This is a genomic window from Pseudomonas syringae pv. tomato str. DC3000 (assembly GCF_000007805.1).
Classification (GTDB): domain Bacteria; phylum Pseudomonadota; class Gammaproteobacteria; order Pseudomonadales; family Pseudomonadaceae; genus Aquipseudomonas; species Aquipseudomonas avellanae.
This window is the reverse complement of the sequence record NC_004578.1, coordinates 5,539,185-5,596,575: the sequence shown is the minus strand read 5'-3', so window position 1 is coordinate 5,596,575 and position 57,391 is coordinate 5,539,185. Positions and strand designations below refer to the sequence as shown.

Sequence of the window (57,391 nt, the reverse complement as noted above, 5' to 3'; positions counted from 1 at the left end):
CTCCCGACGCGCTCCTGCGCGAAATCATCAAGCTGGAAGAGAAAGGCATTCCGGTGCGCGAGCGCCTACGCATCAGCCCGTCCTGCCCGCTGATCCTGTCGTATCACGTTGCGCTGGATCAGGCGCGTGAAAAGGCCCGTGGCGAGTTCAAGATCGGCACCACCGGTCGCGGCATCGGCCCCGCTTACGAAGACAAGGTTGCACGTCGCGGTCTTCGCATCGGCGACCTGTTCCATCGCGAACGCTTCGCTGCCAAGCTGGGCGAGCTGCTCGACTACCACAACTTTGTGCTGGTCAATTACTACAAAGAGCCTGCCATCGACTTCCAGAAGACACTCGACGAGTGCATGGAATACGCTGACATGCTCAAGCCGCTGATGCTTGACGTCACCGCTGCGCTGCATGAAATGCGTCGCGACGGCAAAGACATCATGTTCGAAGGTGCCCAGGGTTCGCTGCTGGACATCGACCACGGTACTTATCCGTACGTCACCAGCTCCAACACCACTGCAGGCGGCATCGCCACAGGTTCCGGTTTTGGTCCGATGTACCTGGATTACATTCTGGGCATCACCAAGGCTTACACCACACGTGTTGGCTCGGGCCCGTTCCCGACCGAACTGTTTGACGATGTCGGTGCTTTCCTGGCCAAGCGCGGTCACGAGTTCGGTGCTACCACCGGTCGCGCCCGTCGTTGCGGCTGGTTCGATGCTGTCATCCTGCGTCGCGCTATCGAAATCAACAGCATTTCGGGTCTGTGCCTGACCAAGCTGGACGTGCTCGACGGTCTGGAAACCATCAACATCTGCATCGGCTACGAGAACGAAGAAGGCGCGGTTATCGACGCGCCTACCGACGCTGACAGCTACCTCGGCCTGCGTCCGGTCTACGAAGAAATGCCGGGCTGGAGCGAGTCCACGCTGGGTGCCAAGACCCTTGAAGAGCTGCCAGCTGCTGCACGCGCCTACATCAAGCGCGTCGAAGAGCTGGTCGGTGCGCCTATCGATATCATTTCGACCGGTCCTGACCGCAACGAAACTATCGTACTGCGTCACCCGTTCGGCTGATCCATCGCCGAGCACCACAAAGAGGGCCGCATTTGCGGCCCTTTTTGCGTTCAGCGTCGGGTGGATTCAATCCGGCAAAAAAGTGAGACTTGTGTCACGGCACGGCGCTTGCTACAAAGATGACAGAAAAGTGCCATCATTTTAGTGGCGCTGTGGGTGGAAGGATTCTCCTGTGTCTGCAGTCTTGTCTCTCTTGCAAAGTCGTCTGCTGCGCCCGGTCTTTATTGCGCTTGGCATTGCCCTTTTGGTGCAGGTCATCGTGGCGGTTGCTCTTACCCGGAGCACGGTCACGGCGCTTGAGGCGGATCTTGCCAATCGCCTGGGGATAGATTCGCAACACCTGTCCTCGGAGCTTGAACTGGCGAGTAGCGAAGTGACGTCGAGCCTCGACGCCCTGTCTGCCAGTACCCGCCAGCGTCTGAGTGTCGGGCTGTCGACGCGCCTGAAAGAAGAGCAGGCGCAACTGCGTGCCACGCTTGAAAAAGACCTGAGAGAATCCGCCACCGACATGGCCGAATTGCTTGCCGCCGTCGCCCCGCGAGCCATGTGGGATAACGACACGCCAACCCTTTCCGAATTTGCCCGCCGCGCCCAGCGCAATCCCAACGTGTTGTTCGTGGTTTATGACGACGCGGCGGGCGAGCACCTCACCCGCTATATGAGCCGGGATAACCCGCTGGTCAAGGCGCTGCTGGCCAAGGGTGAAGGCGAGCGGGCGATGGACAAGGTTCTGAGCGCTGCGAAAAACGATCCTTCGGTGTATTACGTCGAGGCCTCTATCAGTCCCAACGGCGTGGAGATCGGCAAGGTGCGCATGGGTGTGTCCACCGCGACCGTCGAGGAGAACCTGGCGGCGCTGGACAAGCGTTTCGCCACACTCATTACCAGCGGCGAGCAACTGGTTTCCGACAGCCTTGCCAGTGCGTCCAAAGACAGCTCGACTGCCTTGCGCACGCGCCTGCAATCTGCTCAGGCAGCGGGGGTGGCAATGACCGGCAATACACGTGTTGCGGTTCAGGAAGCGGCCGAAACGCTGCGCTGGCGGATCGGCATGGGCCTGGCGCTGGTGGGTCTTGGTGTGCTGTTGTTGCTGGCTGTGGTGCTGGGGCGTCGAGTGGTCAGCAAGCTGCACCTGCTGATCGCTGCACTCAATGACCTGGCGGCGGGTGAGGGTGACCTGACCAAACGCGTCAAGCTGGACAGCAACGACGAGATCGGCGACATGTCGGCAGCGGTCAACCGCTTCATCGACAAGCTGCAACCTATTGTGCGCGAGGCCGGTGAAGTGGCGCAGCGCACGGGTGTGGAAATCGGTGTCATGAGTCAGCGCAACGCCGGAGCTGATGCCGCCGCCGAGTTGCAGCGCGACGAAGTGGCTGCAAGCTTGAAGGCGCTCGGGCAAATGGCCGACGAGGCGCAGTCGGAAAGCCACGCGATGCAGGCGGCTTTGCGTCAGGTTATCGACATCAAGCAGGCGACCGACGAAAACACCCGCACGTCCAGTCAGGTCGGCGGGTTGATCGAAGCGCTGGCCGGGCAGGTCGAGACCGGTGCACAGGTCATTGAGCGTCTGGCGCAGCAAAGCCAGCAGATCGAGGTTGTGCTGGAAGTCATCCACGGCATTGCCGAGCAAACCAACCTGCTTGCGCTCAACGCAGCCATCGAAGCCGCACGTGCCGGCGAGACGGGCAGGGGCTTTGCCGTGGTGGCCGATGAGGTGCGGGCGCTGGCCAGCAAGACGCAGAGTTCGACGGGTGATATTCAGGAGCACATCATCGCCTTGCAGCGCGGTGCCAAAGAAGCAGTGGCCGCCATCGGCATCGCTGGCCGACAGGCCAAGGAAGGGCTGGAGGTATTACGCGACAGCGCCAAGCGCCAGCAGACCGTACAGGCGTCCGTCGAGCAGGTGCATGCGGCCATTGGTCTGGCGACTCAGGCTGCCGTTCATCAGGCTGAAGGTGCCCAGGCGGTGCGCGGTCGGGTAGAGGTGATTCACGCTCAGGCCGAGAAGGCCGCCAAGGCTGTGGTCGAAACAACCGCCAGCGGGAAAGTGCTCAACGGGCTGGCTGCGCAGTTGGAGGCGAGCCTGGGGCAGTTTCGGGCTTGAATGTGCGGGATCCGGCGCTGCTGCTGTAGCGCTGGATGCACAAAGATGGTTTTTGCCGAGTACAGAAAACAAAAAACCGAGCCATTGGCTCGGTTTTTTTGAATTGGTGCCCAGAAGAAGACTCGAACTTCCACGACCTTGCGGTCACCAGCACCTGAAGCTGGCGTGTCTACCAATTTCACCATCTGGGCAGCATCAGCAGCGTCTCCGCCGTCGATGGGGCGCACTATACGGCGATCGTTTTACTCTGTAAACCCCTGTTTTGATTTAATAATCAAAACCCTGGAATGCAAAAACCCGCTTTCGCGGGTTTTTGTGAGGCTTGAGACTGTTGTAGTCTGTTGCCTGAATTGGTGCCCAGAAGAAGACTCGAACTTCCACGACCTTGCGGTCACCAGCACCTGAAGCTGGCGTGTCTACCAATTTCACCATCTGGGCAGTATCGGAAGGCATCAGCCTGCCGATGGCGCGCACTATACGGAGCGCTTTTTAGACTGTAAACCCCGGCAGTGAAAAAAAGTCGAAAAAAATCGCGAGCGGCGTGTTTCGGGTGTTACAGCGTGGTCAGGCAGGCTTTTTGTCGGCTGGTTTGAGCGTGAAATTTCCCGTTTCATGAGGTCTATGCCAAACTAACCCCTATATATACAAGGTGAAAACTATCTAATGGCCGATTGGCAGTCCCTCGATCCCGAGGCCGCTCGTGAAGCGGAAAAATACGAAAACCCTATTCCCAGTCGCGAGCTGATCTTGCAGCATCTTGCCGAGCGCGGTTCGCCGGCAAGTCGCGAGCAACTGGTCGAAGAATTCGGCCTGACCACTGAAGATCAATTCGAGGCCCTGCGCCGTCGCCTTCGTGCGATGGAACGCGACGCCCAATTGATCTACACCCGTCGCGGCACTTACGCACCGGTGGACAAACTGGACCTGATCCTCGGCCGTATCTCCGGCCATCGTGACGGTTTTGGTTTTCTGGTCCCCGATGACGGCTCCGACGACCTGTTCATGAGCCCTGCACAAATGCGTCTGGTGTTCGACGGTGATCGGGCCTTGGCGCGTGTTTCCGGTCTTGACCGCCGTGGTCGTCGCGAAGGCGTGATCGTCGAAGTGATCTCGCGGGCTCATGAGACCATCGTGGGTCGCTATTTCGAAGAAAGCGGCATTGGTTTTGTTGTGCCCGACAACCCGAAAATCCAGCAGGAAGTGCTGGTCACGCCGGGTCGCAACAGCAGCGCCAAGATTGGCCAGTTCGTCGAGGTGAAAATCACTCACTGGCCAACCCCGCGCTTCCAGCCACAAGGTGATGTGGTCGAAGTGGTCGGCAACTACATGGCGCCGGGCATGGAGATCGATGTCGCACTGCGCACTTACGATATCCCGCACGTATGGCCAGAAGCCGTCCTCAAGGAAGCCGCCAAGCTCAAGCCGGAAGTTGAAGAGAAGGACAAGGAAAACCGCGTAGACCTGCGCCACCTGCCTTTCGTCACTATCGACGGCGAAGACGCTCGCGACTTCGACGATGCGGTTTATTGCGAAGCCAAGCCGGGCAAGCTGCGCTTGTTCTCCGGGGGCTGGAAGCTTTACGTGGCGATTGCCGACGTATCGAGCTACGTGAAGATCGGTTCCGCGCTGGATGCAGAATCCCAGGTTCGTGGCAACTCGGTGTACTTCCCCGAGCGCGTAGTGCCGATGCTGCCTGAGCAGTTGTCCAACGGCCTGTGTTCGCTGAACCCGCATGTCGATCGTCTGGCCATGGTCTGCGAGATGACCATCTCCAAGACCGGCGAGATGACCGACTACGTCTTTTACGAAGGCATCATTCACTCCCATGCCCGTCTGACCTACAACAAGGTCAGCACGATTCTGGAGCAGCCGAAAACCGCCGAGGCTAAAAGCCTGCGCGGCGAATACGGCGACGTGGTTCCGCACCTCAAGCAGCTTTACGCGATGTACAAGGTGTTGCTGGGTGCGCGCCATGTGCGTGGCGCGATCGATTTCGAAACTCAGGAAACCCGGATCATCTTCGGTTCCGAGCGCAAGATTGCCGAAATCCGTCCGACCACCCGCAACGACGCTCACAAGCTGATCGAAGAGTGCATGCTGGCTGCCAACGTGGCCACTGCGCAGTTCTTGAAGAAGCACGAAATTCCTGCGCTGTACCGCGTTCACGATGGTCCGCCGCCGGAGCGTCTTGAAAAACCGCGCGCGTTTCTGGGTGAGCTGGGTCTGAGCCTGCACAAAGGCAAGGACGGTCCTACGCCGAAGGATTATCAGGCGCTGCTTGAAACCGTTCGCGATCGACCTGACTACCACCTGATCCAGACCGTGATGCTGCGTTCGTTGAGCCAGGCTGTCTACAGCTCGGACAACAACGGCCATTTCGGTCTGAATTACGAGGCGTACACGCACTTCACGTCGCCGATCCGTCGTTATCCGGACCTGCTGACGCACCGTGCGATCCGCAGCGTTATCCGCTCCAAGCAGGACACCCCGCACGTCCGCCGTGCTGGCGCTGCCACGATTCCGAAGGCGCGCATCTACCCGTACGACGACGCGCTGCTCGACCAGTTGGGCGAACAATGCTCGATGAGCGAGCGCCGTGCCGATGAAGCCACGCGTGATGTGGTCAACTGGCTCAAGTGCGAGTACATGAAGGATCGCGTGGGCGAGTCGTTCCCGGGCGTGATCACGGCGGTGACCGGCTTTGGTCTGTTCGTCGAGCTGACCGACATCTATGTCGAAGGTCTGGTCCACGTCACGGCTCTGCCGGGTGATTACTACCATTTCGATCCGCTGCATCACCGCCTTGCCGGCGAGCGTACCGGGCGCAACTTCCGCCTGGGCGATACTGTTGAAGTGCGGGTCATGCGTGTCGATCTGGATGAGCGCAAGATCGATTTCGAAATTTCCGAGACGGCAGCGGCAGCAACCCCGGTCGGTCGCAAGCGTCAGGGTCACAACACTGCGCCGCCTGCTGCTGCAGCGCCGGCTGAAAAGGAAAAGGCACCTGCCAAGTCCGGTCGCCGTACAACGTCTGCCAAGGAGAGCAGTTCCGAAGCGTATCGCCCAAGCGATGCGGCGGCGAAAAACGCAGAAGTGCGTAAAAGCCGCGAACTGAAAAAAGCGCTTCTGGCTGACGCGAAGGGTGGTAGCAAGGCGTCGTCGGGAAAGTCTGACAGGTCGGGTTCTGCTCCTTCGTCGAGCAAGCCGGCCAGTAAACACCGTAAAGGCCCGCCAAAAGCGGGCTCGGCGCCAGCTGCAAAAAGCAGTGGCGCTCGTAAACCCAAGGCCAAGTCATGAGTCAGCTGGAAAAAATCTACGGCGTGCACGCCGTAGAAGCTTTGCTTCGTCATCACCCCAAGCGCGTCAAGCACATCTGGCTGGCAGAGGGTCGTAATGACCCTCGTGTTCAAACGCTGGTCGCACTGGCGAGCGAAAATCGCGTGACTATCGGTCAGGCCGAGCGTCGCGAAATGGACGCCTGGGTTGAAGGCGTGCATCAGGGCGTGGTCGCCGACGTCAGCCCGAGCCAGGTCTGGGGCGAGGCAATGCTCGATGAGCTGCTTGATCGCAGCGAGGGCCCGCCGTTGCTGCTGGTGCTTGATGGCGTGACTGATCCGCATAACCTGGGCGCTTGCCTGCGTACCGCCGATGCGGCCGGTGCGCTGGCTGTTATCGTGCCCAAGGACAAGTCTGCAACCTTGACGCCTGCTGTGCGAAAAGTCGCCTGCGGCGCTGCGGAAGTGATTCCTCTGGTGGCCGTGACCAACCTGGCCCGCACGCTGGAAAAACTTCAGCAGCGCGGCTTGTGGGTTGTCGGTACAGCAGGCGAGGCCGAGGTCGAGTTGTATCAGCAGGACCTGACCGGCCCGACGATCATCATTATGGGGGCTGAAGGCAAAGGCATGCGTCGCCTGACCCGCGAGCACTGCGACTACCTTGTGCGCCTGCCGATGGCGGGCAGCGTCAGCAGCCTCAACGTGTCGGTCGCGACCGGTGTGTGCCTGTTTGAAGCGCTGCGTCAGCGCTCCGCGAAGCGGAAGCCCTAAGCGGTTTAGCTACAAGCTACAAGTGGAAAGCCTCAAGCTGCTTGCTTTTGCTTGCAGCTTTTCACTTGCAGCTTGCAGCTGCCTTCTCTACACTTGCGCCCCTTGCTGTCACGGCAGGCGCGAATGTGCCTGTCCCTGAGCAAGACCAACAGTGTCATTCACTCCTTGTCTGACCGCTATTTGAGCGGCAGGCTACAACCCGTAAGGAGCATTCATGCGTCATTACGAAATTATCTTTTTGGTCCACCCGGATCAAAGCGAGCAAGTCGGCGGCATGGTAGAGCGTTACACCAAGCTGATCGAAGAAGACGGCGGCAAAATCCACCGTCTGGAAGATTGGGGCCGTCGTCAACTGGCCTATGCAATCAACAATGTTCACAAGGCTCACTACGTGATGCTGAACGTTGAGTGCACTGGCAAGGCCCTGGCCGAGCTGGAAGACAACTTCCGTTACAACGATGCTGTGATCCGTAACCTGGTCATCCGTCGCGACGAAGCCGTAACTGGCCAGTCCGAGATGCTCAAGGCTGAAGAGAACCGCAGTGAGCGCCGTGAGCGTCGTGACCGTCCTGAGCACTCCGACAGCGCCGATGGCGATGACGGCGACAACAGCGACGTTAGCGATAACGCTGACGAGTAATCCACGGACCTTTTGAGGAGCCAATTACATGGCACGTTTCTTCCGTCGTCGTAAATTCTGCCGCTTCACCGCTGAAGACGTCAAAGAGATCGATTACAAAGATCTCAACACTCTGAAAGCCTATGTATCCGAGACCGGCAAAATCGTTCCAAGCCGCATCACTGGTACTAAAGCACGTTATCAGCGTCAGCTGGCCACCGCTATCAAACGTGCCCGCTTCCTGGCCCTGCTGGCCTACACCGACAGCCACGGCCGCTGAGACCAGGTAGTCGACAAAACGTAACAAAGGATAGAAAGCATGCGTGCCCTGGCTGAATTCATCATGCGCGGCCGTATGCAGGCCACTCTCGTAGTGGCTGGATGTGCGGCATTGCCGCTGTTGTTCTGGTTGAGTGCTGCCGCAGGGTGCCTTGTGCTCCTGCGACGCGGGTTCAGTGATGCCGTTGGTGTCCTGTCCTGGGCTCTGCTGCCGGCTTTGGTCTGGTGGTATTTCGGTGAGCCTCGTACAGCCATGGTGCTGGCGGGTTCGCTGAGTTTGGCAATGGTTTTGCGTGCCAGCGAGTCCTGGGTCCGCGTGCTGCTGGTCAGCGTGGCGTTGGGTGTGGTGTATGCAGTAATTCTGGGCACGGTTTTTCGCGAACCTCTGGAAGCAATGTCGCAGGAGTTGCAGAAACATCTGCCGACAATGCTGGCCGGGCTCTACGAGCAATTGAACGTAGAAGAGCGAGCGCGTCTGGGAGCACTGATTGCCCCCGTCCTGAATGGCCTGATAGCGGCTGTGCTGCAAATCGTCAGTGTGCTGTGCCTGATTATCGGGCGGTACTGGCAAGCGATGTTGTACAACCCGGGCGGTTTCGGGCGTGAATTTCGCGCCGTGAAGCTTCCACTGGTGCCTGCGTTGGCGCTGTTGGCGTGCATGTTGGTGGGTCCGAATTTCGGTCCGCAGATAGCGATGCTGACACCGCTGTGCAGTGTGCCGCTGGTGTTTGCCGGGCTGGCCCTGATTCACGGACTGGTCGCTGAAAAGCGTCTTGCCCGGTTTTGGCTGGTGGGGATGTACATCACGCTGCTGGTGTTCATGCAACTGATCTATCCGTTGCTCGTGGTAATTGCCATTGTCGACAGCCTGATTGATTTTCGCGGTCGCCGGAGTCCGAAAGATTCCGGCAATGGTCCTGCGAACGGTGAAGGTTAAAAGTTAAGAGGATTTCCACATGCAACTGATCCTTCTGGAAAAAGTCGCCAACCTGGGCAACCTGGGCGACAAAGTAAACGTTAAGGCCGGTTACGGTCGTAACTACCTGCTGCCTTACGGCAAAGCAACCGCTGCAACCGCTGCCAACGTGGCTGCGTTTGAAGAGCGTCGTGCCGAGCTGGAAAAACTGGCTGCAGACAAGAAAGCATCTGCCGAAACTCGCGCTGCCCAACTGGCTGAGCTGGAAGTGACTATCACTGCCACCGCTGGTGACGAAGGCAAGCTGTTCGGTTCGATCGGCACCCACGACATCGCTGATGCACTGACCGCCTCTGGCGTTGAAGTTGCAAAAAGCGAAGTTCGTCTGCCGAACGGCACTATCCGCAACGTTGGCGAATTCGACGTAGCCGTGCACCTGCACAGCGACGTAGAAGCGACCGTACGCGTTGTCGTAGTGGCTGCTTAAGCAGTACTGAATCGTCTGGCGGCATTGCCGTCAGAGGATTAACATCGGGCACGATCCTGTTCACAGGTCGTGCCCTTTGTCTTTGTGCCATCCCCATTCTGCAAACCCCGAATTAAAGTGGCCATGAACGATATATCCGCCCCCGAGCAATACGATCTGCAAACCGCTGCCCTGAAGGTGCCGCCACACTCCATCGAGGCTGAACAGGCTGTGCTCGGTGGTCTGATGCTGGACAACAACGCCTGGGAGCGGGTGCTCGATCAAGTCTCTGACGGGGATTTCTATCGGCATGACCACCGCCTGATTTTCCGCGCCATCGCCAAGCTGGCGGATCAGAACAGCCCGATCGACGTGGTCACGCTGGCCGAGCAACTGGACAAGGAAGGGCAGACCTCTCAAGTCGGTGGCCTGGGCTACCTCAGTGAGCTGGCGAAAAACACGCCTTCCGTGGCCAACATCAAGGCCTATGCGCAGATCGTCCGTGCGCGGGCAACGTTGCGACAGCTGATCGGCATCAGCACCGAAATTGCCGATAGCGCGTTCAACCCGGAAGGGCGCACCGCCGAAGAGATTCTTGACGAAGCCGAACGGCAGATCTTCCAGATCGCCGAAGCACGGCCCAAGACCGGCGGCCCGGTCAGCGTCAATGACCTGCTGACCAAAGCCATCGACCGTATCGACACCCTGTTCAACAGCGACAACGCCATCACCGGCCTGTCCACCGGCTACACCGACCTTGATGAAAAAACCAGCGGCCTGCAGCCGGCTGACCTGATCATCGTCGCCGGTCGTCCGTCGATGGGTAAAACTACCTTCGCGATGAACCTGGTTGAAAACGCTGTGTTACGCAGCGACAAGGTGGTGCTGGTCTACTCGCTGGAGATGCCAGGCGAATCGCTGATCATGCGTATGTTGTCGTCGCTGGGGCGTATCGACCAGACCAAGGTGCGCGCCGGTCGCCTGGACGACGATGACTGGCCGCGTCTGACCTCTGCGGTCAATTTGCTCAATGACCGCAAGCTGTTCATCGACGACACCGCTGGCATCAGCCCGTCGGAAATGCGCGCGCGCACACGCCGTATCGTCCGCGAACACGGCGAAATCGGCATGATCATGATCGACTACCTGCAGTTGATGCAGATTCCCGGTTCCAGTGGCGACAACCGTACCAACGAGATTTCCGAGATTTCCCGCTCGTTGAAAGCACTGGCCAAGGAATTCAACTGCCCGGTCATTGCTCTCTCGCAGCTCAACCGCTCGCTGGAGCAGCGCCCGAACAAACGCCCGATCAACTCCGACCTCCGGGAATCCGGAGCGATCGAGCAGGATGCCGACGTCATCATGTTCGTTTACCGGGACGAGGTGTATCACCCGGAAACCGAGCACAAGGGAATTGCCGAGATTATCATCGGCAAGCAGCGTAACGGCCCCATCGGCACCACGCGCCTGGCGTTCATCGGCAAATACACACGCTTCGAGAACCTGGCGCCGGGTAGTTACAACTTCGACGACGATTGATCCGGGGTCGAGTCATCAAATCCGAGCACTCAAATCCGACCATTGCCGTCGGACTTGATCAAAAAATGTGCTATATTCCGCGCCCGCGATTTTTCCAACGTGCAAACGTAGGTCCTGAACATGCAATCAGCCAAGCCGTTATTTGACTATCCCAAGTACTGGGCCGAATGTTTCGGGCCTGCACCTTTCCTGCCCATGAGCCGGGAAGAAATGGATCTGCTTGGCTGGGATTCCTGCGACATCATCATTGTCACTGGTGATGCGTATGTGGATCACCCGTCTTTCGGCATGGCGATCATCGGCCGTCTGCTTGAATCCCAGGGCTTTCGGGTCGGGATCATCGCGCAGCCCAACTGGCAGTCCAAAGACGACTTCATGAAGCTCGGCGAGCCGAACCTGTTTTTCGGTGTCGCTGCCGGCAACATGGACTCGATGATCAACCGCTACACCGCCGACAAGAAAATCCGTTCCGACGACGCCTACACGCCCGGCGGCATGGCCGGCAAGCGTCCGGACCGCGCGAGTCTGGTCTACAGCCAGCGCTGCAAGGAAGCCTACAAGCACGTGCCTATCGTGCTCGGCGGCATCGAAGCCTCGCTGCGCCGCATTGCGCACTATGACTACTGGCAGGACAAGGTTCGCAACTCGATCCTGATCGACGCCTGCGCCGACATCCTGCTCTACGGCAACGCCGAGCGGGCTATTGTCGAAGTCGCCCAGCGTCTGTCGTATGGCCACAAGATCGAAGACATCACCGATGTGCGTGGCACCGCGTTCATCCGTCGCGACACGCCGCAAGGCTGGTACGAAGTCGACTCGACACGTATCGACCGTCCGGGCAAGGTCGACAAGATCATCAACCCGTACGTCAACACCCAGGACACCCAGGCCTGCGCCATCGAGCAGGAAAAAGGCAACGTCGAGGACCCCAACGAAGCCAAGGTTGTGCAGATTCTTGCCAGCCCGCGCATGACCCGTGACAAAACGGTCATCCGTCTGCCATCGGTGGAAAAGGTTCGCAACGACGCCGTGCTGTATGCCCACGCCAACCGCGTGTTGCACCTGGAAACCAACCCGGGCAACGCCCGTGCGCTGGTGCAGAAGCACGGTGAAGTCGACGTCTGGTTCAACCCGCCGCCGATTCCGATGACCACCGACGAAATGGACTACGTGTTCGGCATGCCTTACGCGCGCGTTCCACACCCTGCGTACGGCAAGGAAAAGATTCCCGCCTACGACATGATCCGTTTCTCGGTGAACATCATGCGTGGCTGCTTCGGCGGCTGCACGTTCTGCTCGATCACCGAGCACGAAGGCCGGATCATCCAGAACCGTTCGGAAGAGTCGATCATTCGCGAAATCGAAGAGATCCGCGACAAGGTGCCAGGCTTTACCGGCGTCATTTCCGACTTGGGCGGGCCGACTGCGAACATGTATCGCATCGCCTGCAAAAGCCCGGAAATCGAGTCGGCCTGCCGCAAGCCGTCCTGCGTATTCCCTGGCATCTGCCCGAACCTGAACACCGACCACTCGTCGCTGATTCAGCTGTATCGCAGTGCCCGCGCCTTGCCTGGCGTGAAGAAAATCCTCATCGCTTCCGGCCTGCGCTATGACCTGGCGGTCGAGTCGCCGGAATACGTCAAGGAGCTGGTCACCCACCACGTCGGTGGTTACCTGAAGATCGCCCCGGAACACACCGAGGAAGGTCCGCTCAATCAGATGATGAAGCCGGGCATTGGCAGCTATGACAAGTTCAAGCGCATGTTTGAAAAGTACACCAAGGAAGCAGGCAAGGAGCAGTACCTGATTCCTTACTTCATCGCCGCCCATCCAGGCACGACCGATGAAGACATGATGAACCTCGCGCTGTGGCTCAAGGGCAACGGTTTCCGCGCGGATCAGGTGCAGGCGTTCTACCCCTCGCCAATGGCGACTGCCACGGCCATGTACCACTCGGGCAAGAACCCCCTGCGCAAGGTCACTTACAAGAGTGACGCCGTCACGATTGTGAAGAGCGAAGAGCAGCGTCGCCTGCACAAGGCCTTCCTGCGTTATCACGACCCCAAGGGCTGGCCGATGCTGCGTGCAGCACTGGAGCGCATGGGCCGTGCCGACCTGATCGGGCCGGGCAAGGACCAGTTGATCCCGCTGCATCAGCCAGCGACCGACACCTACCAGAGTGCCCGTCGCAAGAACTCGACACCGGCTGGCAGCCACAAGGTGGGCAAGGACCCGAAAACCACGCTGATCCAGACCCAGCACACCGGCCTGCCGCCGCGTGGCAGCGATGGCAGCAAGCCGTGGGACAAACGCGAAGAAGCCAAGGCTGCCGCAATGGCGCGCAACAAGCAGGCCGCCAAAGAGCGCATGGACGCAGCCAAGGGCGGCAAGGGTAAAGGCGGCAAGCCAGCCCGCAAGCCTGTCGTGCCTCGTTGATAACTGCCGGCCGCAGGATTGTACCTGCGGCTCGGTAGTTCGTTACGTTACGTGGCCTCTTGCTTTGCGGCCTGGGCCTGCTGCCTGCTCATGATGGCTACAAGCCTGCGGCTTAAACCAATACCTATACGTATCGCCAGAAATTTCCAGGTGACGTGTTTCACGACGAATTGCGAAACGCCAGTCATTGCTTTACTGGTCATGTCAGGGGCCTGTCTGATCATGATCAGCGGGGCGTCTTTCAGGGTGGTGCCGGCCGTGATGAGCAATTTCGAGACCTGGACTTTGCTACCGCTGGTTATGAGGCTTTTGCCCAGGCGGGTAACGACTTTTGCCGTGCCTGCGAGCAACTTGCCCGCGGGTCCCACATAGGGAATCATGTAAAGCGCCAGACCGATTGCTCCTCCCCTCATAAGCGCTTTCTCTCCGGACAGAATGTTTTCGATTTCCGGCCAGGGCGTCAGGTGTATCAGAAAGCTGGACACCTCTTCGAGCGCACCTGGGGCACCGTTATCTATTTCTACCTGCGTGAGGCTTTTGCAGTGTGCAAAGAGTGCATCTTCGTTGACGTAGAAAAGCGATGTTGTGATGGTCTCGGCAATGCCAGTAGAGCGTTTTGAAAACGAGGTCGGAGGCTGGTGTTGCCCGACCTCTGCACTTGAAGAATCAAATCGTTCACCAATGGTTTCTGCAATCATCACAGCGCTTGCCCCAGGCTCAGGTAGCTGACCGTTCAAATAGGCTCCCTGATCAAATGGCATTGTGATTCCGTTATAAACCGCTACCGGTATACGGGTGGGAGGCAGAATGTCCCAAAAATCTATACCGACCACACCGTTCTTGAGAAGGGCCTCCAGATCAGGGCGATAGCGTACAATCATCGATAACGGAAACACCTCGTAAAACGTGGTTTTGCCCTCGTAGACAGCTTTGATGACAAAGCCCGTGCGCCCTCGCAACGGCTCCCGATGTTTTTCGCTCTCTGTCGCCGCCAGCACGTCCTTGGTCGGCAATCTGAGTGAGTGTAGCGACACCTCACCATTTTCGATCGCCATGCGGTGCTTGAGCGGCAGGTGAGTCAGCAACTTTCTGATAATCGTCGCATACGCCTTACGGGCATCTGCCAGATAAGCCTGAAATTCACTCTCGAACCTTTGATTGATGTCTGGCAGCGCCTTGTACAACAACTGCATTTCACGGTTGATGGGAAGCAGGCCCTCGTTGCTGTTGCGCCCCGGCAGTCTCCAGTCATCAATGTTTTCACCTGCCATGTAGATCTCCAGCAACGACGACGCCTTGTGTTTTATGCCGTAGGGGTCGTATGGCAGATTTGACGGTGAGAGCGTGCCTTGGTGATCGCGATAGACAGGCGTGTGATTTTTGCGTAGCACCGCCAGCCTGATGCCGAGATCGATGGGCGGAAACCAGTAATCTTCCTGCTCAAGTATTTTTTCTATTTCAGGCGTCCTCCGCGCTTCTTTCATGGCACTGATAGCCATGGCTTTGCGTTCTGGCGCTTTCCGGATCAAGGCGTTCGCAGCTTCAAGGGATTGTTTCTCGGAGTGTTCAAACGCGCTGGCGGCCTGTTCTATCTCTTGTTCGGAGTAAGGCAGGTCGCTCTGGGTACGAATGTAACCGTTGGCCTGGGCCCAAGTCAGAAGAATGGGCATGCGCGTTGCGACATAGGCGACTTGCTGCTCTTCGGTGTCCATCTTTTTGTTGAAAATCACCGGCAGCTCGATCAGGTCTTCAAAGTTCATCCAGCGTGACGAGCCAAACTCGATGACTTCCGCAAGTGTGACCCCATGTTGAAAGTTGACCCACACCTCTGTACAGCCGTATGGCAGATCATCGGGAACACTGCTGACCAGCCATTCCGGGCAGTCATCGAGTGCAAGTATGAAGCAGGCAATTATTGCTTCGTTGACAGACTCAGCCTTGCCCGTGGTGATCAGGTGGTTGTGAATATCGTTCAGGATGTCAGCGTGGCGGCGTCCCTGGTTTTCGGCCTGGGTGAATGGATAGCCGGCAATTTCTCCTGGCTTCCGGTTTTCTGGATCATGAAGATCGCTACTGATGGCATACCATAAAATCCGGTCCACGAGTGTTGTCAGGGACGCGTCCGTTTCTTCTTCAGGCCGACCAAGCTGTGCCAGCAGCGTTTGCCCCAATGCCCTTGCCGGTTCCGATCTGAGAATCCGGGCAATAACCGTCACCGGGGAGTTCTGCACATCTGCCAGTGGGCAGGAGGCAATTATTTCAGCACCCAGCTTGCCTAGCAGCGTGCCACCGTCGGTGCCAAGGTACTCAATGCAGGCTCGCTTCAGATCCTGCAGATTTTGCATGGTCAGCATGGCCTTGATGTCGAACTGATCAATAAGCCCCAGTTCTTGACTGGTGCGAAGTTCTGCCAGCGTATTGAGCAGGGTTTTGATCGCTGTTTCGTCAGGCGATTGCGGCAGCGACAACCCGTAGTTATAGCGCAGCATCAATGCCAGACTGACGCTGCCATCGCTGTCTATCTGAAACGGGAGTTCCTGGTTTTCGGCCTGGACCGGGTGAGGTAGCGCAGCTTTCTCAGCGCAGTATTCGCCGAACCCGGACGCTGGGTCGGGCTTGAGCCGAATCTGTTCGAGGTTGATCGCGGCATTGCCGCTTTGCATCGCTGCGAGCAATGCCATTCGGGTCGCCTCGTAGTCAGCGCTTTCGGCAGGATCCATGAGGTCAATGTGAGCTTTGACGATTCGGGTCGGTTCTGCGGGCGGTTGTCCCGCAGGGTTTAGCTGAGTCATTACATGTACTCCGATAAGGGTTAATCATTGGAGAACGATGTAAGCACTCACCAATCTGTCTGTGGCATTAAGTAAATATTGTGTGGGCCCAACGTTATTGCCCCGTGCGCCCCGTTTCCGTGCGACCCTTGCACCGTCGGCTCCGGCTGGCACGATTTTGGTGCTTTGCCTGGCTGGGCGGGCAATGTCACTCTCGTTGGCGCATGACTTTGACCGTATGGCATAAGTCTTGCGCGGCTCAATTACCGTTCAGGCTCGCAGGAGGCACGCCGTGTCGATTCATATTGCCTTGCACCATGTCACGCATTACCGCTACGAACGCGCGGTCGAACTGGGTCCTCAGATCGTTCGTCTGCGCCCGGCCGCCCACAGCCGCACCCGCGTGCTGTCGTATTCACTGAAAGTCCTGCCTGAAAACCACTTCATCAACTGGCAGCAGGACCCTCAGGGCAATTACCTGGCGCGTCTGGTCTTTCCGGAAAAGACCAACGAATTCCGTGTCGAGGTTGATCTGGTCGCCGAGATGGCGGTGTTCAACCCGTTCGACTTCTTTCTGGAACCCTACGCCGAGAACATCCCCTTCACGTACGCCAGCGAAGAGCAGCGCGAGCTTGCGCCGTACCTGGAAAAGCTGCCGCTGACGCCAAGATTCAAGGCCTATCTGGACAGCATCAGCCGTGTGCCGATTCCGGCCATCGACTTTCTGGTTGGTCTCAACCAACGCCTGAGCCAGGATGTCGATTACCTGATCCGCATGGAGCCGGGTGTACAGACCCCGGAATTCACCCTGGAAAACGCCTCGGGCTCCTGCCGCGATTCAGCCTGGCTGCTGGTGCAACTGCTGCGTCATCTGGGCATGGCTGCACGGTTTGTGTCGGGCTACCTGATTCAGCTCAAGGCGGATGTCGAGGCGCTGGACGGGCCGTCCGGTACCGACGTCGATTTCACCGACCTGCACGCCTGGTGCGAGGTGTATCTGCCGGGCGCGGGCTGGGTCGGGCTGGACGCCACGTCCGGGCTGTTCGCAGGCGAGGGGCACATTCCGCTGGCGTGCAGCCCGGAGCCGTCCTCCGCCGCGCCGATCAGCGGGCTGGTCGAGCCGTGCGAGACCGAATTCAGCCACGAAATGTCGGTCGAGCGCATCTGGGAGGCGCCACGCGTCACCAAGCCCTACACCGAAGAACAATGGCAGGACATCCAGGCCCTCGGCCGGCAGATCGACGCTGATCTGCTGCGCGACGACGTGCGCCTGACCATGGGCGGCGAGCCGACGTTCGTCTCCATCGATGATCGCGACGGCGCCGAGTGGAACACCGCCGCACTGGGCCCTCGCAAGCGCGAGCTGTCTGCCGAGCTGTTTCAGCGTATGCGCGCGCATTACGCGCCGCTGGGCATCGTGCATTTTGGTCAGGGCAAGTGGTATCCGGGCGAGCAACTGCCGCGCTGGTCGCTGAACTGCTTCTGGCGCAAGGACGGCAAGCCGGTCTGGCACAACAACGCGCTGATCGCGGATGAAACGCAGGACTATGGCGCGACCGGCGAGCTGGCCGGGCGTTTTCTCGCCAGCGTAGCCGAGCGCCTCAAGCTGCCGGAGCGTTTCGTCTTTCCAGCCTACGAAGACAACTTTTACTACCTGTGGCGCGAAGGTGCGCTGCCGGTGAACGTGACCGCCGAAGATTCACGGCTCGGCGACGAACTGGAGCGGGCGCGCCTGCGCAAGGTCTTCGCGCAAGGTCTGGACAAGATGATTGGTCAGGTCCTGCCGCTGGCCCGTAGCGCAAAAGGTGAAAATTGGCAGAGCGGCCGCTGGTATCTGCGCGATGAGCACTGCCGTCTGGTGCCTGGCGATTCTGCGCTGGGCTACCGATTGCCACTGGCGTCGCAGCCTTGGGTCAAGGCGGCGGAGTACCCGTTCATTCATCCGACTGACCATAACCAGGACTTCCCCGAGCTGGCCGACAGCGACTCGCTGACCTCGCAGCTCAAGGCCGAGAATGCCGACGCCGAGCGCGAGCCCAAGCTGGATGAGTCCGCCGACTGGCTGACCCGCACCGCGCTGTGTGCCGAGGCGCGTGATGGGCGTCTGTACCTGTTCATGCCGCCGCTGCAAAAGCTTGAGGAATACCTTGAGCTGGTAGCCGTGATCGAAGCGACCGCCGAAGAGCTGCAATGCCCGATCCTGCTGGAAGGCTACGAGCCGCCGAGCGATCCACGCCTGTGCAACTTCCGCATCACGCCGGATCCTGGCGTCATTGAAGTCAACGTGCAGCCGTCCGCCAGCTGGGACGAACTGGTCGAGCGCACCGAGTTTCTTTACGAACAGGCCCGCCAAACGCGCCTGACTACCGAGAAATTCATGATCGACGGCCGTCACACCGGCACCGGTGGCGGCAACCACTTCGTGCTCGGCGGGGCGACGCCTGCGGACTCACCGTTTCTGCGCCGCCCGGACCTGCTGCGCAGCCTGCTCAGCTACTGGCACAACCATCCCTCGCTGTCTTACCTGTTTTCCGGCCTGTTCATCGGCCCGACCTCTCAGGCACCGCGCGTCGATGAGGCGCGCAACGACTCGCTCTACGAGATGGAAATCGCCTTCGCGCAAATGCCTTCGCCCGGCGAAGAAGTCGCGCCGTGGGTCATCGACCGTCTGCTGCGCAACCTGTTGATCGACGTCACCGGCAACACCCATCGAGCCGAATTCTGCATCGACAAACTGTATTCGCCGGATGGCGCGACCGGGCGTCTGGGCTTGCTGGAGCTGCGCGCCTTCGAGATGCCGCCCCACGCACGCATGAGCCTTGCCCAGCAATTGCTGCTGCGGGCGCTGGTCGCACGTTTCTGGCGTGAACCCTACGCACCGGCCAAACTGGCGCGTTGGGGCACACAGTTGCACGACCGCTTCATGCTCCCGCACTTCATCGAGCAGGATTTCGCCGACGTGGTCGCCGACCTCAACTCGGCGGGTTATCCGGTGCAGGCCGACTGGTTTGCCGCGCATCTGGAGTTCCGCTTCCCCAAAGTGGGCGACTACGCCGTCAATGGTATCGAACTGGAACTGCGTCAGGCGCTGGAGCCTTGGCACGTGCTGGGTGAAGAAGGCTCGGCCGGTGGCGCGGTGCGCTATGTCGATTCGTCGCTGGAACGCCTGCAGGTGCATCTCACCGGTCTGTCGCCGCAGCGTTATTTGCTGACCTGCAATGGCATCCCGGTGCCGCTGCAAGCCACCGGTCGGGTCGGCGAGTTTGTCGCCGGCGTACGTTATCGTGCCTGGCAACCGGCCAACTGCCTGCAACCGACCATCGGTGTGCATGCACCGCTGGTATTTGATCTGCTCGACACCTGGATGCACCGCTCGCTGGGCGGCTGCGAGTATCATGTCGCCCACCCGGGCGGTCGTAACTACGAAACCTTGCCGGTCAACGCCAACGAAGCGGAAAGCCGTCGCCTGTCACGTTTCTTCCGCATCGGTCACACGCCCGGCAAACTGACCGTCCCGTCGCTCAACATTAATGACGAGCTGCCGATGACGCTGGATATGCGTCTGCATTAAAAACAGTGGCTCTGTGCGTCAGATGCACACGGACGTGACATCTGACTGCACTACTCTGAAGTCCTTACGTTGCCTGCCGAGCCTTCCATGCCCGACCTGCTTGACCAATACCCGCTGTCCGAGGGTACTTACCACGAAATGCTCGATGCCGACGGCGCTGTTCGCCCGCACTGGCGTCGCCTGTACGAACACCTGCGGCGCAGCACATCGGCGCAACTGATTCAGCGCCAGGACTTGCTGACCCGCCAGATTCAGGAAAACGGCGTCACCTACAACGTTTATGCCGACCCCAAGGGCGCTGATCGCCCATGGGAACTGGACCTGTTGCCGCACATTATTGCGGCGGATGAGTGGCAGCATGTGGCGGCAGGGATTGCCCAGCGTGCACGACTGCTCAACGCCGTGCTCGCCGACCTTTACGGCCCGCAGACGCTGATCGCCAATGGCTTGCTGCCTGCCGAGCTGGTATTTGGTCACAACAATTTCCTGTGGCCGTGCCAGGGCGTCAAACCGCCTGAGGGCACCTTCCTGCATATGTACGCCGTGGACCTGGCGCGCACGCCGGACGGGCGTTGGTGGGTGACTGCCGACCGCACTCAGGCACCCTCGGGTGCCGGTTATGCGCTGGAAAATCGCCAGAGCGTCGCGCGCGCCTTGCCGGAAACCTACCGCGACCTGCAAGTGCGGCATCTGTCGGGCTTTTTCGACACCCTGCAGCAGACCCTGGCCCGTCAGGCGCCGACCAGCAGCGAAGCGCCTCTGGTGGTGTTGTTGACGCCGGGACGTTTCAACGAGAGTTATTTCGAGCATCTGTACCTCGCTCGGCAGTTGGGTTATCCGCTGGTCGAAGGCGGCGATCTGACCGTGCGTGATGCCACTGTCTATCTGAAAACCCTCAGCGGCCTGCGCCGGGTTCACGCGATCATGCGCCGTCTGGACGATGACTTCTGCGATCCTCTGGAACTGCGTACCGATTCTGCGCTGGGCGTGCCGGGGCTGCTGGAAGCCGTGCGCCAGGGCAACGTGTTGGTCGCCAACGCCTTGGGCAGCGGTGTTCTCGAATCGCCTGGCCTGCTGGGCTTTTTACCGAAAATCAGCCAGTACCTGTTCGGCGAAGAGCTGATCCTGCCGTCCGTTGCGACCTGGTGGTGCGGAGAACCGACCGTGCTGGCGCAAGCGCTGGAGAAACTGCCTGATCTGCTGATCAAACCGGCATTTCCCTCGCAGCATTTCGCCCCGGTGTTCGGCCGCGACCTGAACGAAGAACAGTGCAACGCACTGGCTCAGCGCATGCAGTCGCGGCCCTACGCCTATGTCGCCCAAGAGCTGGCGCAGTTGTCTCACGCGCCGGTATTGCAAGCCGATGGCACCGGCTTGCAACCCCGTGCCATTGGCATGCGCGTTTATGCGGTGGCCAGCCTTGATGGCTATCGCGTGTTGCCCGGCGGCTTGACCCGCGTTGCCGCTGAAGCCGATGCCGACGTGGTGTCGATGCAGCGCGGTGGGGCGAGCAAAGACACCTGGGTGCTGGGCGAGCGCTCGCATTTGGGCGAGCCCTGGAAAGGCCAGCGCGCGCTGGGTGTCTACGACCTGATCCGCCGAGACCCTTACCTGCCATCACGCGTGGTGGAGAACCTGTTCTGGTTCGGGCGCTATTGCGAGCGCTGCGACGACAGTGCCCGTCTGCTGCGCATCATGCTGACGCGCTATGTCGATGATGACGATCCGCTGGCGTTGCAGGCAGCCGTGGCACTGGCGGAAAGCCTGGGCATGGTGCCCGAAGCCGAGGAAGACGAGGAGTTGAAGGATCGCCTGCTCGTGGCCCTGTTGGGTGACGAGTGGCCGTTCAGCCTGCGCGCCAACTTGCAGCGTCTGCAATGGGCCGCCTCGCAAGTGCGTGGCAAGCTCTCAAGGGAAAACTGGCAGGCGCTGGTCGAATTGCAGCGTGAAGCGTTAAGCCTGGAAACCGAAGAGCCGGATTTTGGCCAATTACTGGATTTTCTCAACCGTCTGGTGATGTCGCTGGCGGCACTGTCCGGTTTTGCGCTGGACGACATGACCCGCGACGAAGGCTGGAGCTTTTTGATGATCGGGCGGCGTATCGAGCGTCTGAAGTTTCTCAGCACCAGCCTGGCGGCGTTTCTGCGTGGCTCGGTGGCGTCTGAACAGGCGGGGCTGGAATGGCTGCTGGAGCTGGGCAACAGCAGCATCACCTATCGCTCGCGTTACATGGCCGTGCCGCACCTGATTCCGGTGCTGGACTTGCTGTTGCTTGATGAGCAAAACCCGCATGCGGTGTTGTTCCAGCTCAAGCTGGTGCAACGCTCGCTGCGCCGCCTGAACGACGAGTTCGATGCGCCCCGCGATAACAGCCTGGCGGTGCTGGCTCAGCGTCTGGCCGCATTCGATCTGGGCAGCCTGGAAAACCCGCTGTTTGGTCAGAGCAGCATCGACGCGGTGCTCGACGGCCTGGCTGATCTGCTGCACAGCATCGGCGACAGCAGCGGGCAGGCGTCAGATCGTATGGCGCTGCGCCATTTTGCCCACGTCGATGACGTCAGCCAACGCACGGTATCTGTCTGATGAGCGCCTTCTACCAGATTTTTCACGACACGCATTACAAGTACGACACCCCGGTGTCGCTGGCTCAGCAGCTGGCGCACCTGTGGCCGCGCAGCAGTCCCTGGCAGCGTTGTACCGAGCAGGCACTGGAGATTTTCCCGGCGCCCACCACGCGGCGTGATGAGCTGGATGTGTTCGGCAACCCGCTGACGCGACTGGCGTTCGAGCGCCCGCACGACGAGTTGCAGGTCAACGCCCGGCTACGTATCGAGGTACTGGAGCGGCCGCAGCTGGATTTCAACCTGTCGCCGGAGTGGGAAGTCACTCGCAATGCGCTGACTTACAGCGCCAAGCCGATGACCGAGGACATTCTTGAAGCCTGCCGCTATCGCTTCGAATCACCCTATGTGCACTTGAAGCGCTCGTTCGTCGAGTTCTCCCAGGATTGCTTTCCCGTAGGGCGTCCTTTGTTGCTGGGCGTGCAGGCCTTGATGGAGAAGATTTTCGACGAGTTTACCTTCGATGAGGAGGCGACTCAGGTCGCTACACCGTTGGTCGAGGTGCTGGAGAGTCGCCGCGGTGTGTGTCAGGACTTCGCCCATCTGATGCTGGCGTGCCTGCGTTCTCGTGGCTTGGCGGCGCGCTACGTGAGCGGCTACCTGCTGACTCAGCCCCCTCCCGGCCAGCCACGACTGATCGGCGCTGATGCATCGCATGCCTGGGTCTCGGTATTCTGCCCGGCGTCAGGTTGGGTCGATTTTGACCCCACCAACAATGTTCAGCCTGCGCTGGAACACATCAGCCTGGCCTGGGGCCGTGACTTCTCCGACGTGTCGCCGTTGCGCGGCGTGATTCTGGGGGGTGGCTCGCATGATCCCGACGTTCGGGTGACGGTAATGCCTGTCAGTGCTTAATTACTGGCCCTCGCTAATCGTTCTTCAAAAGGGCGCTTTATCGCAAGCGCCCCTGGGACCATTTGACTCACGTCCTTGGAACCCTCGCCCTGATCGGGCACTCTCTTGTTGCGTCCGTTTTTTTACGTTAATCAAATTCCTGCCCCGGAGATTCAAATGATTCGCAAGCTTGTAGCGATTTCGCTGTTGTCGTTGGCCAGTGGTCAGTTGTTGGCTGCCGAGTGCTCGGCTACAGTCGATTCTACCGATCAGATGATGTACGACACCAAGGCCATCCAGATCGACAAGAGCTGCAAGGAATTCACCCTCAACCTGACCCATTCCGGCAGCCTGCCGAAGAACGTCATGGGGCATAACTGGGTACTGAGCAAAAAAGCCGACGCCAGCGCGATCACCACTGACGGCATGTCGGTCGGCATCGACAAAGACTATGTGAAGCCGGACGACACCCGCGTCATCGCCCACACCAAAATCATCGGTGCCGGTGAAAACGACTCGGTAACGTTTGACGTATCGAAGCTTGATCCGGCGGAGGATTACCAATTCTTCTGCACATTCCCGGGGCACATCAGCATGATGAAAGGCGCCGTGACCCTCAAGTAACGGCCCCAAGTAACGGCCTCAAGTAACGGCTGGCCCTTGAGCAGCGCGAGGAGTGCGCACGATAGTTGAGATTAGCGTTCCTCACTCCAGCGTTGGAATGCCTCGGGTGACGCACTGCGTTACAGATCTGTGCCGCGCCGCATATTCAGAAGCTGACGCGCAGCGTCCAGAAAGGCGTACCCACGCGGAGCATGGGCACGATAGTGTTGCTGCTCTCTCGTTGCGCACGCACCGACCCACTCACGGCGCGTACGGCAATTCGCGTTTGTGTTGGGTCTTGGCGTAGGTTTCGCAAATGATCCGAAACGCTTCTTCACGTACCGGCTCGCCGTGCAGGAAGGCGTCGATCTCGGCGTAGGTCACGCCGTGCGAAGCTTCGTCCGGTTTGCCGGGGGAGAGGTCTTCGAGGTCGGCCGTCGGTACTTTTTCCACCAGTGATTCCGGCGCGCCGAAATGGCGGGCGATGGCGCGTACCTGGTTTTTCACCAGGCCGCTCAGCGGTGCCAGGTCGCAGGCACCGTCACCGAACTTGGTGAAAAAGCCCATGACCGCCTCGGCGGCGTGGTCAGTGCCGATCACCAGCCCTTGATAGGCCCCGGCGACGGTGTACTGCGCAACCATACGCATGCGCGCCTTGGTGTTGCCGAGTACGAAATCCACCGAGCTGGCCGGGAGCCCGTCAAACGCCTTCACTTCCGCGGCCAGCGCCTTGACGCTAGAGCCGATATTGATGGTGTGGCGCTCGTCCGGCTCGATGAAGTCCACCGACGCCTGAGCTTCGTGCTCGTCGGCCTGCACCACGTAAGGCAGGCGTACCGCGATAAAACGGTAGCGGGTATCACCGGTGCTTTCGCGCAACTCCTTGACGGCGCGCTGGGCGAGCAGGCCGGCGGTCAACGAGTCGACGCCGCCGCTGATGCCCAGCACCAGCGTTTTCAACCGAGCGTTCTGCAGGCAATCCTTGATGAAGCCGACGCGGCGGGCGACTTCTGCCTGCAACGCGTTCTGGTCCGCAAAAGGTGGCTGGACCTTGAGCTGTTCAGCAATCTGGCGCTGTACGGCGTGCATGATTCACTCCTCGTAAGTAGGGCATTTCAAGCGGGTTTTGCGGGGCTCGGCAAATCAGGCACCTTGAACACATGCCGCAGGTAGGCGACAAAGTTCGGGTCCTTGCATTGCGTCTTGCCGGACTCATCGGAAATTTTTGCCACCGCCTGACCTGCGCAAGCGGTCATCTTCAACACCATGTTCATGGGGGCGATGCCGGGTATGTCGGCGGTCAGGTTGGTGCCGATGCCGAAGCTGACATTGATGCGTCCGCGTAACGCCCGAAAAATATCGAGTGCCTTGGGCAGGTTCAGCCCATCGGAGAACACCAGCGTCTTGCTCATCGGGTCGATACCCAGTTTCTGGTAGTGCGAGATGCATTTTTCGGCCCACTTCACCGGGTCGCCCGAATCATGGCGTAAACCGTCGAACAGCTTGGCGAAGTACAGATCGAAGTCGTTCAGGAAGGCATCGGTGGTGATGCAGTCAGTCAGCGCAATACCCAACAGACCGCGGTACTCGCGAACCCAGCAATCAAGCGCGGCGATCTGACTGTCGATCAGGCGCGGCCCCAGTTGCTGGTGAGCCATGATCCATTCGTGGGCCATCGTGCCGAGCGGTTTGAGGTCAAGCTGGCGCGCCAGGTGAACGTTGCTGGTGCCGACCAGTTGCCCCGGAAAGTCCAGCTTGAGCACGTTGAGAACTTCTTCCTGCACACGGTAGGAGAACCGCCTGCGCGTGCCGAAGTCTGCGACTTTCAGCTCGGCCAGTTCATCTGGCGTGGCGTTGACGGTCAGCCATTCGAACTTGTCGTACAGGCGATCCCGCGCCTGGCTGAGCAGGGTGTCCGGGTAGCGATGCCGATTGCGCACCTCGCTGACGATCGCCAGCAACGGCACTTCAAAGAGGATGACGTGGAGCCACGGGCCGTGCAGGCGAATGCACAGTTCATCGTTCTCGATGCTGGTTTTTACGTAGCGGGTATTGAAACGGAACAGGCCCAGAAACCTCAGAAAATCCGGTTTCATGAAGGTGATGCGTTCCAGAAAGACCAGATGTTCAGGGCTCAGGGACAGCTCGCACAGCAGCTCGATCTGGTGCTGGATTTCGCCCAGGTAGGGACGCAGGTCTTCACCGTTGCGGCAGCGGAACTCCCATTCAACGTCGACGTTGGGGTAGTTGTGCAGCACCGCCTGCATCATGGTCAATTTGTAGAAATCGGTATCGAGCAGGCTTTGCACGATGCGATTTGAAAAGGCGCTCTCGCTCATTGAATCGGGCTCTCCAGAGCAGCCGGATAATGTCGGACCCGCGACTTCCTGTCTGTCACCACGGAAAGCTCACGGCCGGATGGGTAGGCATTGTCGCCCTTAACGGGCCGGTTGATCCAACTGTTCCAGCATCCACTGCAGAAAAACCCTGATTTTGGGTACGTCGGCAGTATGTTCCGGGTAGGACAGGTAGTAGGCGCTGTTAGTGCTGGGCAATGCGTAATCCCATGCAATCACCAGCTTGCCCTCGGCCAGTTCTTCCTCGACCAGAAAGCGTGGCAGCAACGCGACACCGCAACCGACCTGTGCGGCCCGAATACACATGTAGAAGGTTTCGAAGCGCGGCCCGTGATAACTGTGATCGGTGTGGTAACCCTGGCTTTCAAACCACTCGTGCCAGGCTTGCGGGCGAAAGGCGTTCTGCAATAGCACCAGTTCGCTCAGTTGTGTCGGGTCCGTGAAGGGCTCGGCTGGCAGGCTGTCGGGCGAGCACACCGGCACCAGTTCTTCGCCGAACAGCTTGACGCTTTCGGCACCGGGTATCGCGGCCTGGCCGAAGTAGAACGACACGTCGCAACGCCCCTTGAGCAGGTCGTCGGACTCCTGTTCATTGATCAGGTCCAGATGAATGTGCGGGTGTCGCAACCGCCAGCCTTTCAGGCGTGGCACCAGCCAGCGGGCACCGAACGTCGACGGCGTGGAGACCCGCAGCACCTCGGTCTCGCCGCCATAGGAGCGCAGAAAGTGCGTGGACATCTCGATCTGAGTGAGGATCTTGCGCACTTCCGCCAGATACAGCGCGCCGGCGGGCGTCAGTTGCAAGCGCCGACGCACGCGCTGAAACAGCAAGTGCTGGACCAGTTCTTCAAGCTGCGCGACCTGTTTGCTGACGGCGCTCTGGGTCAGGTTCAACTCTTCTGCGGCGCGCGTGAAGCTCAAGTGCCGGGTCACTGCCTCAAAGCATTGCAATGCGGCGATCGAAGGCAGATGACGTTTGTTCAGCATGATGACTTCTCTTTTTACGGCGCGAGCGTGCGTGAGCAACATGAATAATCGGAATGATATCTCGCTTGAATGTCGTTTGTCGGCCACGCGTCTGCCGTTTATTAATGCCTGAGATAGCTGCGTTCATGTGTTCTTTGGCAAATCCGCTAGCCTCAAATGGTGCGTCTCGTAGCGTTCGCGCACCGGGCGTGTGCAATTCGGTGACGTGTGTTGTTACAAGCGGGTTGCCCATTGTCGAATGTGTGGGTTGCTACCTGGCTCGGTTTCGGTTGCTCTTTTTCATGGTCAGGTTGCACCTTGTATGTTTCAGCGGGTTGCACGCCTCTGCGCGTGGTAAACAGGTCGTTGAATGGAAAGAAAAACACGCCATTCACGATAATGAAAAAGTGATGGCACGCGCCTTGCTCTAAGCAACACGTAGTTCTGAAGCTGATTTCGAGCAATCACGTAATTGCAGTGCCCATTAAAAAAATATCCTCAGGAGCACCACTCATGTCGCATACGTTTTACAGGAAAGGCTTTCTGGCAATCGCAGTGGCAACTGCATTGGGCGTGTCTTCGTTTGCACAGGCTGACGTGAAAATCGGCGTCGCAGGTCCCATGACCGGCGCCAACGCATCGTTTGGTCAGCAATACATGAAGGGTGCGCAGGCAGCAGCCGACGCAATCAACGCGGCAGGCGGTGTGAACGGGGAAAAAATCGTCCTGGTTGCAGGCGATGACGCCTGTGAGCCAAAGCAGGCCGTTGCGGTTGCAAACCGTCTTGTGGATCAGGAAAAAGTGATTGGTGTGGTCGGGCACTTCTGCTCGTCGTCGACCATTCCCGCCTCGGATATCTACAACGATGCAGGCGTGATTGCCATTACGCCGGGCTCGACCAACCCGACGGTGACAGAGCGTGGCTTCAAGGAAATGTTCCGCATGTGCGGTCGTGATGACCAGCAGGGCGTGGTCGCCGGTGATTACATCGTTGACGTGCTCAAGGGTAAGAAAATTGCCGTTATTCACGACAAGGACACCTATGGCCAGGGCCTTGCCGATGCAACCCGCAAGCAACTGGACAAGCGCGGCATCAAGAAAGAAGAAATTCTCTACGAGGGTCTGACTCGTGGTGAAAAAGACTTCAGTGCGCTGGTGACCAAGATTCGTTCGTTTGGCGCCGACGTTGTGTACTTCGGCGGCTTGCACCCGGAAGCCGGCCCGCTGGTTCGCCAGATGCGCGAGCAGGGCCTCAAGGACGTCAGGTTCATGTCCGATGACGGCATCGTCACCGACGAGCTGGTCACCACCGCTGGCGGTCCGCAATACGTAGACGGCGTGTACATGACCTTCGGCGCAGACCCGCGCGTGTTGCCGGAAAGCAAGGCTGTCGTGGATCAGTTCCGCAAAACCGGTTACGAGCCTGAAGGCTACACACTCTACGCTTACGCCTCGCTGCAGACGCTGGCTGCCGGCTTCAATGGCGCCAAATCCAACAAGGGCGAAGAGGCTGCCAAGTGGCTCAAGGCCAACTCCGTCAAGACCGTTATGGGTGATAAAGCCTGGGATGCCAAGGGCGACCTGAAAGTCTCCGACTATGTGGTTTACCAGTGGGACGCCACCGGCAAATACAAGCAACTCGAAAAACAGAAGTGAGATAAACCTCGTGTCAGTTCTGCCCGGCAGAGGCTGACCGGGTGATGGGCTCGCCCATGAGCGAGCCTGCATCTCTTTTGTGTTTTCGGACCTGCCGATCGCGCCTCACGAGGGGGCGATCAGTGGGGTGCTGAGCTGCCTTTCAGTGTGTGAGCGTGCGTGATGGATGGAATCTTCCTGCAACAAATGGTCAACGGACTCACCCTCGGGTCTGTTTATGGCCTTATCGCCATCGGCTACACGATGGTCTACGGCATCATCGGCATGATCAACTTCGCCCACGGCGATGTGTACATGATTTCCGCCTACCTGGCCGCTATCGGCCTCGCGGTTTTGTCTTTCTTTGGACTGGAATCCTTTCCGTTCCTGATTCTCGGCACGCTGGTTTTCACCATCGTGGTCACTGGCGTCTACGGGTTTGTCATCGAGCGGGTGGCCTACAAGCCACTGCGTAACTCGACCCGCCTGGCACCGCTGATCAGCGCGATCGGTATTTCCCTGATTCTGCAGAACTACGCGCAGATCAGTCAGGGCGCTCGCCAGCAAGGCGTGCCGACATTGCTTGAAGGCGCCTGGCGCTTCGAGATCGGCAGCGGCTTTGTGCAGATCACCTACACCAAGATCTTCATCCTGATTGCCGCGTTCGTCGGCATGGGCGTACTGACCTACATCATCAAGTACACCAAGCTGGGCCGCATGTGCCGCGCCACGCAGCAGGACCGCAAGATGGCGTCGATCCTCGGCATCAACACCGACCGTGTCATCTCCTACGTGTTCATCATTGGTGCTGCCATGGCTGCACTGGCCGGTGTGCTGATCACCATGAATTACGGCACCTTCGATTTCTATGCGGGCTTCATCATCGGCATCAAGGCGTTCACGGCTGCGGTACTCGGCGGCATTGGTTCGCTACCGGGCGCCATGCTGGGCGGTTTGATCCTCGGAGTTGCCGAGTCGCAGTTCTCCGGTTTGATCAACTCCGATTACAAAGACGTGTTCAGTTTCGGCCTGTTGGTATTGATCCTGATTTTCCGTCCCCAAGGCCTGCTGGGTCGCCCACTCGTGGCGAAGGTATAAGTATGTCCGTTACTGCTGCTGGTCCTGTCACCAAACCTGTTGAAATCAAAAAAAGCCTGATCGATGCCGTCGTCGCCGGGCTGCTGGCGCTGATCGTATTTGGCCCGATTGTCGGCATCGTGCTCGACGGCTACAGCTTCAACCTGCAACCGACCCGTGTCGCGTGGCTGGTGGCTGTGGTCATGGTCGGGCGCTTTCTGATTAGTCTGTTCCTGCAGACGCCCAGGGGCATACGCATGTCCCAGAGCTTTGAAAGCTCGGATTCTGGCGTGCATGTGCTCAAGCCAGATCACAAATCCAGCCTGTACTGGATCATTCCGCTGCTGATCGTGGTTGCCATCGTGTTCCCGATCTTCGCCAACAAGTACATCCTGACCGTGGTCATTCTCGGGCTGATCTACGTACTGCTGGGGCTGGGCCTGAACATCGTGGTCGGTCTGGCCGGTCTGCTCGATCTGGGCTACGTCGCGTTCTACGCCATCGGTGCTTATGGCCTGGCGCTCGGCTATCAGTATCTGGGCCTGGGTTTTTGGTCGGCGTTGCCGCTGGCAGCGATCGCGGCGGCGCTTGCCGGGTGCATTCTCGGCTTTCCGGTGTTGCGCATGCATGGCGATTACCTGGCCATCGTGACGCTGGGGTTCGGCGAAATCATCCGTCTGGTGCTGAACAACTGGCTATCGTTCACGGGCGGCCCGAATGGTGTGCCGGTGCCGTCGCCGACCTTTTTCGGCCTGGAATTCGGACGTCGCGCCAAAGACGGCGGTGTCCCCATTCATGAATATTTCGGCTTCGATTACAACCCGGACCTGAAATTCATCTTCATCTATACCGTGCTGTTTCTGGTGGTGCTGGCAGTGCTGTTCATCAAGCATCGCCTGACCCGCATGCCGATCGGTCGTGCCTGGGAAGCCTTGCGTGAAGACGAGATTGCCTGCCGTTCGATGGGCCTCAATCACGTACTGGTCAAGCTCTCGGCGTTCACCATAGGTGCTTCGACAGCGGGGCTTGCGGGCGTGTTTTTCGCCAGCTACCAAGGCTTCGTCAACCCGACGTCGTTCACCTTCTTCGAGTCGGCGCTGATTCTGGCCATCGTCGTGCTGGGCGGTATGGGTTCGACCATCGGTGTGGTGATTGCTGCGTTCGTGCTCACCGTTGCGCCTGAACTGCTGCGCAGCTTCTCTGAGTACCGCGTGTTGCTGTTCGGCATTCTGATGGTGCTGATGATGATCTGGCGGCCGCGCGGCCTGATCCGCATCAGCCGCACCGGGGTGAAACCACGCAAGGGTGCGCTGGTGACAGAAGGAGGTGCGCGATGAGCAATGAAGTGATTCTTTCTGTCGAGCACCTGATGATGCACTTTGGCGGCATCAAGGCCCTCAGCGACGTCAGCCTCAAGGTGCGTCGCAACTCGATTTTTGCCCTGATCGGTCCCAACGGTGCGGGCAAGACCACGGTTTTCAACTGCCTGACCGGTTTCTACAAGGCCACTGGCGGGCGCATCGAGCTGCACACCCGCGGCAAGACCACCAATGTGATCCGGCTGCTGGGCGAGCCGTTCAAGGCGACTGACTTTGTCTCGCCGAAAAGCTTTTTCAGCCGGGTGTACTACAAGATGTTCGGCGGCACCCATCTGGTCAACCGGGCAGGGCTGGCGCGCACCTTCCAGAACATTCGCCTGTTCAAGGAAATGTCTGTGGTCGAGAACCTGCTGGTTGCCCAGCACATGTGGGTCAACCGCAGCCTGATCAGCGGGATCCTCAACACCAAAGGCTATCGCAAGGCCGAAGAGGACGCGCTCAATACGGCGTTCTACTGGCTGGAAGTGGTCGATCTGGTGGATTGCGCCAACCGTCTGGCGGGCGAGCTGTCCTACGGCCAGCAACGCCGTCTGGAGATCGCCCGTGCCATGTGCACGCGTCCGCAGGTGATCTGCCTGGACGAGCCGGCTGCCGGTCTCAACCCGCAGGAAACCGAGGCGCTGAGCGGCATGATCCGCCTGCTGCGCGATGAACACGACATGACCATTGTGCTGATCGAGCACGACATGGGCATGGTCATGGGGATTTCCGACGATATTGTGGTGCTCGACCACGGCAACGTGATTGCCATGGGCGGGCCGGAACAGATCCGCAACGATCCGAAAGTGATCGCTGCGTACCTGGGCGCTGATGAAGAGGAGCTGGTATGAGCAAGCCGATCCTCGAACTAAAAGAGATCGATGTGTTTTACGGGCCGATTCAGGCCCTCAAGAAGGTCTCGCTGCACATCAATGAAGGCGAAACGGTGAGCCTGATCGGCTCCAACGGCGCGGGCAAGTCCACGCTGCTGATGTCGATCTTCGGTCAGCCGCGTGCCGCCAGCGGGCAGATCATCTATCAGGGCACGGACATCACCCAGAAGTCCTCGCACTACATTGCGTCCAATGGCATTGCGCAGTCGCCGGAAGGGCGGCGGGTGTTCCCCGACATGTCAGTCGAGGAAAACCTGATGATGGGCACCATCCCGATTGGCGACAAGCATTCGGCTGAAGACATGCAGCGCATGTTCGAACTGTTCCCCCGCCTCAAGGAGCGCCGCAACCAGCGCGCCATGACCATGTCCGGCGGCGAGCAGCAAATGCTCGCCATTGCCCGTGCGCTGATGAGCAGGCCCAAGTTGCTGCTGCTCGACGAACCGAGCCTGGGGCTGGCGCCGATCATCGTCAAACAGATCTTCTCGACCCTGCGCGAGCTGGCGGCCACCGGCATGACCATCTTTCTGGTCGAGCAGAACGCCAACCATGCGCTCAAGCTGTCGGATCGCGCCTATGTGATGGTCAACGGTGAGATTCGCTTGTCAGATACGGGCAAGGAATTGCTTGTAAATGAAGAGGTCAGGAACGCTTATCTGGGCGGTCACTGAGTTCGTCAAAGACCTGTCGTATTCAAACCGCGCCCCGGATGCTCAAACATCCGGAGCGCGTTTCTTTGCAATTGTGGAAAACATTTTTGGTGACCCTCCTGCATGCGACATAAAACCGCTGCAAATGGTTGTTTTGTCACCGTTTTGACTTGTTCAGGTTTACTGTGGAACTGGCTGTTAATAACTTGGGAGTATTTACCTGCAGCCCTTTATGCATAAGGGCTGTAGCGCGCTGGTTAAATTTCGTACAAAGGTTTTCGGCTAACTTTCGAAGGGGTTTGTCAACCGTTTTGCAACTGGTCGTTCATACAGCTTTTACAGTTGCATAGCCTGTGGATAAGTCTGTGAACAAGCGTTGGAAATAGTGATCCAGCCGTTGCTGCATCTGGGCTACAGGCCATCACGGTTTTCTGACGCTCCTCATTCCCTTTGTGGTGTCGGGCAAAGTCAAGGGAAAAACTTCACCCCAATCGCTGGAAGCCCCGAACGACGGGACTTTCAGCGTAACCGACTTGCCCCCAGAGATTGTGTGTCTGACTGTGGATAAGGTGGGCAAAAGTACCTGCAAGCCCCGGAATACATGGCGTTGCTCAAGCTGGTTGTTTTTTGTACAAAAGTGCCGGGTTGTTGCATCGTGGCCCCGCTGACGGGCATTCTGCTGCCCTGCCGCTAACTTATTAACAGGCTGCGCTTTTTTCGCGCCATGTCAGGAGATTGAAATGACTTCCACCGTATTCATCACGGGCGCTACTTCCGGTTTCGGTGAGGCCTGCGCCCGCCGTTTTGCTGATGCGGGCTGGTCGCTGGTATTGACCGGTCGCCGTAAAGACCGTCTGGATGCCTTGAGTGCCGAGCTGTCGAAGCAGACCAAAGTCCACACGCTGGTGCTGGATGTGCGTGACCGCACGGCGATGGAGAGCGCCCTCGGCGATTTGCCTGAGGCGTTTGCCAGCATTCGTGGGCTGATCAACAACGCGGGTCTGGCGCTGGGCATCGACCCTGCGCCCAAGTGCGATCTGGATGACTGGGACACCATGATCGACACCAACGTGAAGGGCCTTGTGTACACCACTCGCCTGCTGCTGCCACGCCTGATCGCGCACGGTCGCGGGGCGAGCATCGTCAACCTGGGGTCGGTGGCCGGTAACTACCCGTATCCGGGCGGCAACGTCTACGGCGGCACCAAGGCATTCGTCGGCCAGTTCTCGCTGAACCTGCGCAACGACCTGATCGGCACGGGTGTGCGAGTCACCAACCTGGAGCCAGGGTTGTGCGAGAGCGAGTTTTCGCTGGTGCGTTTCGGCGGCGATCAGGCCAAGTATGACGCCACTTACGCAGGTGCCGAGCCGATCCAGCCACAGGACATCGCCGACACCATTTTCTGGATCATGAACACGCCAGCGCACGTCAACATCAACAGTCTGGAGCTGATGCCCGTCAGCCAGACCTGGGCTGGCTTTGCAATTGATCGCAATCGCGGCTGACCGTCCTGCTGATCGAGCGTTACAGCTCGATCAGCCCTCTCCTGGCACCGGCGGCGGGAAGGCGGTGACGAAGCGGTTCTCGGCAAAATCAGCCAGACCGATGTAACACGTTGCCAGATGGTAAGGCGTGGTCGAAGGCATGTCGCTGCGACTGACCGTACCGTCGGGCTCCACGCACTCGTTCCAGCCTTTGGCATGCAGAAAGCGCCGCTCAAAAGCCTGCAACTGCTTCAGTAGCCCGGCCTCACTGTCAGGCCGTAGCGCCATTGCCCGCAAATACTCCGCCTGAGCCCAGATACGCTGGGTAGCGTCGCGCACCGTGCCGTCCAGCGTCAGCATTGCCGTGACCGCGCCGCTCTGTGCATCAACGCCTTGTGCCTGGGCGTACGCGAATGCGCGGGTCATGGAGTGGTGTAGTTCGCGACCGTGCAGGTCGGGCGAGGATTGCAGCAGGAAAAACCATTCGAACTGATGGCCTGGTTCGTACCAGTTATCCACAGCCCCCAGCGGTTTTTCCAGCATCACGCCGGTTGCCGTGTCGACAAAGCGGCGTTGCATGTGGATAACCAGCGCATCCATAGCCGCCTGAGTGGCCGGATCGGCGCGCACTGACAATGTTGCCAGAAAGGCTTCGGCCAGGTGCATCAGGGGGTTCTGCAACGGGCCGCTGCCCAGCGTCGACCAGTCTTCATCGAGTTGCGCTTCGTATAGCCCGTCATCGTCGGCAAAGCGTTCAGCTACTACGTTGAGCGCTGCGTTGAGCACTGACTCGGCGAGCGGGTCGCGCACTTTAGCCCAGTAATGCGCGCAGGCAAATATGATGAAGGCGTGAGTGTAGAGGTCCTTGCGGCGGTCCAGTGGCGTGCCCTGGGGATCAATGCTGTAGAACCAGCCGCCGTGCTCGGCATCATGGAAATGCTGTTGCAAAGAGCGGAACAGCGCGCCAGCCCGGGTTTGCGCATTCGGCACATCAGGGTTACCGATCAGACTGGAAAACAGGAACAACTGCCGCGCACAGGCCATCGCCCGATAGCGCTGCGGCGGCAACGGCTGATCGTCGGCATCCAGTGCTTCATAAGGCAGCGCCAGTTGCGCATTCCAGCCCGGCCCCTGCCAGAGCGGCACGACGACTTGCAGGAAATGCGCCTGCAAGGCAGCGAGTGCGGCGGTCAGTTCAGGGCTGGAGGCAGAGCTGGAAACATGAGGCATCGGCGGGCATCGCGGCAGTGTCGAAGTGCGCAGCATGTTATCAGGATTGCTGCGCCGGTGAGTATTCAGGACGCTACGCGTGCACCGCTCGTTGCGCACGCTCCAGCGTGGCAATGCGGGTCGCGACGCTCTGCGTCGCAAGAGGACGCGGAGCGTCCAGAACGGCATGCGACGCAGAGCGTCGCACGATATTGAGATTATCGTTGCGCACGCTCCAGCGTTGGCACGAGAGTCAGTTATCAGCCTGCCAGTAACCACACACCCGTCGCCGCCGAGGCTGCGCCAGCGATGCGCACCAGTGGCGCAGCCGCTTTTGGCAGTACGCGCACCACGGCATAACCCGCTGCATGCAGTGCTGCAGTCGCCGCCACGAAACCGACTGCGTAAGCCCACGGGCTGGACATGTCAGGCAGCTCAAGACCGTGCGCCACGCCGTGGAACAACGCAAACACGGCTGTCGCCGCCATCGCCAGTGCCAGCGGAGGACGAACCGCCAGTGCCACCGCCAGGCCCAGCGCCAGTACCGAGGCGGCAATGCCGCTTTCCAGCGCAGGCAGGTTCAGGCCTTCAAAGCCCAGCAGGCCGCCGATCAGCATGGTGCCGACGAAAGTGCACGGCAGCGCCCAGCGCGCTGTGCCCTGTTGCTGTGCAGCCCACAAGCCGACCGCCAGCATCGCCAGCAAATGATCCAGCCCGCCGAGCGGGTGGCTGATACCGGCGATCAAGCCGTTATCGCCATGGCCAGGGTGAGCCAGCGCCAACGTAGGCACCAACAGCAGGGCGAGGGCGCCCAAGGCTTTTTTGTAGTTCATCGACGGGTTCCTTTTGGGTTGAATTCAGGCGGCCGTGGTCAGCAGGCCCTGGCGCTCGATAAAGGCAATGATCTGTTCCAGACCCTGGCCGGTTTTCTGGTTGCTGAAGACGAACGGCTTTTCGCCACGCATTTTGCGCGTGTCGCTGTCCATCATCTCCAGCGAAGCACCCACCAGCGGCGCCAGGTCGATCTTGTTGATCACCAGCAGGTCGGACTTGCAAATCCCGGGCCCGCCTTTACGCGGCAGTTTGTCGCCTGCCGACACATCGATCACGTAGATGGTCAGGTCTGACAGCTCGGGGCTGAAGGTCGCCGACAGGTTATCGCCACCGGATTCAACAATGATCATATCCAGCCCCTCGAAACGACGATTGAGCTGGTCAACGGCTTCAAGGTTGATCGAGGCATCTTCACGAATGGCTGTGTGCGGGCAGCCACCGGTTTCAACACCGATGATGCGCTCCGGTGCCAGTGCTTCGTTGCGCACCAGAAAGTCGGCGTCTTCGCGGGTGTAGATATCGTTGGTCACGACCGCCAGGTTGTAGCGTTCACGCAGGGCCAGACACAGGGCCAGGGTCAGGGCGGTCTTGCCGGATCCGACCGGGCCACCGATGCCGACGCGCAGAGGTTGGCTGTTCATTGAGTTCTCCATAAAGCTGATCAGGACCGGAATAACCGGCTGTATTGACGTTCGTGGGCCATGCTCGCCAACGCCAGGCCGAAGGCCGCGCTGCCAGCAGGGTGAGTGTCTTGTGCGCTGGCATTGACCTGCGCCTGCTGCAACAACGGCAACAGCTCGCTGGTCAGGCGCTGCGCGGCTTGCTGGCCCAGTGGCAGCGTCTTCATCAGCACAGCCAGCTGGTTTTCCAGCCAGCTCCACAGCCATGCGGCCAGTGCGTCCTGCGGGCTGATCCGCCATGTGCGAGCAGCCAGCGCCCAGCCAAGGGCCAGATGCGGCTCTGTGGTCTGTTCCAGAAAGCGCCGGGCGTCGCGGTCCAGTTCAGGCAGGCCGTTGAGCAACTGTTGCAGGGAGTAGCCCATCTGCCGGCTCTCCTGATGCAACTCGCGGGTCTCGCGGCTGGCGCGGTGTTGTTCGCTGACTTGCAGCAGCTGCCCCCAGTCGCCAACGGCTGCTGCTTCGCAGTGAGCCAACAACAAGGGGGCCTCGAAGCGGGCAAGGTTGAGCAATAACTGATCACCAATCCAGCGTCCGGCAGTCTGCGGGTCGATCACGATAGACTGCTCTACGGCCATTTCCAGCCCTTGCGAGTAGCTATAGCCACCAATCGGCAACTGCGGACTGGCCAGACGCAAGAGCGCCCAGGCGCTGTTCACTTGCGCACGCCGAACTGGTGCATGCGCGGTGGGTAGTTGAAGTCCTCTTCCCCTGCGCGTGAATGATGATGCCCGCCACCATAAGCACCATGTTCCGGCTGGAACGGAGCTTCGATGGCTTCGGTGGTCGCACCGAGTTGATCGAGCATGGCCTTGAGCACGTAATCGTCGAGCAGGCGCAGCCAGCCATCACCGACCTGCAGGGCAACATGGCGATTGCCCAGGTGATACGCGGCGCGCGTCAGCTCGAATGTACTGCTGCAGGTGACGTGCATGAGCTTCTCGGGGCGCGCGCAGACACGCACGATACGGCCGTCTTCAGCTTGCAGAAATTCACCATCGCGCAGCGGCGACTGACCGCGTTGCAGGAACAGTCCCACGTCTTCGTTTTCTGCACTGAAGCAGCGCAGACGACTTTTGCTGCGTGCTTCAAAATTCAAATGCAGCTCGGCGGCCCATTCGGCCTGAGGTTCGATTCGGTTGTGAATCACCAGCATCAGATAGCTTCCAGCCAATTGCGATGCTTCAGATCAGAGCAAGGGGCTTGCCAACAGTGCACGCTGTAGGAAATCGCCGATAAATATGAATGATTTTGATCGGGTGTGACCTGTTTATGCCTATTAGTGGTGCGTTGCTGAAAATATGCTTTGTTTTGGTGCGCGCACTGTCTTCAACTGACGCTCAATCGTGAGTGCCAAGCCCCCGCCAATGTCGTGCGCCTATAAAAATGAAGCGCAACTGCTGGGTGATCTTCGCTTGTGGCGTCAAGTGCGGTGCCAGCGAGGCGGGTGGCGGATCGATCAGTTCGGGAAGCATGGCGAAGACGCTTTTCACCACCAGGTCAGCGATTATCGACAGCGCGTCGGCATTCAGGTGTTGCCACTTGGGCATCTTCGCCAGGTCGGCGGTCAGGTCAGCGCTGATGCCTTCGCGCAGCGCGCCGAGCGCCTGACGCACCTTGAGCGAGCCGCCGTATTGTTCGCGGGCCAGAAACAGAAACTGCGAACGGTTGGCCGCCACACGTTCGAGAAATATTTTCACCGAGGCGCGAATCAGGCCGCCCATGGCGAATTCGTTATGGCGCACCAGGCGGATGGTCTCGCGAAAAGTCTGGCCAACCTCGATGACCAGCGCCAGACCCAACTGATCCATGTCCTCGAAATGGCGATAGAAACCGGTCGGTACGATGCCTGCCGTGCGCGCCACTTCACGCAGGCTGAGGCTGCCGAACCCGCGGCCACTCTCCATCAACTGGTGGGCGGCATCCAGCAAGGCTCGTCGGGTCTGTTGTTTCTGTTCGGCGCGGGGCAGCATGGTTCAACTGTTTCTTGGAATAGGCGCCAGCACTTTAGCAAATGCGCTTTGCCCGCGTCGAAAGGGTTTTCAGGCAAGCCCTCAGGTCAACGCGACAGCATCAGTACTGGCCTTTGGCTGGAATTCGTATTCAAATCAAACCCTCGGCGCGTTTGTCAGTCGAACATTCATGTCGTATTCAGCGCGCCAGGGTCGGGGCGCTGTTTTCTGGAGAGTCACGCATGACGCGCAGCCGCAAAATTTTCGCCTGGACGGGCACCACGCTTCTGTTGGTGCTCGCTGTACTGGTCATTGTGATCGTCACTTTCGACTGGAATCGCATCAAGCCCACCCTCAACGAGAAAGTCAGCGAGGCGCTGCATCGTCCTTTCGCCATCAATGGCGATCTGGATGTGCGCTGGACTCGCGAGCCGGAGCTGGGCGGCTGGCGCGCCTGGGTGCCGTCGCCGCACTTCGTTGCAGATGACCTGACGCTGGGCAACCCTGACTGGTCGAAAACGCCACAGATGGTCAACCTCAAGCACGTCGAGTTTCGACTCTCGCTGCTGCCGTTGCTGGTTCAGCAAGTGGTTATCCCGCGCATCGATCTGACTGGCCCGGAAGCGAAGCTGGAGCGTCTGGCTGATGGCCGTGCCAACTGGGTGTTCGATTTGCCCAAATCCGACCCGAATGCCGAGCCGTCCAAATGGGTGATCGATATCGGCGCGATCAAGTTCGACAAAGGGCTGGTCAGTTTCAATGACCAGACGTTGAATGCCAATCTGGATGTGGTTATCGACATGCTCGGCAAACCGATCCCGTTCAGCGAAATCGTGGGCAGCAAAGAGGCGCAAAAAGCGCAGGAAAAGGGCTCCGTGCCTCAGGATTACGCGTTTGGCCTGGCCGTCAAAGGCCAATACCACGGCCAGAAGCTGAGCGGCACCGGCAAAATCGGTGGCTTGCTGGCGCTGAAAGATGCCAGCCAGCCATTCCCTGTGCAGGCGGACGTCAAGATCGGCGACACTCACGCGGTGATCGCTGGCACCCTGACCGACCCGCAAAACCTCGGCGCGTTGGACCTGCGCCTGAAACTGTCCGGCGCAAGCCTGAGCAACCTGTACCCGCTGACTGGCGTGACCTTGCCGGACTCACCGGCTTACTCCACCGATGGACGCCTGGTGGCCAAACTGCACGATCCCGCAGGTGCCAACTTTCGTTACGAAGGCTTCAACGGCAAGATCGGCAACAGCGATATCCACGGCGACCTGGGCTACGTGGCCAGTCAGCCGCGGCCCAAGCTGAGCGGTGTGCTGGTTTCCAATCAACTGCTGTTCAGCGACCTCGCTCCGCTGATCGGTGCCGACTCCAATGCCGCGCAGAAAAAACGCGGTGGCGAGAGCAAGCAGCCTTCGGGCAAGGTCTTGCCGGTCGAGGAGTTTCAGACCGACCGCTGGCGCGCGATGGACGCCGACGTGGAATTCACCGGCAAACGCATCGTGCAGAGCCCTGATCTGCCGTTTACCGACCTCTATACCCATCTTGTTCTCAACGACGGTCAGTTGAGCCTTGAGCCACTGCGCTTTGGCGTGGCGGGCGGCAAGCTGGACGCCGATATCCGCCTCGACGGCCGTAACAAGCCGTTGCAGGGCAGGGCGAAGCTGTCGGCGCGCAACTTCAAACTCAAGCAACTGTTCCCGACCTTTGAGCCGATGAAAACCAGTTTCGGTGAGTTGAACGGCGATGCCGACATCAGCGGCCGGGGCAATTCGATTGCGGCCTTGCTCGGCACTGCCAATGGCGAAATGAAGATGCTGGTCAACGATGGCGCGATCAGCCGCGGCCTGATGGAAATCGCCGGGCTCAACGTCGGCAACTACGTGGTGGGCAAGCTGTTTGGTGACAAGGACGTGAAGATCAACTGCGCGGCTTCCGACTTCGGCATCAAGGACGGGCTGGCGACCAGTCGCCTGTTCGTCTTCGACACTGAAAACGCCATTATTTACATCAGCGGCACGGCGAACATGAAGACCGAGCAACTGGATCTGCAGATCAACCCTGAATCCAAGGGATTCCGTGTGTTATCGCTGCGCTCGCCGCTGTACGTCAACGGCCCGTTTGCCAAACCCAACGCTGGCGTGCAATCCGGGCCGTTGCTGTTGCGCGGAGCCGGCATGGTCCTGCTTGGCGCAACCGTCGGCCCGGTGGCAGGGTTGCTGGCGCTGGTTGCCACGGGTGACAGCGAGCCGAACCAGTGCGGCCCGCTGCTCGAACAAATGCGCACCGGCAAGGCGCCGAAGACGGTGAAGTGATTGCACACTCAAGGATCATCGGTGCGATGCAGGTCTGTGACGCAGAGCGTCACGATCGGCATGCCAAGGGAGCCCAGGGAACGATAGTGGTGCGTCAATCACGCGTTCCAGTTGCCCACAAAAAAAGCCAGGACACAGGTCCTGGCTTTTCACTTGGCGCCGAGTGTTACAGGCCTTCGAGAATATCCGCCATGTCGTCGGCATGCTCCTCTTCCTGAGCAAGGATTTCTTCAAAGATGCGGCGGGTGGTCGGGTCGCTGTCGCCGATGTACTGAATGATCTCGCGATAGCTGTCGACCGCAATGCGCTCGGCGACCAGGTCTTCGTAGACCATTTCTTTGAGCGTGTTGCCTGCAACGTATTGCGCGTGAGAGTTCTTCGACAGCAGGTCCGGGTTGAATTCCGGCTCGCCGCCCAGTTGCACGATACGCTCGGCCAGCTTGTCGGCGTGCTCGGCCTCTTGGGTGGCGTGCTCCAGAAACTCTTCCGCAGCGACGCTGGCTTTCAGGCCGGACGCCATGTAGTAGTGGCGCTTGTAGCGCAGGACGCAAACCAGCTCGGTCGCCAGCGACTCATTGAGCAGGCGCAGTACCGTTTCACGATCAGCGCTGTAGCCTTCGGTGACAGCACCATTCTCAACGTTCTGGCGCGCACGCTGGCGCAGGGTGTTCACATCGGAAAGCTGTGATTGCGGTGCAGAAGTCATCATTTATCTCCAGGGTTCATCAGGTTTTGCTGTCCCGCTCTGTGTGATGCCCGGCAAGATCAGCAAAGGTTGTGAGTGCTGGAGGAGGGGAAAAGTTTTATCGGATTTTCGCCGGTTTGGAAGGTTGTGACTAAATGTAAAAATATAAGAAACGAGCGCGAAACGCTGCGGTCCCAACCATGAGACCCAAATAAATCGTGGAGATACACAATGCTCAAGTTCCTGGGAAGCACCGTCGGCATCATCTTTCTGATCGGCCTGGTCGTGGTTATTGCCCTGTTCAAGCTGGTTTTCTAAAAGAAGCATTCAACAAAAAGCCCGAGGCGTGATGCCTCGGGCTTTTTGTTTTAACGTTGTCCCGTCCTGAATAAGGTTTACACCTTCTGACCTTTCCTCAGGAGGACTCAATGGATTCGGCTAAAAGGCGCAGCCAGCGCGATTACACGCTAGCCTTTAAATTATCGGTCGTAGATCAGGTTGAAAAAGGCGAGTTGAGTTATAAAGAAGCCCAACGATGCTATGGCATCCAAGGCCGGTCGACGGTGCTGGTCTGGTTACGAAAGCACGGTCGACAGGATTGGAGCCAAGGCGCATCAATTCGAGAGCAGAGGAGCAGGTCCATGACCGAGCCAACCCTCCCGCCGACACCCGAGCAGCGGATTAAAGAGCTTGAAGAACAGCTGGAGCTGAGCAATCAGAAGGCTCAGTTCTTTGAAGCCGTCGTCAACGTTCTGAAAAATGACTACGGCGTTTCTGTCGTAAAAAAGCCACCCGGCAAGTCCTCTCGCAAGGGCAAGTCCAAGACCTGAGCATTACCAGGGCTTGCCTGTTCATGGGTATTTCGCGCCAAGCGTATTACAAGCGTAATCGCGCTTTTGACGCGAGAGTCTGCCAAGACCAAGAGGTGGTGGACTTCGTCCTGGAAAAGCGGCGTCGCCAGCCCAGGTTGGGAACGCGCAAGCTGCACTACTTGATGAGCGTCGAAGCTCCTGCGTCGTTGTGCGTGGGTAGAGATCGTATGTTTACTATCCTTCGTGATGCGCGCGAGCTGGTTCCGCGTAAACGGGCTTAACACAAGACCACTCATAGCCATCATCGCTTCCGTCGCCACCCCAACCTGCTCAAAGCAGGTCCAGAACAAGTCGTGGCCAATGGACCCGAACAGGTCTGGGTTGCAGACATAACCTATCTGCCTACGCAGGAAAGCGTGGCCTACGTGAGCCTTGTGACAGATGCGTACTCACGTAAGATCGTTGGCCATCACGTGCATGAGAGCCTGCATACCCAATCGGTGATGAAGGCACTGGAAAAAGCGGTAGGAGAGCGAAAAACCGATCAGATGCTGATTCATCATTCAGATCGCGGCGCCCAGTACTGCTCCGATCTCTATCAGCAGCTGCATACCAGGCATGGAATCCGGTGCTCGATGACTGATGGCTATGACTGCTATCAGAACGCTATGGCCGAGCGAGTAAACGGGATTTTGAAGACCGAGTTTCTACTCCATCGGCCTAAAGACTGGGCAGATGCAGTGAAAATGGTTGACGAATCGGTGCAGATCTACAATGGGGAGCGGCCACACTTATCCCTGAAATACAAAACGCCCGATGCGGTGCATCGGGCGTTTTGAGCGTGAAACAGGTGTAAACCTATTTCAGGACTAGACACGTTATCCAGATTACATCGCTTTTTCGTTCTTCTCGCGCTGTTCGCAGGTCATGAAACCTTTGTTGGTCACACGGCCGTCGCTGTTGAAGCTGACGTGGTAAACCTGTTTGTGGCCATCTTTGTTCATGACGTAGTTGTTGCAGGTGCCGGTATTGACCTTGCGTTCGATGGTCGTCGAGGGCTCGCCGCCGATGGTCAGGACCTGCTGGCGCGTCATGCCGTTTTCGACCTGCTTGACCAGAGGCTCGTTGCGATAAGTGACGTAGTCCACCGGGTTTTGCACGGTTGTGTTGCTGCAGCCAGCCATCGTTGCCAATACAAAGGTCGCCGCGAAGATTTTCTTGTACATCGTTATTGCTCCACATGTCAGAGCCGGTATTGGCCCGGTAGCGCTTGGAGCAGTAAACGGAGAGAAGAGTTCGAAAAAAAGATGGCGATACGGCAGCACCTCCTGCGGCAAGCTGGGCCTTTGAATATTCGCTCGCACGTTCGCCAAAGGCTGAGGTCAATCTGATGGCACGGTCGGCCACTTCGGTCCGACCCTGGGCTCGGTCATCGGTAAGGTTTTTCAGACCGTAGTTCGTTAATCAGCCGATCCTCAGTGACGGCCAGGAAGATGCGATGAGCGATAAAGAACTGTACGAAATCGAGTACACCTTGCTGGGCGAGCACCACGTAGACGTTATCGAGAATCTGGATGTGCCCATTATTGAAGTGGTGCATGAGCTGGCGCTCAAGCACCATGTCGAGCTGGACGATCTTTCAACCGGTGACGCCGGCATGCCCCACGCTGCCGGAATCACCGACGTGTCGATTCATAGCCTGGAGGGCAGTGAAGGCAGCGCGACTGCTTAACTTGCTTTTGACCGCAGCGGAGTCGCCCAGCGTTCTGCGAGGACGACTCCGCACAGGGTCAGCGCTCCGCCAAAGAGGTGGTAGAGCGCCAGTTGTTCGCCCAGCGTCGCCGCTGCAATCAATGCCGTGGCAATCGGCATCAGGTTGAAGAACAGCGTCGTGCGGCTGGGACCCAGGCGCATGATGGCGGTCATCCACAGCCACGGCGCGAGCATGGAGGTGGGGATCGCCGCGTACAGCACCATCGGGATGTTGCTTGCGTTCAGGCCGGTTTTCGACGACAGGATGAACGGCGGCAGCAACACCAGAATCGCCAGCAGAATTTGCACGTATAAAAGCTGCAACGGCGGCAGGCGCAACTGCCACTTTTTCAACAGCGTGCTGTAAACCGCATACGACGCCGCTGCCACCAGCACCATTGCATCGCCTCGATTGACGCCATGTTCGATCAATTGGGCAGGATTGCCCGCCGACACCACAACCACCACGCCTGCGAAAGACAGAATCGCTCCCAGCAGCGCGCCAGAGGTCAGGTGGTTGCCCAGGCAGGCTATCGACAGCCCCAGCGCCATCATCGGCACCAGCGACTGAATGATGCCCATGTTGGTGGCAGTCGTGAGACCTGCGGCGAAATACGCCAGGCTTTGATACATCGCGGTGCCGAGCACGGCTAGGACGAAAATCTTGCCCAGCAGCGGTTTGATCGCCGCACGGTTTGCCCAGACCGGCTTGATCATGAAGGGCGTGAACAGCAAACCTGCCAGCGCCCAGCGATAAAAACCTATTTCAGCCGGAAAGATCACCCCGGCAGAAGCCTTGGTGACAGCAGTATTGACCGCCCAGATGAGCACGGTGATCAGTGGAAAAGCGTATTGCATGAGAGGGTCGTCATCAGAGCGAGGTGCAATTATCCGCCTGTTGGCCGCGAATGCCAGCGGCAATGCGTGATGCGCCGTCATAGGTTGCAACAGCTTGACTACACTTGATTGCAGCCTGTGCCGTCCGGCGCAGTGGACGTGGAGAGTGGATCGATGAAGAAGCTCGGTATTCCTTTGTTGCTTGTGGGCCTGATGGTGTCAGCTCAGGGGTTCGCTGCCACCGCGCAGCAGAACAAGATGACCACTTGCAATGCTGACGCCAGCGCGAAGACGCTCAAGGGGGATGAGCGCAAGGCGTTCATGAGCACTTGCCTGAAAGCTGCGCCGCCGCCAGCGGCCACTCAGCAGGAGAAAATGAAAACCTGTAACGCGACGGCGGGTAGCCAGGCGCTCAAAGGTGACGCGCGCAAGAGCTTCATGAGCGATTGTCTCAAGAAGAAATAATTTTTCGACGCCAGCCTTCACCACAAGCAACAGGCGCGGGTGCAGTAAACACTGCACTTTCGCGCCATTATCGAGCCGATCATAGGGCAGAGGGTCGCGCCTTGTTTTTTCCTGCTTTCGGATCACTGGTTCTCGGTTGAGAAGGCTGGCAGACTGCCCACCTTCCTTGTGTTGCCCTCTGAGGGTCTATGCCAACGTTTTCTGCGCGTCAGGTCTTAATCGCCAGCTGGATTCTTGTGTTTGGCGGTCTGTTGGCAGTGTTGCCGTTCAAGTTGCTGCCCAGTCTGCTGGCCGGTCTGCTGGTCTTCGAGCTGGTCAATATGTTGACCCCCAAATTGCAGCGTCTGATCTCCGGCGAGCGTGCGCGCTGGCTGGCGGTGGCGTTGCTGGGCACGATAATCGTCAGCCTGCTGACGCTGATCTTTGCCGGTGCCATCAGCTTTGTGCTGCATGAAGCAGAAAACCCCGGCGCCTCGCTGGACAAGTTCATGACCCTGGTGGACCGTGCCCGTGGTCAGTTGCCACCGTTTATCGATGCTTACCTGCCTGCCAGTGCGGCAGAATTTCAGGTGTCCCTCGGGCAGTGGCTGCAAAAGCATGTGGGTGAGCTACAGCTGATCGGCAAGGGCGCGGCGCATATGTTTGTCACCATGCTGATCGGCATGGTGCTGGGCGCGATCATCGCCTTGCAGCGCATTTCCGCGGACCATGTGCGCAAGCCGCTGGCCGCCGCACTGTTTGATCGTCTGTATCTGGTCAGCCGCGCGTTTCGTAATATCGTATTCGCCCAGATCAAGATTTCCCTGCTCAATACGGCGTTTACCTCGGTATTCCTGGCTATCGTCCTGCCGCTGTGCGGGATTCATCTGCCGCTGACCAAGACCCTGATCATCATGACCTTCCTGCTCGGCCTGTTGCCGGTGGTGGGTAACCTGCTGTCGAACACGCTGATTTTCATTGTCGGCATGTCGATTTCGATCTGGGTCGCCCTGGCGGCGCTGGGTTATCTGATCGTGATCCACAAGGTCGAGTATTTCCTCAATGCGCGCATCGTCGGCGGGCAGATCAATGCCAGGTCGTGGGAGTTGCTGCTGGCGATGCTGCTGTTCGAAGCCGCATTCGGCCTGCCGGGTGTGGTGGCAGGGCCGATTTATTATGCATATCTGAAGAGCGAGTTGCAGAAGGAAGGGTTGGTTTAAGCCGGTTTGATTGTCTATCGTGCCGGCGCTCCGCGTCGGCACGCATTTGTGGACGCTCCGCGTCCGATCTTGAGCCAGCGGCCCCTAGCCGTAACGCTTCTTCGCTTCAATCGCCAAACCGCTGCCGATGCTGCCGAAGATATTGCCTTCGACGTGGCGGGCGTTGGGCAGCATGGCCGAGACGCTGTTGCGAAGCGCAGGTATGCCGCTTGAGCCGCCGGTAAAAAACACCGTATTGACCTGCTCGACACTTACGCCTGCGTCGTTCAGCAATGTCGTCACGCTGTTGCGCACCCGCTCAAGCTGGGCGTCGATGGCGGCCTCGAACATCACTCGGCTCAGGTCCACGCTCAATCCTGCTTCCACCCGGTCCATCGGCAAATGGCGGTTTTCGGTGTGGGTCAGCTGAATCTTGGTTTCTTCCACTTCCATGGCCAGCCAGTGCCCGGCGCGCTGCTCGATCAGCTTGAACAGGCGATCGATGCCGCCGGTGTCTTCGATGTCGTAACGCATGCTGCCAAGTGCCAACTGGGATTTTTGCGAGTACACGGCGTTGATGGTGTGCCAGGTCGCCAGGTTCATGTGATGGCTGGTCGGCATGTAGGCGCCGCTTTTCATCCGGCTGCCGTAGCCGAACAACGGCATCACGCCTTGCAGGCTCAGCTGTTTGTCGAAGTCGGTACCGCCAATGTGCACACCGCCGGTGGCCAGGATGTCCTGCTCGCGATCAGCATGCGTGCGCCGCTCAGGCGACAGGCGTACCAGCGAGAAGTCCGACGTACCGCCGCCGATGTCGACGATTAGCACCAGCTCTTCGTTTTCGATGGTGGACTCGTAATCGAACGCCGCCGCGATAGGCTCGAACTGAAATGACACGTCCTTGAAGCCGATCTTGCGGGCCACTTCAGCCAGTGTGTCTTCGGCTTCCTGATCGGCCTGTGCGTCGTCATCGACAAAATGCACCGGGCGGCCAAGCACGACCTGTTCGAATTCGCGCCCTGCAGTGTTCTCGGCGCGCTTCTTGAGTTCGCCGATAAACAGTGCCAGCAGATCCTTGAACGGCATCGCCGTGCCCAGCACGCTGGTGTCGTGCTTGATCAGCTTGGAGCCCAGCAGGCTCTTGAGCGAGCGCATCAGGCGGCCTTCATAGCCCTCCAGGTACTCGTGAAGCGCAAGGCGGCCATACACCGGACGGCGCTCTTCGATGTTGAAGAACACCACCGAGGGCAGGGTGATCTTGTCGTCCTCCAGCGCGATCAACGATTCCACGCCGGGTCGTTGCCAGCCGACAGTGGAATTGGACGTGCCGAAATCGATACCGCAGGCACGGGCCGGGGATTGGTCATTCATGTCTTTTACGTTCCAGTCAAAAAACGGCCGCGCAGTTTATGCCAGTGCGGGCAAATTGCGTAGCGCGACACGTCGCTTATATTTGCCGGACGGTATTTGCTGCCGACACTTGAACTGAGGCCGCTCACCCCCAATCTTGAAGGTATTCTCGGTGGACCAGATTGTCGAATACTCGACCCGCCTGTAAATGCGGCTGGCTACCTGTATATTTTCGACGTTAGGTAATCCAGATGCCTCGTGACAGAGGGAGCTGGGCGCGTGACGCCAGCGTATCTGGCTTTGCCGGATAAATCGGATGGGTGATCGTTACATGGATTTCAAAGACTACTACAAGATACTTGACGTAGAGCCGGCTGCTGACGACAAGGCGATCAAGACCGCCTATCGCAAACTGGCGCGCAAGTATCACCCTGACGTCAGCAAGGAAGCCGGCGCCGAAGACAAGTTCAAGGAAGCATCCGAAGCCTATGAAGTGCTCAGCAGCCCTGAAAAGCGCGCCGAGTACGACGAACTGCGCAAGTACGGTCGGCAGGGCCGTCCGTTCCAGACGCCACCTGGCTGGCAAAGCCGTGCAGGCGCGGGCGCAGGCGGATTCGAAGAAACAGCGGATTTTTCCGAGTTTTTCAGTTCCATTTTTGGTGGCCGGCCACAGCAGGGCGGGCGTACCCGTAACCCGGGCCGCAAGGGGCAGGACGTGGAGATGGAACTGGCGGTCTTTCTGGAAGAAACCCTGTCAGGCGAGTCCAAGCAGGTCAGCTTCAAGGTGCCTCAGCACAGCCCCAACGGGCAGCGCATGGGTGATATCACCAAGACCCTGAACGTGAAGATTCCGGCGGGTGTCGTCGATGGCGAGCGCATTCGTCTCAAGGGCCAGGGCGCGCCGGGTATAGGCGGTGGTGCCAATGGCGATCTGTACCTGATCATTCGCCTGGCGCCGCACCCGATGTTCGAGGTCGAAGGCCATGATCTGGTGATTACCGTGCCGCTGGCCCCGTGGGAAGCCGCGCTGGGCACCAAAGTGGCGGTGCCGACCCTGACCAGCAGGCTCAACCTGACCATTCGGCCCGACAGCCAGAACGGTCAGCGCTTGCGGATCAAGGGTAATGGTTTGATGAACAAGAGTGGCGAGCGGGGTGATCTGTATGCCCAACTGAAGATCGTCATGCCCAAACAGACCGATGAAGCGGCACGTGCGCTCTGGCAGAAACTGGCCGACAGCGCTGCGTTCGACCCTCGGGCGCAGTGGAAGGGCTGAGCAGGCAGTCGCTCAGCCCGGCTTGATCTGCCGGATCAGGTTCTCGGCAGCACCACGGTAAACGTGGTGCCATCGCCGATGGTTGATGTCACCGTGATGCTGCCGCTGTGGGCGTTGACCACTTCCTTGACGATAAACAGGCCCAGGCCCAGGCTGGTCGAGGTGCTTTGGGTGTCGCTCTCTTCGCGAATGCTGCGCACCAGCGGGTCGAAAATCGTGCCGATGGCGTCTTCTGCGATCGGTTTACCTTCGTTGTGAACCCTCAGTTCGACGGCGTTCTGACCGCCACTGACCGCGACGGTGATTTCATGGCTGACCGCACCGTGCTGCAAGGCGTTGCCAATCAGGTTTTGCAGCAACTGACCTATTCGTGCGCTGTCCCAATGACCTTTGGTGTCGCCCTCGACCTTCAGCACCGGCACCGAGTTCGGTTGCCCGGCGCACGCTTCCTCGATGGCTTCGCGGCAGGCGGTCGCCAGGTCCATGTGCTTGCGCTCGACCGGCAAGCCCGCGCCCAGACGGCTGCGCACGAATTCAAGCAGGTCGCTGACCATCGAACCCATATGGCGCGTACTGGTCTTGATGCGCGAGATATAAGCCTCGGTTTTCTCATCAGCCGGTATTTTGCGCGCGAGTAATTCGGTGGACATGCTCACGGCCTGCAGTGGTGCGCGCAGGTCGTGGCCCAGAATCGCCAGAAAGATATCCCGCGAGCGCCCGACCCGTTCGGCGTAGGCTGCGGTGGATTCGGCAAGCGCTTCATCGATAGCCTCGTTGAAGCGGATCACGTCCTGAAAGTCGGCAGGCTGTGGCGCATCCAGGCTTTCGGCCCACAGACGAATGACGCTGGCACGCAAATGGCGGAACTCGGACGTCATCTGCACCAGATCAAAGCCGACTTCGTGGCGCAGTTCACCGTGGCTGCTGGCGGCTTCGTCCAGGCTTGGCGTCTTGTTCAACTCCTCGCCCCGAGCCTTGGCGATCTCCTCGCTCTTGCTCTGTGCGGTTGTCATGTCGCGGGCCGCAGCCAGCAGAATCGACCTGGCGTGATCGCGCAGCTCCAGTTTGCTCATTGAATCGGCTGCGGGTTTCAGGGTTTTGGCGAAGTCTTCCCACTCATCGACAATGCGATCCACATGAACAACGATGAATTCGGAAAGGCGCATGGCCGTTTACCTTGCTGGAGAGGCGTGACGAAAGATGGCGCATATTATCGCTTTTACAGGGCACGACAAACAGAGTGTTTACTGTCAATTCTTCAATACACCGCAAGAGATTCCTGAATGTGTGGGTCAACCGCGCGTTGCATTCAAGCAAAGGGGCGATCTGGTCGCCCCTTGTGCTTCTTTCAGGCAGGCCTAAAACAGAAAATACCGCTGCGCCATTGGTAGCACGTCCGCAGGTTCGCACCACAGCAACACACCGTCGGCCTTGACCTGATAGGTCTGTGGGTCGACTTCGATGTCCGGCAGGTAATCGTTGTGGATCAGGTCTTTTTTCTGCACGGTGCGGCAGCCTTTGACCACGCCGATCTGCTTCTTCAAGCCCAGTGTTTCCGGCACGCCCGCGTCGAATGCGGCCTGGCTGATGAAGGTCAGGCTGGTGGCGTGCAGCGAGCTGCCGAAGCTTGCGAACATGGGGCGGTAGTGGACCGGTTGCGGCGTCGGGATGGAAGCGTTGGCGTCGCCCATCAGGCTGGCGGCGATGGCACCGCCCTTGAGGATCAGGGTCGGTTTGACGCCGAAGAACGCCGGGCGCCAGAGCACCAGGTCCGCCCATTTGCCGACTTCAATGGAGCCCACTTCATGGCTGATGCCGTGGGTGATCGCCGGGTTGATGGTGTATTTGGCTATGTAGCGCTTGGCGCGGAAGTTATCGTTGCCTGGGCCATCCTGCGGCAGCGGGCCACGCTGTTTCTTCATCTTGTCGGCGGTTTGCCAGGTGCGCATGATCACCTCGCCAACCCGCCCCATGGCCTGGCTGTCGGAGCTGAGCATGGAAAACGCGCCCAGGTCGTGGAGGATGTCCTCGGCGGCAATGGTTTCGCGGCGAATGCGGCTTTCCGCGAAGGCCACGTCTTCGGCGATGCTCGGGTCCAGGTGGTGGCAGACCATGAGCATGTCCAGGTGCTCGTCGATGGTGTTGCGGGTGAACGGCCTGGTCGGGTTGGTCGAGCTTGGCAGCACGTTGGGTGAGCCGCACGCCTTGATGATGTCCGGCGCATGGCCGCCACCGGCACCTTCGGTATGGTAGGTGTGGATTGTGCGGTTCTTGAACGCTGCCAGGGTGGTTTCGACAAAACCTGACTCGTTGAGCGTGTCGGTGTGGATTGCGACCTGCACGTCATATTCGTCCGCCACGCTCAGGCAGTTGTCGATGGCGGCCGGGGTGGTGCCCCAGTCTTCGTGCAGTTTCAGGCCGATGGCACCGGCCTTGACCTGTTCGATCAGCGGGCCGGGCAGGCTGACGTTGCCCTTGCCGGTGAAACCGATGTTCATCGGGAACGAGTCCGAGGCCTGGAGCATGCGCGCCATGTGCCACGGGCCGGGCGTTACGGTGGTCGCGTTGGTGCCGGTGGCAGGGCCGGTGCCGCCGCCGATCATGGTGGTCACGCCGCTCATCAGCGCTTCTTCGATCTGCTGCGGGCAGATGAAGTGGATGTGCGTATCGACGCCGCCGGCGGTAAGGATCATGCCTTCGCCGGCAATGACTTCGGTGGCTGCGCCCACGGCAATGGTCACGTCCGGCTGAATGTCCGGGTTACCGGCCTTGCCGATGGCTGCGATACGGCCGTTCTTGATGCCGACGTCAGCCTTGACGATGCCCCAGTGGTCGATGATCAAGGCGTTGGTGATCAGCGTATCAACCACGTCGGCGGCCAGCAGTTGACCCTGGCCCATGCCGTCACGGATGACCTTGCCACCGCCGAACTTCACTTCTTCGCCGTAGGTGGTGAAGTCTTTCTCGACCTCGATCCACAGCTCGGTATCCGCCAGGCGAACCTTGTCGCCAACGGTGGGGCCGAACATGTCGGCGTAGGCTTGTCTGGAAATCTTCATGGTGATTCCTTATGCGTCGTTGTACGCAAACCCGACTGACTATGACTATCGTGCCAATGCTCCGCGTTGGCATGCATCCCGTGACGCTGCGCGTCACAAATCTTCAGTCTTGCGCGATGGCAGGTGTAATCGAAGCGCAGGCTTTTTTGCCCGGCTCAGATGCGACGCAGAGCGTCACGAGCTGCATTCCCACGCGGAGCGTAGGAACGATATTCAAAAAACGAGTCAATCCAGCGCACCCATCACCCGGCCGGCAAAGCCGTAAACCTCGCGCAATCCCGCCAGGTCCACCAGCTCGACTTCGCGCGACTGGCCCGGTTCGAAGCGCACGGCGGTGCCGGCCGGGATGTTCAGGCGCATGCCGCGGCTGGCGGCGCGGTCGAAGGTCAGCGCGTCGTTGGTCTCGAAAAAGTGGAAGTGCGAGCCCACCTGAATCGGCCGGTCGCCGCTGTTGGCGACGGTCAGGCTGTGGGTGCGGCGTCCGGCGTTGAGTTCGATGTCGCCGGGCTGGATCTGGTATTGACCAGGGATCATGTCGGTTGCCCCAAGGTTTTGAAATAAATGGCGGTCGGTCGATAGCGACCGTCCGGTGTAGCGCAATAATCCGGCAGCTCACCCACGCGGTGGTAGGCCAGCGAGCGATAGAACGCCTCCGCTGTGGAGCCTGCCTCGGTGTCCAGGTGCAGCAGCCCGCGCTTGAGCTTCACGGCGGTCTGTTCCACCTCGTCCATCAGTTGCCTGCCCAGGCCACGACCACGCGCAGTGGGCAGCACCATCAGTTTCTGCACTTCGGCACGGTTCAGGCCGTTGGGCTTCTGGCACAGTGACAACTGCGCGCTGGCCAGCACGTTCGCGTTTTCAGCCACCACCCACAGCAACAGACTGCCAGCGGCGATATCGGCCTTCAGCCCGTCGCACCAGGCGTAAGCCTGCTCCAGGTCGAGATCGGCCATGAAGCCGACCGAGGCGCCGTCATGGACCGTGTCGAACAGCAACTGCGCCAGGCCATGGCGGTAATGCGCGAAGCTTTCAGCAGTGACACGTCGCAGTTGTGCGTGGTTCATGGCGTGCTCTCTAGAGTGATTGAGGCGCTTGCGAGGCGGGTGCGCAAGCACCGGGCGACAGGTCGAGCTGCATGAAGGTCAGGTCCAGCCAGCGGCCGAACTTGGTGCCGACCTGTGGCATCTGCCCGGTAGTCTTGAAGCCTAGACGCTCGTGCAAGGCGATGGAGGCAGCGTTGCCGCTTTCGATCGCCGCGACCATCATGTGCTTGTCGCAGGCGCGGGCGCGTTCGATCAACTCAGCCATCAAGCGCGGCCCCAGGCCTTTGCCACGTTGATCGGCGCGTACGTAGACCGAATGCTCGACCGTGTGACGAAACCCTTCAAACGGCCGCCAGTCGCCAAACGACGAATAACCCAGCACTTCGCCTGCGCTGTCGACAGCGACCAGGACTGGATAGGCCTGGGCCTGACGAGATGTGTACCAGGCCTCGCGATTGGCGAGATCGACCGGCTGTTCGTTCCAGATGGCCGTGGTGTTGAGCACCGCATCGTTGTAGATAGCCAGAATGCCCGGCAGATCGTCCGCCAGCGCATCGCGAATCGGGTCATGCATGCTCACGTCCTCAGGCAATCGGCTGATGCACGGTGACCAGTTTGGTGCCGTCCGGGAAAGTGGCCTCCACCTGAATCTCAGGGATCATTTCCGGAATACCTTCCATGACCTGATCACGGGTCAGCAGCGTGGTGCCGTAGTGCATCAGGTCAGCGACGGTCTGCCCGTCACGCGCACCTTCCAGCAATGCCGCCGAGATGTAGGCCATGGCTTCCGGATAATTGAGCTTCACACCGCGTGCCAGACGCCGTTCGGCGACCAGTCCGGCGGTGAAAATCAGCATTTTGTCTTTTTCGCGTGGCGTCAGGTCCATGAGGTATTCGCTTCTTCAGATTCGGTGGTTGATCGTTCCCGTGCTCCGGCCAGAAATGCCGCCCTGGATGCATCAGGTCCAACCCTCAGGTATTCCAGATTCTCGGCATTACCGCCTCGCGTCCCAGCAGGGCAGGGCGCAGGCGTTTCCAGATTTCTATCAGCCAGGCCCTGGCGTGCAAGGCTTCGTCAGCCAGACAGCGCGCGACGATTAATCCCGGCAACTGAGTCAGATTACCGCGCACCGGACTGGGCATCGACAGCGAGCGGCAGACTTCAAGCAGGTCGCTGTCCACGTCACCGGTCAGCAGCAGGGTGGCGAACACCGTTTTGCCATCCAGCCCGATGGGCGAATCCAGCAGCCCGTCAGCGCCGATAATGCGTTGCCGCTCGTGCCAGAGCAACGTGCCGTCACGGCGGATATCCAGATGCGACTGAAAGTGTCCGTGCTCGAAACGCTCACCACTGGCGGGGCGGCCCAGCGCCACGACGTCCCAGTAGCATAACCGGGCATCACCATGCAGTTCGATGCGCGTGGTCAGTTCTGCCTGAGCGTTGCTGAACACGATGGTTTCCTGCGGGAGCCATTCCAGTGTCGCACCAGGCTGGACATGCAGCTCCAGTTGCTGAAACGCCGGGCTGGCTGCGCGATACCATTTGGCCGCGCCGGGGCTGGTCAGTTGCGCCCAGGCATGTGCGCCGACGTTGACTGAAATATCCAGCCGGTCGCCCCCGGCAATACCGCCCGGTGGGTGAACGATGATGTGCTGGCACACCTCGGGTCCTTCGGCATACAGGTGTTTTTGCACCCGCAGTGGCCCTTTGTGGCGACGTTGGGTCGGGCGCGTGCAGTCATAAAAACGGCCATAGCCCAGCTCCAGCTCGGCGTGCCAGCTGGGCGTGAACAAGGCGGTGTGGGCAGGCAGATTCATGGCGTCTTCATTGCTTGGTCGAGTGCTGCACGATAACGGATTGGCGCATCAGATGGTGACCAGACCGCGAACACCCTCGGCCTCCATGTTTTCGCCCCGACCCTGCTGAACGATCTCGCCCCGCGACATCACCAGATACTGGTCGGCCAGTTCTGCCGCGAAGTCATAGAACTGCTCGACCAGCAGAATAGCCATGTCACCACGCTCGGCCAGTTTTTTGATCACGGCGCCTATCTCCTTGATCACCGAGGGCTGAATGCCTTCGGTGGGCTCATCGAGAATCAGCAAGCGCGGGCGACTTGCCAGCGCCCGGCCAATCGCCAGTTGTTGCTGCTGGCCACCGGACAGATCGCCACCACGGCGATGCTTCATTTGCAGCAGTACCGGGAACAGCTCGTAGATGAACGCCGGTACCTCTTTGGCTTCAGAGCCCGGAAAGCGCGACAGGCCCATCAACAGGTTTTCCTCGACCGTCAGCCGCCCGAAGATCTCCCGACCCTGAGGGACGTACGCAATACCGGCATGCACGCGTTGATGCGGCTTGAACCCGGTGATGGCCTTGCCTTCCCAGTGCACCGCGCCTTCCTTTGAAGGCAGCAAGCCCATCAGGACGCGCAACAGTGTGGTCTTGCCGACGCCATTGCGGCCCAGCAGGCAGGTGACTTCACCGACCTTCACATCAAACGACAGACCGCGAAGGATATGGCTGCCGCCGTAATATTGGTGGAGCTTTTCGACCTGGAGCATGGTGGGTCCTTTTTTGAGCTGCAAGCTACAAGTTTCAAGCGGCAAGAAAGAGCAGCATGCTGCCTTTGCTTCTAGCTTGCCGCTTGCCGCTTGCAGCTAAAAGCTTGCAGCAGGGCGCTAGCGCCCTAAATACACTTCAATCACGCGTTCGTCAGCCTGTACGTCGTTCAGTGAGCCTTCGGCCAGTACGCTGCCCTGATGCAGCACGGTGACGTGGTCGGCAATCGAGCCGACGAAGCCCATGTCGTGCTCCACCACCATCAACGAGTGTTTGCCCGCCAGGCTCTTGAACAGTTCGGCGGTGAATTCGGTTTCGGCGTCGGTCATGCCTGCCACCGGCTCATCGAGCAGCAAAAGTTGCGGGTCCTGGACCAGCAACATGCCGATTTCCAGAAACTGCTTCTGACCGTGGGACAACAAGCCCGCCGGGCGATGCATCGAGGGGGTCAGGCGGATGGTTTCCAGCACTTCGCTGATTCGGTCCTGTTGCTCGCCTGTCAAGCGTGCACGCAGGCTGGCCCATACTGACTTGTCGGTCTTCTGCGCCAGCTCCAGGTTTTCGAACACGCTCAGGGCTTCGAATACCGTGGGCTTCTGGAATTTGCGGCCAATCCCGGACTGGGCAATCTGCACCTCGCTCATCTGCGTCAGGTCCAGTGTTTCGCCGAACCACGCTTTGCCGTGGCTTGGCCGGGTCTTGCCGGTAATGACGTCCATCAGCGTGGTCTTGCCCGCGCCGTTGGGGCCGATGATGCAGCGCAGCTCGCCCACGCCGATGTACAGGTTCAGATCATTTAGCGCCTTGAAACCGTCGAAGCTGACGCTGATGTCTTCAAGGGTCAGGATCGTGCCATGCCGCGTGTTCAGCCCTTTGCCAGCACTTTTGCCAAGGCCTACCGCGTCGCGGCTGGTGCCTGCGTCGGAGTTGGGGGCCAGAATCGGCTCAAGCATGAACGAGGGCGTCGGAGTGGTTTTCATTGCTCGCTCCTTTTCTTCAGCAAGCCGATCACGCCCTTGGGCAGGTACAGCGTGACAATGATGAACAGCGCGCCGAGAAAGAACAGCCAGTATTCCGGGAAAGCCACGGTGAACC

At 59.3% G+C, this 57,391-nt stretch carries 50 protein-coding genes, 2 tRNA genes and 1 pseudogene (2 of these 53 only partly in view); 26 read left to right on the top strand and 27 right to left on the bottom strand.

The window, feature by feature from the left end:
• Together PSPTO_RS25530 and PSPTO_RS25525 are read left to right on the top strand one after the other, a co-directional pair.
• A protein-coding gene (locus PSPTO_RS25530; RefSeq protein ID WP_003422343.1) for an adenylosuccinate synthase crosses the window boundary here: on the top strand, positions 1-1,067 show its 3' portion. Its footprint begins 226 nt before the window's first position; 1,067 of the gene's 1,293 nt are visible here — the last part of the coding sequence; its start codon lies off the left edge, out of view; the stop codon is at positions 1,065-1,067.
• Positions 1,068-1,239: 172 nt separating this feature from the next.
• Complete coding sequence (locus PSPTO_RS25525) at positions 1,240-3,174, top strand: methyl-accepting chemotaxis protein (protein WP_011105237.1); 1,935 nt, start codon at positions 1,240-1,242, stop codon at positions 3,172-3,174.
• 104 nt (positions 3,175-3,278) lie between these two features.
• Here PSPTO_RS25525 and PSPTO_RS25520 read toward each other — a convergent pair.
• Both PSPTO_RS25520 and PSPTO_RS25515 read right to left on the bottom strand, forming a co-directional pair.
• A tRNA-Leu gene (locus tag PSPTO_RS25520) sits at positions 3,279-3,365 on the bottom strand.
• A gap of 160 nt (positions 3,366-3,525) precedes the next feature.
• Positions 3,526-3,612, bottom strand: a tRNA-Leu gene (locus PSPTO_RS25515).
• 225 nt (positions 3,613-3,837) lie between these two features.
• Here PSPTO_RS25515 and rnr point away from each other — a divergent pair.
• The 8 genes from rnr (at position 3,838) to PSPTO_RS25475 (ending at position 13,475) form a co-directional block, all read left to right on the top strand.
• Positions 3,838-6,471: a ribonuclease R gene (gene rnr / locus PSPTO_RS25510; RefSeq protein WP_011105236.1), complete on the top strand. Its 2,634-nt coding sequence runs from the start codon at positions 3,838-3,840 to the stop codon at positions 6,469-6,471.
• Positions 6,468-7,220 (top strand): 23S rRNA (guanosine(2251)-2'-O)-methyltransferase RlmB, encoded by a 753-nt coding sequence (gene rlmB / locus PSPTO_RS25505; protein ID WP_005620859.1) that lies wholly within the window; start codon positions 6,468-6,470, stop codon positions 7,218-7,220. The genes rnr and rlmB overlap by 4 nt, the downstream gene beginning before the upstream one ends.
• 214 nt (positions 7,221-7,434) lie before the next feature.
• Positions 7,435-7,860: a 30S ribosomal protein S6 gene (rpsF, locus tag PSPTO_RS25500; RefSeq protein WP_002551828.1), complete on the top strand. Its 426-nt coding sequence runs from the start codon at positions 7,435-7,437 to the stop codon at positions 7,858-7,860.
• 28 nt (positions 7,861-7,888) lie between these two features.
• Complete coding sequence (gene rpsR, locus PSPTO_RS25495) at positions 7,889-8,119, top strand: 30S ribosomal protein S18 (protein ID WP_002551829.1); 231 nt, start codon at positions 7,889-7,891, stop codon at positions 8,117-8,119.
• A gap of 39 nt (positions 8,120-8,158) precedes the next feature.
• Entirely contained in the window at positions 8,159-9,055 is an 897-nt protein-coding gene (locus tag PSPTO_RS25490; protein ID WP_005620823.1) for a hypothetical protein, read from the top strand.
• Between the two features lie 19 nt (positions 9,056-9,074).
• The gene (gene rplI / locus PSPTO_RS25485) at positions 9,075-9,521 is read left to right on the top strand and encodes a 50S ribosomal protein L9 (protein WP_003317208.1); all 447 of its coding nucleotides are present in this window, start codon (positions 9,075-9,077) and stop codon (positions 9,519-9,521) included.
• Positions 9,522-9,644: 123 nt separating this feature from the next.
• Complete coding sequence (dnaB, locus tag PSPTO_RS25480; protein WP_003380723.1) at positions 9,645-11,039, top strand: replicative DNA helicase; 1,395 nt, start codon at positions 9,645-9,647, stop codon at positions 11,037-11,039.
• 120 nt (positions 11,040-11,159) lie between these two features.
• Positions 11,160-13,475 (top strand): YgiQ family radical SAM protein, encoded by a 2,316-nt coding sequence (locus PSPTO_RS25475; protein ID WP_005763035.1) that lies wholly within the window; start codon positions 11,160-11,162, stop codon positions 13,473-13,475.
• A 47-nt stretch (positions 13,476-13,522) separates the two neighbouring features.
• Here PSPTO_RS25475 and PSPTO_RS25470 read toward each other — a convergent pair whose 3' ends face one another.
• Positions 13,523-16,267: a hypothetical protein gene (locus tag PSPTO_RS25470; protein ID WP_011105235.1), complete on the bottom strand. Its 2,745-nt coding sequence runs from the start codon at positions 16,265-16,267 to the stop codon at positions 13,523-13,525.
• Positions 16,268-16,538: 271 nt separating this feature from the next.
• Here PSPTO_RS25470 and PSPTO_RS25465 point away from each other — a divergent pair, with 271 nt between their 5' ends.
• The 4 genes from PSPTO_RS25465 (at position 16,539) to azu (ending at position 23,896) form a co-directional block, all read left to right on the top strand.
• Positions 16,539-19,817, top strand: a complete 3,279-nt coding sequence (locus PSPTO_RS25465) for a DUF2126 domain-containing protein (RefSeq protein ID WP_011105234.1) — start codon at positions 16,539-16,541, stop codon at positions 19,815-19,817.
• 87 nt (positions 19,818-19,904) lie between these two features.
• Positions 19,905-22,400 (top strand): circularly permuted type 2 ATP-grasp protein, encoded by a 2,496-nt coding sequence (locus PSPTO_RS25460; protein ID WP_011105233.1) that lies wholly within the window; start codon positions 19,905-19,907, stop codon positions 22,398-22,400.
• Positions 22,400-23,293 carry a transglutaminase family protein gene (locus PSPTO_RS25455; protein WP_011105232.1) on the top strand — a complete coding sequence of 298 codons (894 nt, stop codon included), beginning with the start codon at positions 22,400-22,402 and terminating at the stop codon, positions 23,291-23,293. The genes PSPTO_RS25460 and PSPTO_RS25455 overlap by 1 nt, the downstream gene beginning before the upstream one ends.
• 156 nt (positions 23,294-23,449) lie before the next feature.
• The gene (gene azu / locus PSPTO_RS25450; protein ID WP_005763045.1) at positions 23,450-23,896 is read left to right on the top strand and encodes an azurin; all 447 of its coding nucleotides are present in this window, start codon (positions 23,450-23,452) and stop codon (positions 23,894-23,896) included.
• Between the two features lie 240 nt (positions 23,897-24,136).
• On the opposite strand, the gene nadE is transcribed toward azu, so the two are convergent.
• The 3 genes from nadE to PSPTO_RS25430 form a co-directional block, all read right to left on the bottom strand.
• The gene (gene nadE, locus PSPTO_RS25440) at positions 24,137-24,964 is read right to left on the bottom strand and encodes an ammonia-dependent NAD(+) synthetase (protein ID WP_005620808.1); all 828 of its coding nucleotides are present in this window, start codon (positions 24,962-24,964) and stop codon (positions 24,137-24,139) included.
• Positions 24,965-24,990: 26 nt separating this feature from the next.
• Positions 24,991-26,214, bottom strand: coding sequence for a nicotinate phosphoribosyltransferase (pncB, locus tag PSPTO_RS25435; RefSeq protein WP_005763051.1), 1,224 nt, complete (start codon positions 26,212-26,214; stop codon positions 24,991-24,993).
• A 99-nt stretch (positions 26,215-26,313) separates the two neighbouring features.
• Positions 26,314-27,219, bottom strand: coding sequence for a LysR substrate-binding domain-containing protein (locus PSPTO_RS25430; RefSeq protein ID WP_005620804.1), 906 nt, complete (start codon positions 27,217-27,219; stop codon positions 26,314-26,316).
• Between the two features lie 492 nt (positions 27,220-27,711).
• Here PSPTO_RS25430 and PSPTO_RS25425 point away from each other — a divergent pair, with 492 nt between their 5' ends.
• From PSPTO_RS25425 to PSPTO_RS25400, 6 genes are all read left to right on the top strand, one after another.
• Positions 27,712-28,854, top strand: coding sequence for an ABC transporter substrate-binding protein (locus PSPTO_RS25425; RefSeq protein ID WP_005736842.1), 1,143 nt, complete (start codon positions 27,712-27,714; stop codon positions 28,852-28,854).
• Positions 28,855-29,016: 162 nt separating this feature from the next.
• Positions 29,017-29,931: an ABC transporter permease subunit gene (locus PSPTO_RS25420; RefSeq protein WP_002551844.1), complete on the top strand. Its 915-nt coding sequence runs from the start codon at positions 29,017-29,019 to the stop codon at positions 29,929-29,931.
• A 2-nt stretch (positions 29,932-29,933) separates the two neighbouring features.
• Positions 29,934-31,247 (top strand): high-affinity branched-chain amino acid ABC transporter permease LivM, encoded by a 1,314-nt coding sequence (gene livM, locus PSPTO_RS25415; RefSeq protein ID WP_005763054.1) that lies wholly within the window; start codon positions 29,934-29,936, stop codon positions 31,245-31,247.
• Positions 31,244-32,119: an ABC transporter ATP-binding protein gene (locus tag PSPTO_RS25410; RefSeq protein WP_003376366.1), complete on the top strand. Its 876-nt coding sequence runs from the start codon at positions 31,244-31,246 to the stop codon at positions 32,117-32,119. The genes livM and PSPTO_RS25410 overlap by 4 nt, the downstream gene beginning before the upstream one ends.
• On the top strand, positions 32,116-32,832 hold the full coding sequence (locus PSPTO_RS25405) for an ABC transporter ATP-binding protein (protein ID WP_011105230.1): 717 nt from the start codon (positions 32,116-32,118) through the stop codon (positions 32,830-32,832). Before PSPTO_RS25410 ends, PSPTO_RS25405 begins: the two co-directional genes overlap by 4 nt.
• A 719-nt stretch (positions 32,833-33,551) precedes the next feature.
• Positions 33,552-34,316 (top strand): SDR family oxidoreductase, encoded by a 765-nt coding sequence (locus PSPTO_RS25400; protein ID WP_005763057.1) that lies wholly within the window; start codon positions 33,552-33,554, stop codon positions 34,314-34,316.
• Positions 34,317-34,346: 30 nt separating this feature from the next.
• On the opposite strand, the gene PSPTO_RS25395 is transcribed toward PSPTO_RS25400, so the two are convergent.
• The 6 genes from PSPTO_RS25395 to PSPTO_RS25370 form a co-directional block, all read right to left on the bottom strand.
• Positions 34,347-35,561 carry an AGE family epimerase/isomerase gene (locus tag PSPTO_RS25395; protein ID WP_005763059.1) on the bottom strand — a complete coding sequence of 405 codons (1,215 nt, stop codon included), beginning with the start codon at positions 35,559-35,561 and terminating at the stop codon, positions 34,347-34,349.
• Between the two features lie 203 nt (positions 35,562-35,764).
• Positions 35,765-36,337, bottom strand: a complete 573-nt coding sequence (locus PSPTO_RS25390; protein WP_011105229.1) for a HupE/UreJ family protein — start codon at positions 36,335-36,337, stop codon at positions 35,765-35,767.
• A gap of 24 nt (positions 36,338-36,361) precedes the next feature.
• Positions 36,362-36,979 carry an urease accessory protein UreG gene (gene ureG / locus PSPTO_RS25385; RefSeq protein WP_003376376.1) on the bottom strand — a complete coding sequence of 206 codons (618 nt, stop codon included), beginning with the start codon at positions 36,977-36,979 and terminating at the stop codon, positions 36,362-36,364.
• A gap of 20 nt (positions 36,980-36,999) precedes the next feature.
• The gene (locus PSPTO_RS25380) at positions 37,000-37,674 is read right to left on the bottom strand and encodes an urease accessory protein UreF (protein WP_005763065.1); all 675 of its coding nucleotides are present in this window, start codon (positions 37,672-37,674) and stop codon (positions 37,000-37,002) included.
• Entirely contained in the window at positions 37,671-38,171 is a 501-nt protein-coding gene (gene ureE / locus PSPTO_RS25375) for an urease accessory protein UreE (protein ID WP_007244624.1), read from the bottom strand. The genes PSPTO_RS25380 and ureE overlap by 4 nt, the downstream gene beginning before the upstream one ends.
• Before the next feature lie 184 nt (positions 38,172-38,355).
• Entirely contained in the window at positions 38,356-38,988 is a 633-nt protein-coding gene (locus PSPTO_RS25370) for a TetR family transcriptional regulator (RefSeq protein WP_005763069.1), read from the bottom strand.
• A 221-nt stretch (positions 38,989-39,209) separates the two neighbouring features.
• Between PSPTO_RS25370 and PSPTO_RS25365 the strand changes: the two genes are divergently transcribed.
• Entirely contained in the window at positions 39,210-41,276 is a 2,067-nt protein-coding gene (locus PSPTO_RS25365; RefSeq protein ID WP_011105228.1) for an AsmA family protein, read from the top strand.
• Positions 41,277-41,442: 166 nt separating this feature from the next.
• Here PSPTO_RS25365 and PSPTO_RS25360 read toward each other — a convergent pair whose 3' ends face one another.
• Complete coding sequence (locus PSPTO_RS25360) at positions 41,443-41,982, bottom strand: ferritin-like domain-containing protein (protein ID WP_003376387.1); 540 nt, start codon at positions 41,980-41,982, stop codon at positions 41,443-41,445.
• Positions 41,983-41,985: 3 nt separating this feature from the next.
• Positions 41,986-42,288 carry a hypothetical protein gene (locus tag PSPTO_RS25355; protein WP_007244626.1) on the bottom strand — a complete coding sequence of 101 codons (303 nt, stop codon included), beginning with the start codon at positions 42,286-42,288 and terminating at the stop codon, positions 41,986-41,988.
• Between the two features lie 101 nt (positions 42,289-42,389).
• On the opposite strand from PSPTO_RS25355, the pseudogene PSPTO_RS25350 reads away from it, so the two are divergent.
• Positions 42,390-43,612 (top strand): annotated as a pseudogene (locus tag PSPTO_RS25350) (IS3 family transposase).
• 48 nt (positions 43,613-43,660) lie between these two features.
• On the opposite strand, the gene osmE reads toward PSPTO_RS25350, so the two are convergent.
• The gene (gene osmE, locus PSPTO_RS25345; protein ID WP_005763077.1) at positions 43,661-43,999 is read right to left on the bottom strand and encodes an osmotically-inducible lipoprotein OsmE; all 339 of its coding nucleotides are present in this window, start codon (positions 43,997-43,999) and stop codon (positions 43,661-43,663) included.
• Positions 44,000-44,271: 272 nt separating this feature from the next.
• Here osmE and PSPTO_RS25340 point away from each other — a divergent pair, with 272 nt between their 5' ends.
• Complete coding sequence (locus PSPTO_RS25340; RefSeq protein WP_005763080.1) at positions 44,272-44,505, top strand: hypothetical protein; 234 nt, start codon at positions 44,272-44,274, stop codon at positions 44,503-44,505.
• Here PSPTO_RS25340 and PSPTO_RS25335 read toward each other — a convergent pair.
• Positions 44,502-45,383 carry a DMT family transporter gene (locus tag PSPTO_RS25335; protein WP_011105226.1) on the bottom strand — a complete coding sequence of 294 codons (882 nt, stop codon included), beginning with the start codon at positions 45,381-45,383 and terminating at the stop codon, positions 44,502-44,504. The two genes, PSPTO_RS25340 and PSPTO_RS25335, sit on opposite strands and share 4 nt — an antisense overlap.
• 153 nt (positions 45,384-45,536) lie before the next feature.
• On the opposite strand from PSPTO_RS25335, the gene PSPTO_RS25330 reads away from it, so the two are divergent.
• A complete protein-coding gene (locus PSPTO_RS25330; RefSeq protein ID WP_011105225.1) occupies positions 45,537-45,827 on the top strand; it encodes a PsiF family protein in 291 nt (96 codons plus the stop codon).
• Positions 45,828-46,015: 188 nt separating this feature from the next.
• A complete protein-coding gene (locus tag PSPTO_RS25325) occupies positions 46,016-47,026 on the top strand; it encodes an AI-2E family transporter (RefSeq protein WP_011105224.1) in 1,011 nt (336 codons plus the stop codon).
• An 84-nt stretch (positions 47,027-47,110) separates the two neighbouring features.
• Here the strand turns inward: PSPTO_RS25325 and PSPTO_RS25320 are convergent, their stop codons facing one another.
• Complete coding sequence (locus PSPTO_RS25320; RefSeq protein ID WP_003376398.1) at positions 47,111-48,376, bottom strand: Hsp70 family protein; 1,266 nt, start codon at positions 48,374-48,376, stop codon at positions 47,111-47,113.
• Between the two features lie 310 nt (positions 48,377-48,686).
• Between PSPTO_RS25320 and cbpA the strand changes: the two genes are divergently transcribed.
• A complete protein-coding gene (gene cbpA, locus PSPTO_RS25315; RefSeq protein WP_005763092.1) occupies positions 48,687-49,631 on the top strand; it encodes a curved DNA-binding protein in 945 nt (314 codons plus the stop codon).
• Positions 49,632-49,666: 35 nt separating this feature from the next.
• Here cbpA and PSPTO_RS25310 read toward each other — a convergent pair whose 3' ends face one another.
• From PSPTO_RS25310 to urtC, 10 genes are all read right to left on the bottom strand, one after another.
• Positions 49,667-50,797, bottom strand: coding sequence for a sensor histidine kinase (locus tag PSPTO_RS25310; protein ID WP_011105223.1), 1,131 nt, complete (start codon positions 50,795-50,797; stop codon positions 49,667-49,669).
• A 192-nt stretch (positions 50,798-50,989) separates the two neighbouring features.
• Positions 50,990-52,690, bottom strand: coding sequence for an urease subunit alpha (gene ureC / locus PSPTO_RS25305; RefSeq protein ID WP_005763096.1), 1,701 nt, complete (start codon positions 52,688-52,690; stop codon positions 50,990-50,992).
• 225 nt (positions 52,691-52,915) lie between these two features.
• The gene (locus PSPTO_RS25300; RefSeq protein ID WP_005763098.1) at positions 52,916-53,224 is read right to left on the bottom strand and encodes an urease subunit beta; all 309 of its coding nucleotides are present in this window, start codon (positions 53,222-53,224) and stop codon (positions 52,916-52,918) included.
• Positions 53,221-53,754, bottom strand: a complete 534-nt coding sequence (locus PSPTO_RS25295; protein ID WP_011105222.1) for a GNAT family N-acetyltransferase — start codon at positions 53,752-53,754, stop codon at positions 53,221-53,223. Before PSPTO_RS25295 ends, PSPTO_RS25300 begins: the two co-directional genes overlap by 4 nt.
• A gap of 10 nt (positions 53,755-53,764) precedes the next feature.
• Positions 53,765-54,307, bottom strand: coding sequence for a GNAT family N-acetyltransferase (locus PSPTO_RS25290; protein ID WP_011105221.1), 543 nt, complete (start codon positions 54,305-54,307; stop codon positions 53,765-53,767).
• A 10-nt stretch (positions 54,308-54,317) separates the two neighbouring features.
• Positions 54,318-54,620: an urease subunit gamma gene (gene ureA, locus PSPTO_RS25285; protein ID WP_005763104.1), complete on the bottom strand. Its 303-nt coding sequence runs from the start codon at positions 54,618-54,620 to the stop codon at positions 54,318-54,320.
• Positions 54,621-54,705: 85 nt separating this feature from the next.
• Positions 54,706-55,551: an urease accessory protein UreD gene (locus tag PSPTO_RS25280; protein ID WP_005763106.1), complete on the bottom strand. Its 846-nt coding sequence runs from the start codon at positions 55,549-55,551 to the stop codon at positions 54,706-54,708.
• A 48-nt stretch (positions 55,552-55,599) separates the two neighbouring features.
• The gene (gene urtE, locus PSPTO_RS25275) at positions 55,600-56,298 is read right to left on the bottom strand and encodes an urea ABC transporter ATP-binding subunit UrtE (protein ID WP_005763108.1); all 699 of its coding nucleotides are present in this window, start codon (positions 56,296-56,298) and stop codon (positions 55,600-55,602) included.
• 117 nt (positions 56,299-56,415) lie between these two features.
• Positions 56,416-57,276, bottom strand: coding sequence for an urea ABC transporter ATP-binding protein UrtD (gene urtD, locus PSPTO_RS25270; RefSeq protein WP_003376420.1), 861 nt, complete (start codon positions 57,274-57,276; stop codon positions 56,416-56,418).
• Positions 57,273-57,391 carry the 3' end of an urea ABC transporter permease subunit UrtC gene (gene urtC, locus PSPTO_RS25265; protein ID WP_011105220.1) on the bottom strand. 961 nt of this gene lie beyond the right edge of the window, so the window shows 119 of its 1,080 coding nt (coding positions 962-1,080); its start codon lies off the right edge, out of view — the gene reads right to left on this strand; the stop codon is at positions 57,273-57,275. Before urtC ends, urtD begins: the two co-directional genes overlap by 4 nt.

Coding starts and splice junctions, on each gene's coding strand:
- rnr (WP_011105236.1), top strand. CDS start 3,838: ATGGCCGATTGGCAGTCCCTCGATCCCGAGGCCGCTCGTGAAGCGGAA.
- rlmB (WP_005620859.1), top strand. CDS start 6,468: ATGAGTCAGCTGGAAAAAATCTACGGCGTGCACGCCGTAGAAGCTTTG.
- rpsF (WP_002551828.1), top strand. CDS start 7,435: ATGCGTCATTACGAAATTATCTTTTTGGTCCACCCGGATCAAAGCGAG.
- rpsR (WP_002551829.1), top strand. CDS start 7,889: ATGGCACGTTTCTTCCGTCGTCGTAAATTCTGCCGCTTCACCGCTGAA.
- PSPTO_RS25490 (WP_005620823.1), top strand. CDS start 8,159: ATGCGTGCCCTGGCTGAATTCATCATGCGCGGCCGTATGCAGGCCACT.
- rplI (WP_003317208.1), top strand. CDS start 9,075: ATGCAACTGATCCTTCTGGAAAAAGTCGCCAACCTGGGCAACCTGGGC.
- dnaB (WP_003380723.1), top strand. CDS start 9,645: ATGAACGATATATCCGCCCCCGAGCAATACGATCTGCAAACCGCTGCC.
- PSPTO_RS25475 (WP_005763035.1), top strand. CDS start 11,160: ATGCAATCAGCCAAGCCGTTATTTGACTATCCCAAGTACTGGGCCGAA.
- PSPTO_RS25470 (WP_011105235.1), bottom strand. CDS start 16,267: ATGACTCAGCTAAACCCTGCGGGACAACCGCCCGCAGAACCGACCCGA.
- PSPTO_RS25460 (WP_011105233.1), top strand. CDS start 19,905: ATGCCCGACCTGCTTGACCAATACCCGCTGTCCGAGGGTACTTACCAC.
- PSPTO_RS25455 (WP_011105232.1), top strand. CDS start 22,400: ATGAGCGCCTTCTACCAGATTTTTCACGACACGCATTACAAGTACGAC.
- azu (WP_005763045.1), top strand. CDS start 23,450: ATGATTCGCAAGCTTGTAGCGATTTCGCTGTTGTCGTTGGCCAGTGGT.
- nadE (WP_005620808.1), bottom strand. CDS start 24,964: ATGCACGCCGTACAGCGCCAGATTGCTGAACAGCTCAAGGTCCAGCCA.
- pncB (WP_005763051.1), bottom strand. CDS start 26,214: ATGAGCGAGAGCGCCTTTTCAAATCGCATCGTGCAAAGCCTGCTCGAT.
- PSPTO_RS25430 (WP_005620804.1), bottom strand. CDS start 27,219: ATGCTGAACAAACGTCATCTGCCTTCGATCGCCGCATTGCAATGCTTT.
- PSPTO_RS25425 (WP_005736842.1), top strand. CDS start 27,712: ATGTCGCATACGTTTTACAGGAAAGGCTTTCTGGCAATCGCAGTGGCA.
- PSPTO_RS25420 (WP_002551844.1), top strand. CDS start 29,017: ATGGATGGAATCTTCCTGCAACAAATGGTCAACGGACTCACCCTCGGG.
- livM (WP_005763054.1), top strand. CDS start 29,934: ATGTCCGTTACTGCTGCTGGTCCTGTCACCAAACCTGTTGAAATCAAA.
- PSPTO_RS25410 (WP_003376366.1), top strand. CDS start 31,244: ATGAGCAATGAAGTGATTCTTTCTGTCGAGCACCTGATGATGCACTTT.
- PSPTO_RS25405 (WP_011105230.1), top strand. CDS start 32,116: ATGAGCAAGCCGATCCTCGAACTAAAAGAGATCGATGTGTTTTACGGG.
- PSPTO_RS25400 (WP_005763057.1), top strand. CDS start 33,552: ATGACTTCCACCGTATTCATCACGGGCGCTACTTCCGGTTTCGGTGAG.
- PSPTO_RS25395 (WP_005763059.1), bottom strand. CDS start 35,561: ATGCTGCGCACTTCGACACTGCCGCGATGCCCGCCGATGCCTCATGTT.
- PSPTO_RS25390 (WP_011105229.1), bottom strand. CDS start 36,337: ATGAACTACAAAAAAGCCTTGGGCGCCCTCGCCCTGCTGTTGGTGCCT.
- ureG (WP_003376376.1), bottom strand. CDS start 36,979: ATGAACAGCCAACCTCTGCGCGTCGGCATCGGTGGCCCGGTCGGATCC.
- ureE (WP_007244624.1), bottom strand. CDS start 38,171: ATGCTGGTGATTCACAACCGAATCGAACCTCAGGCCGAATGGGCCGCC.
- PSPTO_RS25370 (WP_005763069.1), bottom strand. CDS start 38,988: ATGCTGCCCCGCGCCGAACAGAAACAACAGACCCGACGAGCCTTGCTG.
- PSPTO_RS25365 (WP_011105228.1), top strand. CDS start 39,210: ATGACGCGCAGCCGCAAAATTTTCGCCTGGACGGGCACCACGCTTCTG.
- PSPTO_RS25360 (WP_003376387.1), bottom strand. CDS start 41,982: ATGACTTCTGCACCGCAATCACAGCTTTCCGATGTGAACACCCTGCGC.
- PSPTO_RS25355 (WP_007244626.1), bottom strand. CDS start 42,288: ATGCTTCTTTTAGAAAACCAGCTTGAACAGGGCAATAACCACGACCAG.
- osmE (WP_005763077.1), bottom strand. CDS start 43,999: ATGTACAAGAAAATCTTCGCGGCGACCTTTGTATTGGCAACGATGGCT.
- PSPTO_RS25340 (WP_005763080.1), top strand. CDS start 44,272: ATGAGCGATAAAGAACTGTACGAAATCGAGTACACCTTGCTGGGCGAG.
- PSPTO_RS25335 (WP_011105226.1), bottom strand. CDS start 45,383: ATGCAATACGCTTTTCCACTGATCACCGTGCTCATCTGGGCGGTCAAT.
- PSPTO_RS25330 (WP_011105225.1), top strand. CDS start 45,537: ATGAAGAAGCTCGGTATTCCTTTGTTGCTTGTGGGCCTGATGGTGTCA.
- PSPTO_RS25325 (WP_011105224.1), top strand. CDS start 46,016: ATGCCAACGTTTTCTGCGCGTCAGGTCTTAATCGCCAGCTGGATTCTT.
- PSPTO_RS25320 (WP_003376398.1), bottom strand. CDS start 48,376: ATGAATGACCAATCCCCGGCCCGTGCCTGCGGTATCGATTTCGGCACG.
- cbpA (WP_005763092.1), top strand. CDS start 48,687: ATGGATTTCAAAGACTACTACAAGATACTTGACGTAGAGCCGGCTGCT.
- PSPTO_RS25310 (WP_011105223.1), bottom strand. CDS start 50,797: ATGCGCCTTTCCGAATTCATCGTTGTTCATGTGGATCGCATTGTCGAT.
- ureC (WP_005763096.1), bottom strand. CDS start 52,690: ATGAAGATTTCCAGACAAGCCTACGCCGACATGTTCGGCCCCACCGTT.
- PSPTO_RS25300 (WP_005763098.1), bottom strand. CDS start 53,224: ATGATCCCTGGTCAATACCAGATCCAGCCCGGCGACATCGAACTCAAC.
- PSPTO_RS25295 (WP_011105222.1), bottom strand. CDS start 53,754: ATGAACCACGCACAACTGCGACGTGTCACTGCTGAAAGCTTCGCGCAT.
- PSPTO_RS25290 (WP_011105221.1), bottom strand. CDS start 54,307: ATGCATGACCCGATTCGCGATGCGCTGGCGGACGATCTGCCGGGCATT.
- ureA (WP_005763104.1), bottom strand. CDS start 54,620: ATGGACCTGACGCCACGCGAAAAAGACAAAATGCTGATTTTCACCGCC.
- PSPTO_RS25280 (WP_005763106.1), bottom strand. CDS start 55,551: ATGAATCTGCCTGCCCACACCGCCTTGTTCACGCCCAGCTGGCACGCC.
- urtE (WP_005763108.1), bottom strand. CDS start 56,298: ATGCTCCAGGTCGAAAAGCTCCACCAATATTACGGCGGCAGCCATATC.
- urtD (WP_003376420.1), bottom strand. CDS start 57,276: ATGAAAACCACTCCGACGCCCTCGTTCATGCTTGAGCCGATTCTGGCC.